Source organism: Psychroflexus sp. MES1-P1E, from assembly GCF_002836055.1.
Classification (GTDB): domain Bacteria; phylum Bacteroidota; class Bacteroidia; order Flavobacteriales; family Flavobacteriaceae; genus Psychroflexus.
The window spans coordinates 1-45,746 of the sequence record NZ_PJBS01000316.1; the positions used below are offsets into that span (position 1 = coordinate 1).

Genomic DNA, 45,746 nt, shown 5'->3' on the forward strand with positions numbered 1-45,746 from the left:
AAGTCTTTTCCTCTAAAACCATCTCCCTCTGGAGCTTCCAAAACTTTACCTTAAAAAGCTTTTCCTTTTATTTGAGAGCCTATTCCAAAACTCTTGTTTGACAATTTTTACTGAATTTTCTTCCATCACAATTTCGGTTTTAGTCTTTCTGGTTTTGGGCTTAGAAGAATCTTGACAAGCGAACATAGTCGTTACCAAAAAGGCAAAAAATAAGTATTTCATGATAATTTATTTTAAAAAAAATAAAGATGCGACACAAAAAAAGCCACTTTATAAAAGTGGCTTTTAAAATCTTAATCACTACCTAATTAGGCATCTGGATTGATAATTTTTTCAATTCGCTCTACTGCATCTTGCAGATGGTATCTTGTCATTGTATCTCTAGTTCTATTGATTGCTCTTCTCATATCTACTTGTAAAGTAGTTAACTCTGCTCTTACAAGAGGTCTAATGTCACTAGTCTCTACATCGATATTACTTCGGTTGATGTAACTTCTGAATTGAGTAGGAATACTAGATTGCTCCTCTGTCATAAGCTCATGCATCCTTCCAATATAAGCTCTCTGAAGGTTTCTACGAATTCTACTGATGTCTTCACCACGTCTCAATTCGCTGAAAAGACCAGTTCTTAAATTTTCCATCATTTCTACAATGGTATACGCATCATCGTTTAACTCTTCGTTTTCCATCATTCTTGCGAAACGACCAAAGTCTAGAACATTATTTAAAGCTCTTTCCTGATAGCTTTTTATTTTTTCAAGATAGCCATCAAATTGTATTTTGTTGAAAATGTCTGTATCGATCAACCATTCTGGAGTTTCAAACAATTCTGCTTGAAGAAATTCCATAGCTCTTACTTGCTTATCTCTTGGCGCGTGTGTATAAACATCGCCCTCTTGATCGTAAGTTTTATAGATTTCGTAAACACCCCCAATATTAGCAGCAACATGGCCCATATAACGGTTATACTGTCTATAAACTTGGTTGTATAGATCTTCTAAGTCTTCGTAGTTTTTACCATCTTCTGCAGTCCATTCTATTAAGTTTGGAACAATTCTTTTAAGATTTTCAATACCATAAGTGCTAGCTTCCATAGAATCATCACCAAGATCTTCAGTTTGTGAGCTTGGATCGATCACACCTCCAGATTGTTGTTTTCCAAATCTATAGATAGGATCTCCCGCTTTTTCTAAGATCCATCGATTAAGAACTTCTTTTTCCTCTTCTGGTGATTTGTCCAAAATAGGTCTATATCCCCAAGCAATTGAATACTTATCGTAAGGTCCAACGTTTGGCATTAAAGATACATCTCCATCACCAGGTTGAGCGATATAATTAAATCTTGCATAATCCATAATGGAAGGAGCTGTACCAAATTCTTTAGTGAATTCTGGACTTCTTAAGTCCTCAACACCGTAAGCAACACTACTTCCCATGTTATGAGGAAGTCCAAGAGTGTGGCCAACTTCATGAGACGATACAAAACGAATTAAACGTCCCATTACCTCATCTTTAAATTCAACACCTCTGGCCTCTGGATTGATTGCTGCAGTTTGCACAAAGAACCAATTGCGAAGCAAGGTCATCACATTGTGGTACCAATTGATATCCGATTCCAAGATTTCTCCAGACCTTGGATCACTCACGTGAGGTCCGTTCGCATTTGGTATTGGAGAAGCTAGATATCTCACTACAGAATACCTAACATCCTCAGGACTCCAATCTGGATCTTCTTCTTTTGTAGGAGGATCCATAGCAATAATAGCATTTTTGAAGCCAGCAGCTTCAAAGGCCACTTGCCAATCTTCTATCCCTTGTTTAATATATTTTCTCCATTTTTCTGGAGTAGCCCTGTCTATGTAATAAATGATCTGTTCTTTGGGTTCGACTAACTCGCCATTTTTGAACCTCTCAAGATCTTCATCTTTCACCTCAAGACGATAACGGTCTAAATACTCTACCGTTTCAGACTTTTGATTATCTAAACCATAATCTGTTTGATTACTTGTAAACCAGCCTACACGTTGATCGAAATAACGTCGTCTCATAGGTTCTTTTGGCAATAAGACCATTGAGTTACTAAATTTCAATGAAACTGAACCCGTACTAGAATTGGAAGGTGGTTTGCCTGCATTGTAAGTTTTGACGTGTCTAATCTCTATGTTTTCGGGATAACTTCTTATCGTATCGATATAAGAACGACTGTCATCTAGTCTAGAAATTTTATAAGGTTTTCTTCGTCTACTTTGCAAACCAATAGCTTCGACATCTTTCTTAAATAAATCCGTAACATCTATAACCGTTGTATTAAAGATAGAATCCTTTTTGTAAGCTTTTACATCAAAAGAATATAAAATGGGTTCAAAATTGGAATTCACTACCGCTTCATAAATAGGTAAAGAGTCCGCCGCTGCAATATCGTAGGAAACAACTCTAAGATTAACTTTATCTCCTTTACGTTGCCAGCGCAATACTTGTTCGTTTTGCTTCCCTCCTCCAAAGCCCATGCCTTGAGCAGTTTGAGCAATACGAGTTACCATTAACATCTCTCTATTGAAAAGTGAATCTGGGATTTCGAAAAAGTAATCTTCGTCTACCTTATGAACAGTAAATAATCCTTCATCTGATTTCGCCTTTTTCGTAATGATTTTTCCGTAAGGTTTAATACCATTTTTGGGCTTTTCCTTGGATTGAGAGGCAGACTTATCATCTTTTTTACCCTGAAGGATAGAACACGATGACATCGAAACTAGCATTCCTGCTACACACGTGTAGTACAGTAATTTTTTGAACATAGTTGATTTAATATTGAGTCAGTAAAACTGAGCTATTCAGCTTTATCAAGTAAGACTACTTAAATTAGAAAAAGTTTAAACCTTCTCCAAAAAAAGCTTCGTTAAGAAACAAAGCTTTTCAGTATTAAAGGATTTTTAATACTAGTGTGGAAGTTTGTTTCTGAGGAGTCCATAGATAAATGTACCTCCAAGCGCACCAAAAATCACTATTAGAATGGAACCATAACCCGCTCCGGCGAGAACATACATAGGGCCAGGACAAGCACCTGCAAGCGCCCAACCCAATCCGAATAAGATTCCACCAAATAAATAACGTGGTATACTCATAGCTTTAGGGTTTAATTGCATGTCTTGCCCTCCTAAAGCTTTGATGTTTCGACGTTTAATAATCTGAATGCCAATTACTCCTATGGCTAGAGCAGAACCAATAATACCATACATATGGAAGGACCCAAATTCAAACATTTCATAAATTCTAAACCAAGACGCTGCTTCAGATTTGTATATGACAATACCAAAAAAGACACCTATAATTAAATAAACCAAGGTTTTCATATGCTTAAAAAATTAAGGGGTAAATAAAATTAATCATGATCAATCCACCTATAAAAAATCCAATTACTGCAATTAATGAAGGAAGTTGCAAATTGCTTAAACCAGAAATAGCATGCCCAGAAGTACATCCCCCAGCATACCGAGATCCAAAACCGACTAAAAATCCGCCTAGTAGTAAAACGGCAAGAATTTTAGGGTCGCTCAAACTTTCAGCGCCAAAAATCTCAGTGGGCAAATACGATTTTCCAGCACTGTTAATTCCATAAGATTCCAGTTTAATAACAACCTCAGGATTGATATTGACTGTATTATCAGACAAGTAATTAGCTGATAAAAACCCTCCAATAATAGCCCCTAAAACCACAATGAGATTCCAGCGTTCTTTTTTCCAATCAAAATCAAAAAAATCTGATGCTTTACCAGCTCCTCCGATAGAACAGGCTGTTCTTAAATTGGAAGACATCCCAAATTGCTTACCTACAAATAGCAAAGCAAACATAACTAAAGCAATAAGGGGCCCAGAAACATACCAAGGCCAAGGATTCATAATCCATTCCATAATAAATTATTTTATGCAAATTAAAGCTATAAATAGACGTTCTATTGTAACAAAAGTTGCTCATTTTTCAAATCGCCTTCTTAAAACTTAGAATAAAACCCTGCAAGGTTAAAATTGAATTAATGAGGATTTACAAACCCTTATAAAAGTCTAATTTTATATAAAATTATTATCATGAAATTTTCATTATCAGCTGTTGTCACCTTGTTATTAGTCACTATAACTTCACATGCTCAACAAGAGTATTTTGAATACGGATTTAAAGGAGGTCTCAATTTATCGAATATCTCTGGGGATGAAGTTTCAAACTACGAAACCAGAACGTCTATGAATATAGGAGGGTATGGTTTATATAAAATCTTGCCTAAGCTCGGCATACAAGCTGAGTTGCTCTATTCTGAACAAGGGTTTTCGGAAAGATTTGATTCTGAAGAAGTAGATATTGATGAGATTAAGAGTCTCACCAGAATGCAATATATTAATTTACCAGTTTTAGTAAGTTATAACCTTATTGAACAGCTTTGGATAGAAGGTGGTGTGCAGGTTGGTTATTTGGTAAATGCTGAAGAAGAAGAAGAAACAAGATTTATAGATGGCTCAGGCCAGTTAATAAGTGGAACTGAAACGATAGACCAAACTAGCAGATACGAGAGTTTGGAACTGGGTTTATTAGGGGGGTTGCGCTATAAGCTCAGTCAAAATTTTATGATACAAGCCCGCTATGAAAAAAGCGTAAACGACATCGACAAAGAACTAGCAGGTGACCAATTCAATGAAGTTTGGAGCTTTTCTGTAGGTTTTTTGTTTTAGTTAATCTATGGTAAGGTAAAATTAAGTAAAAACACTTAGAGCAGGATAGTCACCTGTTATACACATAGATATCCTCCTCACACAAACTTCACTATAATCAATAGGTTTTAACCAAACAGCACCTGTAACATAAACACTGTGAACATCGCTAAGATGATCTGAACTTCATACACTATTAGTTTTTGGTAAAATACTATCACCACTTTTCATGCAAAAAGCTATCAAATTAATTAACCTGAGTTTACTTTTTTGAATGACAATGAGTCGTTTACCCTAAAACCTCTTCCTTTATTTTCATTATAAACTAAGTTATTACTACCCTCTGCTATAGGTCAAAGCAATTTAGATACTAATGCTGCTCAATTTGAAAGTACAGCGTCTCCTTTTTGCTATGATTCTAGTTTAAGGTCTCCAGGGGTCTATCTTGCGACAATCATAGGCTAAAACAACCAAAAATAAATCCTTAAACTGATAAAGCTTTAAGAGCTCTTTCTTCTATAATACTGAGGTAATCTTCAATCACAGCGTATATCTTGGCCAACTGCGCTTCTGTAATTATATAAGGAGGTAAAATATAAATGGTTTTTCCCAGAGGTCTTAAAAAAATTCCTTTGCTCATAAAAAATTGAAACATTTCATCGCGAGCATTGCCATAGCGCTCCATTTCCAAATTTAGATCTAAAGCTAGGATTACCCCAATCTGTCTTACCTCTCCAACCATAGGATGCTTACGCATTTTATCAGCAAACAATTGATTAAGACTCATGATGGTTTTAATAGAGTCTTGGATCTCCTGAGATTGAAGTAGTTCAATGCCTGCAATAGCAGCAGCACAGGCTAAAGGATTTCCCGTGTAGGTATGACCATGAAACAAACCCTTGGCGACGTCATCGGCATAAAAGGCTTTGTATACTTTTTTGGTACAGCTTGTAATTCCCATACCCACCATACCAGCGGATAGGGCTTTACTTAAACACATAACATCGGGTTTTTGTGATAAGTAGTCTGAAGCAAAATGCTTACCTGTTTTTCCAAAACCTGTCATGACCTCATCGGCAACGCAAATCACATCCTGAGCTTTACACAATTTCAAAATCTCCTCTAATCCTTTAAGGTCGTATGTCTTCATGGCAGCAGCTCCTTGAACCAAAGGCTCGTAGATAAAGCCTGCAATGGTATTTTCTTTTAAAACTGACTTCAATTGCTTAATGACCTCAGCATTATTTTGACCATCTGGTTTAGGGAGTCTAATCACTTTTATAAAATGATCTTCAAAAGCGCCATTATAGACAGATAAACTGGAGACCGACATGGCTCCAAATGTATCTCCATGAAATCCATCTTCCAAAGCTAACATGACTTTACGGTCGTTTCCTTGATTATGATGGTACTGTAGAGCCATTTTTATACCAATCTCTGTTGCCGTAGAGCCATTATCATTAAAAAAGAGTTTGCTTTGATTTTTAGGTAAAATCTCCATCAATTTCTCAGACAATTCTACTGCGGGTTCATGGGTAAAACCGCTAAAAACCACCTGATCTAAAGTATCCATTTGAGCCTTTACCTTTTTCACAATTTCAGGGTGGCAATGGCCATACATACTCGTGTACCAAGAAGCGATAGCGTCTATATAGGTTTTACCAGATTCATCTTTTAGGATCGCTCCCTTAGCCGATTTTATCGCTAGAAGCTCTGGATTTAATTTATGCTGAGTAAGAGGGTGCCAAATATACTTTTGGTCCCTTTTAGAAATAGAGGGCTTGGTAAAAGGTAATGTAAGAGACTTCCCAAAAAGTTTCATATTCTTGTATGTATTGCAAAGTTAAGGAGGCTAAGTATTCACTCTTCTGAATCTAATTCAGAAGGCTTAAAAATTTTCTAAATTCAGCTGTAAACGTCCCGCATGCTTTAAAATAATTTCTTTTGAAATTTGGCTTTCTTCCGGGATACGTCCCATGCATAGGAGTTGAGTTTTTTCTAAAATAATACGCTCAGTAGTTGGATGTTCGTTTCCATTAAAAAGGATACCTATATTAGAAAACCCACGGTTTTTTAAAATTTCCACTGAGAGTAATGTATGATTAATACTTCCTAAGTAATGTCTGGAAACCAAAATAATTTTATCTGTTTTTTCAATTAAATCGATGATACAATCTTTGTCATTTAAGGGAACCATTAAGCCTCCAGCACCTTCAATCACCAAATGGTTTTGAGTTTTTGGCCTACTTATAGATTTTATATCTATGGTGACCTCATCAATCTCTGCAGCGGCATGAGGGCTCATTGGTGTTTTCAAAGCATAGACATTATTGAAAAATTTCGATTTAGAGTTCGAGATTAAAGCCTTGACTTTATCAGTATCAGAATACTCCAATTCTCCTGCTTGTATGGGTTTAAAATAATCTGCCTGAAGAGCTTCAGTCACAACTGCTGAAATTATTGTTTTACCGACATCAGTGCCGATCCCAGTAATAAAATAGGTGTTAGTCATGTGGTTGATAATTTGTAGGGAGCATGTTTCCGAGTCTACCCTTACTCATGTCTCCAGAAAATAAAATAGTGCTGATTTGCGTGTGATTTCCATAATCATCTACATAAAAAACTTTGGTCTTAAAAGTGATATCAGAACGCTCATTTTTATGAAGTAAAGATACTTGTTTTTGGAATTTGTTTTTGAGTAAAGCACTGTCAATATTCAGGTTTTCAAAATTATTTCCTAGAATAATAATTTCATAACTATCTTCGTAAGTTTCCACTTTTGGAACTCGGGATGCTCGTACCTTTCGTTTTACTTTTTTAATTTCAAAAACACTTGAAGCTGGCACTTGAAAACTCTTATGAAAGAGTTGAAATTTGTTTTCTTCCAACTGACCTGAGCATAAGCTTTTAAAAAAATGCATGGAAGAACCTTTATATGCTTTTAAGCGTTTCTTTTTTATTCTTCGATCTTCTTCTGCTATATTTTCAAAAAAAGAAGTTCCTCCAAAATAATTGGTTTTTTGATCATTCTTATCCAGAGATACTCTATAAAAATCTGAAATGAAATCTACGAGATCAAATTCTACTTTGTAACCCAATTCTTTATTTATCACTTCAATGGGTTGCCTAGCTGAAGCATAAAGGCTTTTCACCTCTATATCGTAATAAAAACGAATATCATCTTCATTTAAAATAGAGGCTCTTCTTCCAGCTTTGGTTCTTCCTAGAAAATCGCGTTTGAAAGCTCTTAGCATTTGCTCTTGAGTAAAAGGGGATGCGTCCAAAACGATTTCATCTAATTGATTTTCTTTAGGAGTTAAGCTTATCTCATAATTCGATTTTGGATCTGGGTTGGGTAGGTAAAATGTTTTAAAGCCTAAAAATCTTATGACTAGTGTAAGGTTGGATTGTTCTTTATACTCGATAGCGAAAGTTCCATCTCCTCTACTTAGAGTACCAACTGTACTTCCATCAAAATAAATAGTAGCCCCAGATAGACTATTGTCTTTATCATCTACAATTTTCCCTTTGATTTCTTGCGCATGTAGTAAATAACAAAGTAAAAACGCACTACTTGCAAAAAAGAATTTCATAAGTCTAATTTAAAAGTTTTGATAATTTACTTAGACTTTTTGAAATTTCAGCTTCTGTATTATAACTGTGTAGGCAAAAGCGCAAACGCTCTTTCCCTTCAGGGACTGTTGGTGATAAGATGGCTCTTACATCAAAGCCTTCTGTCTGAAGTTGTTTTGAAATTGTCTTTACCTTTTGGTTTCCTCCAATCACACAGGATTGAATGGCCGAATTGCTTTCTATAAAATAGCTCGCTAGATTATGGGTCTTTAAAGTGTCTAAAAAATAAGAGATAATAGACCTTAAGCTTTCAAAATCTTGCGATTCCGTTCTCAGATAATCATGGGCTGCCCAGTTTCTAGCTATGGTATCTTGACCTGGAGCAGTGGTATAAATAAAGCTTTTAGCAAAATTGATCAAGTAATCTTGTAAATCCTGAGAGCCGACTATAAAAGCGCCATGGGATCCAAACGATTTACCAAAAGTAATAATTCGAGCAAAGATCTTATTCCCATAATCTCTATACCCTGTATTTGACAAGGTTCCTATAGCGTGAGCTTCATCCAAAATAAAGCAAGCTCCATAAGTTTCACAAACCTCTATGGCGGCCTCTACCTCTACTTCATCGCCATCCATTGAAAAAACATGTTCTGTAATAACATAAATGGTTTCAAATTGATTCTGAAATTTGGAAAGTTTAGCTTCCAAATCTTTTAGATTATTATGTTTAAACTTATAAGAACGAGCTGGACTCAACGAAATTCCATCTCTTATAGAGGCATGGCTCAATTCATCATATAAAATCAAATCATGAGATTGTGCAACAGATGAGATAAGGCCTAAATTAGCGTCATAACCTGAGTTAAAGACCAAGGCACTTTCAGCATCATATTGCTTGGCTAAGTAGATTTCAAAATCTTTAATTAAAGGATAGTTTCCAGAAAGCAGTCTTGAACCAGAAGCCCCATGAAGCTGTCTGGAGTATTCTTTAAGTTTATCTTGAGCAAATTCAGAAATACTTTGTTTTTTAGAAAAACCTAAGTAATCGTTTGAAGAAAAATCAACTAAGGTTGGATCTGAAATCTTAAGCGCTCGGAAAGACCCTTCGTCTTTACGTCTATCAATTTTCTTTTGTAAAGTCTTAGGAAATTTAAGTTTTAGGGATTGAATCTTTTTCATTTTCACTTTCATTTTCTTTATCTTCTCCTTTTAATTCGTGGGTAGATTTATTGTATTTACCTTTCAAATCATCAATAACAGAGTCACCCCATAGCTCATTTCCTATAAAATAAGAGGTTCTACCTATAAGGTGTGCTCCCACAGGAGCAGTGATTAAAATAAATATGATTACAGTAACCACACGTGTAAACACTGAAATTTCTAAAAAGAATAGAGCAGCAGAGACCAGTAATAATCCAACACCAAGAGTTGCCGCCTTGGTGTTGACAGAAATTCTAAGATATTGATCTGGCATTCTTAAAGTACCAACAGCTGCCAATAGAACAAAAAGCGCTCCAAGTCCAGAAGTGATGCAAATGAGGATATCAATCATTTTTATTTCGTTTTTCTAAGTAATATGCAAAGGCTACGGTTCCTAAAAAAGCAATTAGAGCCAGAACCAGAGAAATGTCAAGGAATGTTGGTTTATCGCTTATGACACTATAAATCGCTATAATACCAATTCCAATAGTAATTAATAAATCTAAAGCAACAACACGATCTACAATGCTAGGCCCTTTAAAAAACCTCACAAAAACCAAAAGTGAGGAAATGGAAAGGATTGGTAAAATGATATAATATAAAAAATCGTGTACGTTCATCGTAATATTTCTAATAAGCGTTTCTCAAATCCTGTCTTAATATCTGCTATAAATTCTTGTTTATCCTCTACATACATCGCATGAATATAAAGTACACTGCGGTCTGTAGAGACATCTAAAGCAAGTGTCCCTGGTGTAAGCGTTATCAAATTTGCTAAAAGAGTAATTTCTAAATCTGTTTTGGCGTCCAAAGGGACGGCAACAATGCCAGGCTTCATATTAAATTTTGGAGTACTGACTTCGTAGGCGACTTGAATATTTGCTTTGGTGAGTTCCCAGAGAAAAAAGAAAATAAATGAAATGATCCTAGGAATGATCTTAAAATATTTTTTGCTGTTTTTATCCTCCGCGCCGCTTAAAATCCAAAGGATAATAAAACTCAAAATAAATCCAAAGAGAAAATTATTGAACTCGTAACCACCAGTCAAAAATACCCAAATGAGAGTCAACAAAATGTTAGATAAAAATTTACTTTTCATTTTGACTTATCTTTTTAAAACAGCGTCTATATATAATTCGTTATTTATTAATTCTGAAGCTATTCTCTGAGACAACTGCTGAATGTGTTCCGCTCCAAATCCAATATATAAAGTTACAAAAGTTAGAAAAGCCACAGGGAATATAAAGGTGAATTTTTGTCCCAGCCTAAGTTGGTCAAAATAAATAAACTTTTTGGGAAGACTTAATTTTGGTTGATCTTTCCAAAAAACCTCCGACCAAAGCTTGGCAATAACTATAAGAGTGATTAAACTTCCAAAGATTAAGGCTCCAAAGAACCAATATTGTTCTGCATTTAAGCTTGCTAAAATCAATGAAATTTTAGGCCAATACCCCGATAGCGGGGGTATACCAATAAGAGAAAATAATGGAATTGCCATGAGTAAACTCAACTTGGGATAATTGGCGTACAAACCACCTAGTTTCTTCATGTTATTTGTAGCTTTAATTCTATAAATCAAACCGCTTATCAGGAATAAATTCGTTTTGATGATGATATCGTGAATGAGATAGAAGATAACGCCTGCCATAGCAACTTCCGTAAATAAGGCTAAACCTCCAATCATAAACCCAATATGACAAATGATAAAGTACATGAATACCTTCTTGATATTATTTTGAATAATAGCCCCAACACCACCACTAAAAATAGTCATGATAGCGAGGGTTAAGAGCAAGGTATTCAAAAAACCATCTCCCCCATAAATCAGTGTAAAAACACGTATTAAAGCATAAACTCCAACTTTGGTAAGCAGTCCTGCGAATATTGCAGAAACTGCTGATGGCGGGGTGTGGTAAGAGGCGGGAAGCCAAAAGTACAGAGGAAATATCGCCGATTTGATCCCAAAACCAACCAGAAACAAAACAGCACTTATTTCCACTAAGTTCCTATTTTGGACTTCAGCAATCTTCAATGAAATATCTGCCATATTCAAAGTCCCTACCAAACCATACAAAACTCCCAGAGCCGTCAAAAAAATCATAGACGCAAAGAAGTTAAGTGCAAAATATTTAACAGCACCTTCCAATTGATTTTTTTCTCCCCCTATGCTTATCAAGACAAAAGAACTGATAATAATGATTTCAAACCACACATATAAGTTAAATATATCTCCCGTTAAAAAGGCTCCGTTTAGCCCTAAGAGCAAAAAATGAAATACACTGAAATACCCAAATCTCAATCTAGCTCTTATAACAGATATCGTAGAAAATATAGATACTGCAAAACCTGCAATAGCGGTAAGTAAAACTAAAGTCGCCGCCAACATATCTCCCACGAATACAATTCCAAAAGGCGCTTCCCAATTTCCAGATTGTACCACTTGTGTACCGTTATTATACACAAAAACAAAAACACAAATGGCGACAACTAGAGCTATAAAATTGGCAACTACGCTAAAGATTTTTTGAAAATCCACTTTGTTCCAGAAAAACATCAATACGATGCTGAAAAACAGGTGAACCACTAACGGTAGTATAATGATATCGTTTGTCATGAATCTTCGTCTGTAGTATTAAGTTGGTCTAAGTCGTCTGTTTTAAGGACTTTAAAAGTTCGCTTCATAAGTATAATAGCAAAGGCTTGTAACCCAAAACTAATGACTATGGCTGTGAGTATTAAGGCTTGTGGAATTGGATCTGCATAAACTCCTTCTAAAACTTTTTCTGCAGAATCTATAATTGGAGGCTTCCCTTTGGTGATACGACCTAAAACAAATATCAACAAGTTCACTCCATTTCCAAGAAGGATGATACCCAGAATAAGTTTCACCATGCTTCGACGCATAATCATATAAATACCAGAGGCATACAAAACACCAGTAATAATTGCTAAGAGTATTTCCATTTAAGCAGATTCTGAAATTGTAAAAATGATCGTTAAGGACGCTCCTATCACGACTAGATATACTCCGAGGTCAAAAAATAACGCTGACCCAATTGCGCCGATGACTGGTATTGGATTTTCCGCCCAAAGTCCGGTCATAAAAGGCAAATCTGAAAAAACCATTGGAGCAATTCCACTTAAGAAAGCCACTAAAAGACCTAATGGCATCAAAAACCCTGGATGCAATTTTAATATGGTTCTCGTCTTATCCAATCCATGGGAAAAAGCATGCAAAACAAAAGCAATCGCGGCAACGAGACCACCAACAAATCCTCCCCCTGGTAAATAATGACCTCTAAGTAAAATAAACACAGAGAAGATTAATAATACCGGAAGCAAGTAACTAGATGCTGATTTTAAAATTAAGGTCCTCATATTATTTTTTGTCTTTTGTCTTTAGCTTCAATTTCAGTAATCCAAAAACTCCTAAAGCCGCTACTATAAGTACTGAAATTTCTATTATCGTATCTGTCCCTCTGAAATCTACCAAAATAACATTGACTATATTTTTACCATGTGCTAACTTATAAGCATTTTCAGCATAGAATTCTGTGACTTCGGTGTTTTTAGGTTCACTTAAAACTTTTAAGATAAGAATCGTAATTAAGACACCAAAGCTTACGGAGATTATACCGTGTTTTATCCTAAGTCGAATATCAGATAGATTCAAGTATTTAGGTAATTTGTAAAGTACCAAAACAAATAAAATAACAGTAAGGGTATCTACAGAAAATTGAGTCATCGCTAAGTCCGGTGCACTATAAAATAGAAATAGCAAACTGAAAGATAGACCTACGACTCCCAAGGAAGCTACAGCAGCCAGCCTAGATTTGGTAAAGACAGTATATAAAACACCTAAAAGTAACATTATCAAAATTGAGATCTCATAAATGGTCAATTCTGCAAGCGAAGAGGTGTCTATACTTAAAGAAAAGTCTGAAAAGATTAAATATCCCAACAGCAAAATAAGAAAGCTTACAACTATAAAAAGATAATGCCTTAAATAACCTGTCTGAAAAAAATTAGTCCAGAATTTAGAAAACACAGCGAAGCCCTCAGATAGGTTTAATAGCAGTGTTTTGGGTGCTATTGAATCAAGTTTTGCAATGGTAACCTCCAGTGAGTGCTTTGGTTTCAAAACAAAATATAAAACGGTCCCCAAAACAAGTGTAGTAGCACTAAGAGCAAGAATTGGATTAAAGCCATGCCATAGTTTAAGATGAAACTCCTCAAACTGAAGCGCTTGTGCCATTGCAATAGGCTTTGCTACAGCGGTTTCAATAAGACCAGGAAAAAGACCAAATACCAATCCAGCAAGAGTCATTATAAGAGGTGGAATCCACATCAACGGACTTGGTAATCGAATTTTTTCAAACTTTTTAGGTAGTTTACCCATAAAAGGCTTTACTCCCGCTATGAAACCAGCATAGAACAATAACACGTTTGTGGATAGAGCTATAATGGTGAGTAAGATCGCATTATCTTTAAAATGCAAAGTAGATTCATAAATTAAGTCTTTCCCTACAAAACCCAAAGTAGGAGGAACACCACCACTAATAAGTGCAGCGATAAAGCCAGCTATAGCTACGGGCAGCATGACTTTTCTAAGACCTGCAAGTTGAGTTACATCTCTGGTCCCTGTTTCATGATCTATAATGCCGGTAATCAAAAATAAAGAAGCTTTATAAAGAGCGTGAACCACAATAAAAACTGCGGCGGCGACAAGAGCTGCTTGGGTACCAATTCCAATCAAAAACACCAAAATTCCTAATGCTGCGATAGTTGAGTAGGCTAAAATCCCTTTAAGATCTGTTCTAAAAATAATATGGATGGCAGAGTAAATCATCGTAATCCCCCCCACTACAATCAATACGGTATGCCAAATTTCTGCACCATTTAAAACAGGGGTCATTCTGAATAATAAATAAACTCCTGCCTTTACCATCGTTGCAGAATGCAAATAGGTAGACACGGGTGTTGGAGCCTTCATCGCTTCAGGTAACCAGAAATGAAATGGAAACTGTGCAGATTTAGTGAAAGCAGCACTAAATATAAAGATTAGGATTAAAACATAATGCGAGCTATCGGCTATGGCTTCTCTTGAAGATAGCATTTCGGAAATACGATAGGTGCCAGCAACATCTCCAAGAAGAATAGCACCGCCTAAAAGCATTAATCCTCCAATACCAGTTACACCAAGAGCAATTAATGCAGATTTTCTAGAATCCTCTTTATCGTTGTTAAAACCGATTAAATAAAAGGAGGAGATGCTCGTTAGCTCCCAAAAAATAAACATAGACATCAGGTTGTCTGACAGAACTAAGCCAAGCATTGCTGCCATAAAAAGGCTCAGATAGCCGTAAAACCTGTCTAAATAGTTATGATTTTTTAGATAAGCAGAAGAATATACAAAAACCATGGTACCTACACCCGTAATCATTAAAGCAAATAGAAGTGACAACCCGTCTAAGGTAAAGCTAAGATTAACTCCAAAACTGGGGACCCATTCGTGATTTTCGTAAAAAACTTTACCATCAGCTATTTCACTGATGAATGTGGAGAAATAAATAAAAAGACTCAACGGGATTAACGAAGACAATACAGCCAGTCTGCCTCTTAGATAAGAGCCTGAGAATACTAAAAATAAAGAAAACAAGAATCCTAAAAGTACTGCTTCTAGCATGTGTAAAATTATTTATGACAAATATATCGTTTATTGATGAAGAGTCTATCTCAAATAAGAAAAGCTCTAATGAATTTACATAGAGCAAAACCTAAATAAAAATGCTATTTACCTTTTCAACAGCATTTTTATAGATAATCATTAGTGTTACTGAACTAAAGCAGCATCTACTGAAATTTCAGTAGATAAAAGCTTAGAAATTGGGCAATTTTTTTCAGCTTTTTCAACTAAATTATCGAATTTCTCTTGACTAATTTCTGGTATTTTAGCTACAAGTGTGAGATGAGAATTTGTGATAGACCCCTCTTTAAGCGTAATCTCCCCTTTAGTTTCAAGACTTTCAGGAGTATACCCCTCCTCTGTTAAAAAAGCGGACAATTGCATTGAAAAACATCCTGCGTGAGCAGCTGCAATTAATTCTTCAGGATTTGTCCCTTTTCCATCTTCAAATCTAGACATAAAAGAATAAGGTGTAAGGTTTAAAATACCGCTCTGTGAAGAGAGGCTTCCTTTACCTTCTTTAATGCTGCCTTCCCAAATTGCTTTCGCATGTCTTTTCATAACTTTTTATTTTTTTTGAAAATTAAAAAATAATCATTTATCTCACTAGATTTTCAAATAACATTAACCTAAGTTACAATTTTAAAATCTACTAGCTTTTTTGAAATTTCTCAATAATCGCTTTAGCCTTGTCTTCATTATTTTTAGAAACAAAGAGTTCATACTGACCAAAAATACCAGCATAGGAGCTGTCCATTTTATCTTTTTCAAAACAGTCTATATCCTCCGACATCAACAGGTTCTTAATTCCCATTAATTCTACTTTAGACGTTGTTGTAAAAATTTTAATTTCCATAAGTTCCAAAATTTAGTTTCTAATCTTCCTCCTCCTCATTCATCCCGTTCCAGCCTCTAGCCTTAATTGGGATTTTAGTATTCATCCTAGAAATGAGATGAATCCCTTCACTTTCCTCAGCCATATGACCGATAATCGTTAAATGTGGGTTCGCTTTTATTTTTTTAAAATCATTTTGATCTACCGTAAATAAGAGTTCGTAATCTTCCCCTCCATTTAGAACCACTGTAGTAGAGTCCAACTTAAATTCTTCGCAAGTTGAAATGCACATTGGATCAAGAGGAAGTTTATCTTCAAACAGGTTTGCGCCAACTTTAGAATGTTTGCATAAGTGCATCAACTCTGAAGATAATCCATCACTAATGTCAATCATAGAAGTCGGTTTTACCTCCAAAGCAGCTAACAGTTCTACAATATCTTTTCTCGCTTCAGGCTTTAATTGCCGCTCTACTATATAATTGTATTTCTCGAGATCTGGCTGTGCGTCTGGGTTCACTTTAAACACCTCATTTTCTCTTTGCAACACCTTTAGCCCTAAAAAAGCACCTCCTAGATCACCTGAGACAACAAGTAAATCATTAGGTTTGGCACCACTTCTATAGGTAATATCCTCTTTTTCGGCTTGACCAATCGCCGTAACACTTATCGTTAAGCCTTTTGTAGCAGAAGTGGTGTCTCCACCAACAACATCTACATCGTACAACTCTGCGGCTGTCGCAATTCCACTATACAACTCTTCCAAGGCTTCCACTGTAAAGCGATTGGAACACGCAATAGAAACTGTGATCTGCTCTGCTTTTGCATTCATAGCATACACATCAGATAAATTTACCATAACAGCCTTATAGCCTAAGTGTTTTAAGGGCATGTAGGCGAGATCGAAATGAACACCTTCTACCAAAAGATCTGTAGTCACCACTGTATGCTTATCGTGTTTTAAAACTGCTGCATCATCACCGATACCAGTGATTGTAGAGGTTTGCTTAATTTTAAAAAATTGGGTCAAGTGGTCTATTAAACCAAACTCACCAAGTTCTGATAATTTGGTTTTACTCTCTTTTGTATTTTGAAACATAACATTTTCAGTTTGATTGCAAAGTTACTTAAAGGAATTGAGAAGGACAGTATATTTAAGCTGACCTCTATTGATCTAAAAATAAAACCTTGTCTTGAGAATAATTAGTTACATTTGGAAAAAAAAACATTTTGAAACACATTTACTCTTTTCTACTACTAATTTTCATTCAAGCAAACTCATATTCTCAAACTCCGTGTGAAAACGGTTTTGCTGGACAATATCCCTGTAACGATTTCGATCTAATGTCCCAAATTGACTTAAACACCCTTTCAGCAAATTCTGGAAACGACTCTTGGGGTTGGACAGATCCTCAAGATGGTAAAGAATATGCCATTATAGGATTGAGCAATGGTACAGCTTTTATAGATATTTCTAATCCAACACAGCCAGTTTATCTCGGCAAGTTACCTACACACACTCAATCTAGTTCATGGAGAGATATAAAAGTTTACAACAATTATGCTTTTGTCGTTTCGGAGGCCCAAGGACATGGCATGCAAGTCTTCGACCTAACCCGACTTCGCAATGTTAGCAATGCACCCACCACTTTCAACAATGATGCACATTACGATGGTATTGGTAGTGCCCATAACATTGTGATCAATCCAGAAGAGCCTTATGCTTATATTGTTGGTAACCGAAATAGTTATTCAGGAGGCGCTCATATCGTCGATATATCCGATCCTTTAAACCCTGACCTAGCGGGAGGCTATTCTGGTAGTTCTTACACGCACGATGCTCAAGTTGTCACTTATAATGGGCCTGATCCTGATTATGCTGGTAGAGAAATCTTTTTAGGAAGTAATGAAGATGAAGTTGTCTTTGTAGATGTTACAGATAAATCAAATCCGACATTGATTTCAGATATTTCCTACAGCAATATAGGATATACTCATCAGGGTTGGTTAACAGAAGATCAGAGGTATTTTTTCTTAGGTGATGAACTTGATGAAATGGATTATGGTTTTAATACTAAAACACTAATATTTGATTTAGAAGATCTAGATAACCCTATTATTCATCAAGAATATTTCGGCCCAACTTCAGCGATAGATCACAATGGGTACATTAAAGGTGATATATTTTATTTATCAAATTATACCGCAGGCATAAGAATGCTAGACATTTCTGGTATTGGTAACGAAGAGGTAAATGAAGTGGGCTTCTTCGATACCTATCCTGAAAATGATAACGATAGTTTTGATGGTATGTGGAGCAATTATCCCTATTTTGAAAGCGGTAACATTGTGATAAGTGACATTGACAGAGGGTTCTTTTTAATTAGAAAATCAGGCACACTAGAAACCCCTGAATTTAAAGATCAAGAATTCAAGATCTTCCCTAATCCTGCATCATCCTATGTTCAAATACAAAACACTCAACAGAACATTCAAAAAATTGAAATTTTCAATCTTTTAGGTCAAAAAATATTTTCCAAAGATTATCAAGATGAAAAGCAAATTCAAATCAATTTAGATAACTACGAATCTGGTATGTATCTGCTTAAAATAAATAATTCTTTCACTCGTAAATTGATCATCAAGTAATGTTTAATAAACTAGTCTTCGTCGTAATTTTAGGATTTATTTTTTCATGCTCGAAAGATGACGAATCAGTAATTCCAGAAGGAATTGACGACGAATTTGTTGGTGAGATAGACCTTATTAAGACCATTGGGGGCTCTCAACAAGATGATTTCTTATCTGTAGTCGCAACTACCGACGGTGGTGTTGCCGCTTTTGGTTTTACGCAAAGTAATGATGGTGACGTCATAGGTAAGCCTTCAACAGATAGCGATTATTGGCTTGTTAAATTTGACCAAGAGTTAAACATCCAATGGCAAAAGGTATTTGGAGGAAGTGATGACGATAGAGGACAAAGCATAATTCAGACTGATGACGGAGGCTTTGCTGTCACTGGATTTTCAAGAAGTGATGATGGCGATATTTCTGGGAATTTTGGATTTCAAGATTATTGGGTTGTAAAATTAGATGCTTCAGGTGGTATTCAATGGGAAAAAAGCATCGGCTTCTCTGGAAATGATAGAGGATATGATATTATACAGACTCAGGATGGCGGCTATTTTGTTACCGGATTTTTAGATGTCACAGCATCTGAAGGTGAGGGAAATGATGATTTTGGTAGCTTGAAAACTTCATTAAACCCCAAAGGAGCGAAGCATGGCGTTGGCGAATATTGGGGTGTAAAACTAAATGCTGGAGGAGATATGGAGTGGAGACGCTATTTTGGTGGCACCAATAACGACAGAAGTTATGCTGCTATACAAACCCAAGACGGTGGTTATATCCAAACGGGACATTCTGAAAGTGATGATTTTGATATCGAAAACCCTATAGGAAGTTATGACATCTGGGTGGTCAAAACTTTTGCTGATGGCGTCTTAGATTGGGAAAAAAGCTTTGGAGGAAGCAGCATTGAAATTGCATTTGACATTATAGAAACCGAAGACAATAACTTTATGCTAGTTGGTGATACTCGGAGTAGTGATAGAGATGTTTCGAACCCAAGAGGTAATGCAGATATATGGATCATCAAGTTCGATACGAATGGGAACTTGATATGGGAAAAAACCTATGGTGGACCAGAATTCGAATCTGGAAGATCTATTATAGGTATAGGAAATAATGACTATTTTGTAACGAGTAGTTCAAGAAGTAGTACAGATCAATTGGAGACCAACTATGGCTCCAATGACATTTGGGGAATTATCATAGACGGTAATGGAGACTTAAAGTGGCAAAAAACCATTGGAGGAAGTGGTCTTGACTTTGGGAATGATGCTGCAATAAATTCTAGCAAGGAGATTTTCGTCGTTGGAAACACGGTTAGCACAGACACAGATTTCTCGACAAATAAGGGTGATAACGATGCTTTTATTATAAAATTAAAGTGATATGAAAAAAATAATTTGCTTGGTTCTTGTTTTAATGTTATCAGTTTCTTGTAAAGACGATGATACCTTAGAGACAACTAGTATAGACATCAGCTTTGCTAATACGATAAATTCTCAAAACATAGAATTGAGTACCGGAGTTTATCAAACAACATTGGGTGAGTCTTACTCCATCAATGAGCTGAAATATATCATCAGTAATATCTCGTTCATTAAGGAGGATGGCGGAATTTTCACTTATCCTGTAGAAGACAGTTATTTTCTAATTGATGAAGAGGTTCCTTCGAGTAAAATTATAACCCTAGAAAACATCCCCGTAGCCAACTACAGTAAAATAAAGTTTGGAATAGGTGTAGATCAATCCAACTACCCACTTAATGGAGTAGATAACTTTGTACCTACAGCAGAAGAAAGCCAAATGCTTTGGAGCTGGTCGGCAGGTTATATCTTTTTTAAAATAGAAGGGGATTATTCTCCCAGTGGTAATCAGCCAGATGAGGGTTTTCTTTTTCACATTGGCAGCCATGGCACCAATCTAGATAATTACAAAACTGTAGAGTTATCTTCTAATTTTGGTTTTAATTTTACCGAAAATACTTTAGTATATATCAATGCTGACATACCTAAACTCTTTAATGCGGTCTACGATATCAGGATAGAGGATAAATCTGATATCCAAGTAGATCCTGTGAATGCTCCAAAAATTGCAGAAAACGCAAGTCAATTATTTTCTTCAATTCCACAGAATAAACGATAAACATGAGTAAATTAATTCTCTGCATGGTATTGATATTATGCCTTGCCTGCAGCGGGGATGAGACTAATTATGTTGAAATTTCGGAAAATAAAATATTAGACTTCCCTCAGCCAGATTTCTTTCCTCAACCTGTTTACAATTTGGAAGAAAATCCACCTACAGAAAAAGGATTTGAGTTGGGTAAAAAATTATTTTACGACGGAAAGTTATCTTCAACAGGAGTTATTTCTTGTGGATTTTGTCATGTCCAAGAGTTTTCTTTTACACACCATACCCACGAAGTGAGTCATGGTGTAGATGGTGCTTTAGGAACCAGAAATGCCCAACCTTTAATGAATTTGGCTTATTTAGAAGAATTCTCGTGGGACGGTGCAGCCCAACATCTCGATGCTTTTTCCATCATCCCTATCACTACAGATACAGAGATGAATGAAACGGTGTCTAATGTGATTAACAAACTCAAAAGCGACGAAGTCTATAATGAATTATTTGCTGAAGCATTTAACAATGGAGAGGTAAATACACAAAATATGTTCAGAGCCTTGTCTCAATTTATGGTGATGATGGTCTCTGCAGATACAAAATATGATAAGGTTTTAGAAGGTAATTCTGTCTTTAGCGAGGAGGAATCTGCCGGTCAATCCTTATTTGAAGCTAAATGTGCAAGCTGCCATGAGGGTATTCTTTTTACAGATCAATCCTATAGAAACAATGGATTATCCATTGACCTTAGGTACAACGATATTGGACGTGAACGCGTCACAGGACTTGAGGAAGATAAGTACAAATTTAAAGTCCCCACCTTAAGAAATATTATGGTCAGTTTACCCTATATGCACGATGGACGCTTTCAATCTTTAAAAGAAGTTTTAGATCATTATGACTCCGGAGTTGAATCTACACAAAATTTAGATCCTAGCTTACAACAGGAAATTAGCTTAGGGATCTCACTCACAGAAATTGAAAAAAACCAACTTATTTCTTTTCTAAAGACCTTAACTGACGACAACTTTTTACTCGACCGGCGATTTTCTGAATTTTAAGACTTCTCTACTTTAGATAAATTTATAGCCGTTTCTATCAATGCTAAATGAGAATAAGCCTGTGGAAAGTTTCCCAGCAATCGTTTTGTTTTAAAATCTATATCCTCACTCATCAATCCTAGGTGATTAGAATAACCGATTAACCTCTCAAATTGTTGCTTAGCGTCTTCCACTTCGCCAATTTTAAACAAACTGTTGATATACCAAAATGTACATATCGTAAATGATGAACTAGGCAAACCAAAGTCGTCCTTGTTTTTATAGCGATACAGAAGTCCATCATTTGTTAAATGCTCTCCAATAGCCTTTACTGTACTTATAAACTTTGGATCCTTAGCCTCTATGAAACCATAGGTTTCCATCAATAAAACAGAAGCGTCTAGATCTGTAGAATTATAAGATTGAGTAAACGCCTGCATATCTTCATTCCAAGCATTCTCCATAATATCATTACGTATAGCTTTTTCCAAAGTTTTCCAGCGTTCAAGCTTGGATGATTTATGAAAGAGTTTTGAGATTTTTATAGCTCTATCTATAGCGACCCAGCATAAGACTTTTGAAAAGGTAAAATGTCGATCTTCAGTCCTGAATTCCCAGATTCCTTTATCTGGCTCTTGCCAGTGTTTTCCAACTACCCACGCAATCCCTTTTGTAATAGTCCATAACTCTTCTTTATTGTCTAGATCTGATTTGAATTTGACTAATTCTTGATAAATGACATCCACCAATATCCCGTAGATATCATTTTGCTTCTGTGCATAAGCCGCATTACCAATTCTCACTGGTTTAGAATCTTTATAACCAGACAGATGTGTTAAATGCTTTTCCGTCAATTGTTTTTCTTTATTGATTCCATACATGATTTGAAGTTTTTCATTCTTATCTGGAATCAAATCTATTATGAATTGCAAATAGCGTTGTATCATTCTTTTGTGACCTAATTGAGAGACTACTTTCACCACCATAGAAGCATCTCTAATCCAACAAAATCTGTAATCCCAATTTCTAACCTCCCCTATAGTTTCGGGTAATGAGGTCGTAGCCGCCGCTAGGATTGCTCCCGTTTTATCATAACTCAAAAGCTTAAGAGTCATCGCGCTTCTTAAAATCATATCATCATAAGTGCCAAACTTGGGCGTCCTAGAACTCCAATTGAGCCAATATTCTTTGGTTGTTTCTAAGTCTAGAGATATAGACTCCATGTCGGGCAGCTCTATCTTTTCATTATAAGACAAAAGGAAAAAAGCATCGTTGGTAAGGAAAATTTCATTTGAATTTGCAACGGCCTCTTTGTCTAAAGAGGTGTAAAGAAACAAGGTATCAAACTCATCGGCTTCCGTAAGACCTACAATAAAATTTTCTTTGATGAATATCTCCGTGTTTCCAAGAGCATACTCCAATTTTGGATTGAAATCAACCTTTAGTTTGGGAGTTCCCTTAGTAACTTTCAAATACCTTATGAGTTCTGGAGGGGTGTGATAACTCTTATCTTTTTTAAGATAACGCGGCAAGAAATCATAGACTTCAAAACTAGCATCTTGGGATGAAAAAGTAGTTTTAAGAATAGAAGTGTCTTTGACATAAACCTGGGATATTTCGTAAGAGTCATCCACATGAAAAGCGAATTGGCCTCCCTTCTTCTCATCTAATAATTTTGCGAAAACAGAAGCGGAATCAAATTCTGGTAAACAACACCAGTCTATTGATCCTGTTTCAGAAACCAAAGCGGCTGTCCTACAATTTCCTATTATTCCATAGTTAAGATTATTCATGAATGTTGATTTTTTGGGAGATTAAAATCATATTTTTGATTAAATAAAAGGAAATAATACGAGTTTAACAAAGTTTTTTCATGAATAAAATGATAATTGTATCCAATAGGCTACCTCTACAAATAAGTATAGAAGATCATCACCTCAAAGTGACGTCGAGTGTGGGCGGACTTGCTACAGGACTTAAATCTGTCCATAAAGAGAGTAATGGAATTTGGATTGGATGGTCAGGCCTTACACAAGAGGAACTTACTCCCGAACTTGAGGATAAGGTTAAAGAAGCCGTTCATAAAGAGCAATGCGTGACTGTGGGTCTTACTCAAAGTGACCTAGACTTATATTACTATGGCTTTAGTAATAGAACATTGTGGCCATTGTTTCATTATTTTATTGAGTTTACAGAGTACGATCCCGAATCTTGGAATGCCTATAAACGCGTAAATGAAAAATTTGCGGAAGTAGTTTTAAAACATGCAGAAGATGGTGACCAAATCTGGATACAAGACTACCAACTTTTACTGGTCCCAGCCCTTGTTAAAGCTAAAAAGCCCAACATTTCTATCGGATTCTTCAATCATATTCCATTTCCTTCTTATGAAATATTCAGAACCTTTCCTAAACGTAGAGAACTTTTAGAAGGTATGCTTGGTGCCGATTTGATTGGTTTCCATACCTACGATTACGAAAGACACTTTTTAAGTTCTGTAAAACGCATTCTTAGTTTGGAAGTTAATTTCAACAAAGTTACCTATAACAACAGAATCATAAAGGTGGACTCTTTTCCGATGGGCATCGATTACAAAAAATTTAAAAATGCTGCTCTTAAGCATGATAAACAAGATGAAAATAATAAAACTGAAATTCAAAAAAGACTAGATCAGCATCTTCAGAAAGAAGTTGGGATGAAAATGGTGCTTTCCGTCGATAGAATGGACTATACCAAGGGTATCCCAAACAGGTTAAAAGCTTTTGAATATTTTTTGAGGAAATATCCAGAGTTTCAAGAGAAAATAAGACTTGTTATGCTGGCGGTCCCTTCACGATCTGAGGTACCTCAGTATCAAAAATTGAAGCAAGAAACCGACGAGCTTGTAGGTAGAATTAATGGTGAATTTTCCACGGTAAGCTGGACTCCTATTTGGTATTTTTATAGAACCTTACCTTTTGAAAATATAATAGATCTCTACACCTCTTCGGAAGTTGCTTTAATTACTCCTGTAAGAGACGGTATGAACCTCGTTGCTAAAGAATATGTGGCTACTCGAACCAAAGAGGACGGCGTGCTAGTCCTTAGTGAAATGACTGGGGCCTCAAAAGAACTCAATGAAGCTTTGCTTATCAATCCGTTCAATTATGAAGAAATTGCGGACACTCTAAAGCAAGCTTTAGAAATGCCAAAGGCAGAGCAAAAACAAAGAATGAAAGCACTGCAGAAAAGGGTGTCTAGGTATAGCGTAGAGAAATGGGCTAGTGAATTTATAAACTCTCTTAAACAAGTACATAAAGTTTATAGTATTATCCAAGCCTCAAAATTGAAATCAAAGGATATAAATAATTTCAAAGAGATATTAAAATCCCCTGAAAAAAAGATGATGTTTTTAGATTACGATGGAACTTTGGTCAACTTTACTAAAAACCCTCAAGATGCTAAACCAGATTCTGAACTTTTCCAAATATTAAAAGGACTGGAGAAAATTGAAAATCTCGAGCTTGTGATCATTAGCGGGAGAGATAAAAAAACGTTGAATGAATGGTTCAAAAACACGTCTTACACACTAGTGTCCGACCATGGGGTTTCCGTACGCGAAAAAGAGCAAACATGGAAGATCCTAGAGCATTTAAAAACTGATTGGATGGAAGATGTTCTCCCTGTCTTGGAAACTTTTGTGGATAGAACACCGGGAACACTTGTTGAAAAAAAGAAATTTTCGCTAGCCTGGCATTACCGAGATACGGATATCGAATTAGCTCAAAAGCGAGTTGTAGAAATAAAAACGGTGCTAACTAGTTTTATCTCTAACACAGACCTTACCTTGCTAGAAGGAAATAAAGTCATTGAAATAAAAAGCAGCAAAGTTAATAAAGGTAGGGCTTGCAATTATATCTTGGAGCAAAATCCTACTCAACATGTCTTTGCCATTGGAGATGACTGGACCGATGAATTTATGTTTGAGGAGCTTCCAAGGGACTCACAAACCATAAAGGTAGGTGTTAAAGAAACTAAGGCTAAATTTTATGTGGCTAGTGTTGAAGATGTGAGGAGCCTCCTAAAAGAACTGCCTACATATAACTAGGTTAATAAAAAAGTCTCAAAATCAAAATTACTAAACAAACTTATGAGTAAACAAATAAAATTAATTTGGGACTTTAAAGGTCCAAATGCAGAGAAAACGGCGGAACATCACACCATTCATTTGAATGACTATTTAAATACAAATTCCATGGATTTGAAAATAACAGGAATAGAGAAGCTAGATGACTTTCAATTTATAGCTTTTATGGTTGTTGAAGAAGTGGACATGAAAACTGTAAGAGATCGTTTAAAACCTCATAGAGGGCAGGTATATAATAGCTAACTCACCTCCTAAAAGCAACTAATTTTCGGGTCTAAGTAAATGGATTAAAATCATAAGGTATAATTAAAACCAACCCCTAAGACTTCTCTTATTTGAAAACCCCTTACGGCATTGTCATCATAAATAGCTTGGAAGGTAAAATTCGCCGAAATATATTTATTAACACTCATAATAAGATTTAAGGTATAGTCGATGTCAACATTTAGCGGATCTTCCAGATAATTAGAATATAAACCTAACACGTTTCCTGCAGTAATGCCTTCCATGACTTTAAATTTAACAAAAGCGTTTAAAGAGGCACCGAATTCAGCACGTATGCTTTCACCCTCATTAATTCCGAAAAAGTCACCGTCTACATAACTTGGAGTGGTAGTGAATTGCTTGTTGGCTGTAATGATTCGACCTGTTACTGGTGAAATGTTGACACGAATGTCATCACTTTCTTTCCATAAAGCACCCAAACCTAATTGAGTGAAGGCTGGGGACATGAATTCTGTTTGAAGCGACCTCGTTTCGTTCCCGTCTGCATCTTCTCCAAACTCATAGCCCATGTCAAACTGAGATCTAAAATTCACAAAAGCGGATGTGTACCATTTGGACTGTTCTATTTGACGTCCAATGGTTGAATTGAGTTCTAAACGATCATTTGTTTTTCTGTAAAATTCTTGATCCTTTATTTTATTTATACCATAGTCGCCTAGGAATTTAGTGTCCCAGCTATATTTTCCTTTGTTATAATAGATATCAAAGTTAACCACAATATTAGCGGAGTAGTTGGTAGTTCCACCACCTTTCCAGTCATCATTAAAGGCTGCTTGATTGATCAGAAATTGAAAGTTCCCTTCAGTTTTCCATAGGGTATCGTTTTGTGAAGAAGCTAGAACACTTGGAGATTGCGCTTTTAAAAGAAACCCTGTTAAGATAATAATGGAGCTGAAATAAAATTTAAATTTCATTTATAAATGTTTTAAAAACAAATATAGATAATATTTTAAAATAGCTACTATAGGTAAAAGAGTGTAAAATTATCTCTTTTTAGGTTTCTTATAAAGAGGAACAGCAGAACAGGCTTCACCATACATAATTGACTTGGCAATGGGCTGTAGCATTTGAAGAGCGAGTAAGTATGCATTTTCTGGCACTGGTTTATCAGAACAGCCTTTTATAATGATAGGTTTATCTTTATAATCGGTTAGATCTATTTTAGAAAGCGCCTCTTGATATAGCAAAGAATTTAAAACCTCTATAGACCCAAAAACAACTTTTTGGGCTATATTCTCAAGGTAAGTCGTTAACAAGAGATAAGCCCAACTTGGAATTATGGAGTCGGCTGAACAATGAAGCGATACATAAGCATCTTCATATTGTTTCCAGTCATGTGCTTTTAGCTCTAGTCTGAAGTCTTTTTCTTTAAGAATAATTCCTTGAAACAACCACTCTTTGATATCGATTTGTACTCTTTTCCCTTTTGGATAGTAATCCTCTAGATTAAAGGTAATCAAAGGACTATTTGCGATTTTGTTTACAATTTCAGCCATAGACTTATAACATTCCTAATTCAAGTTTTGCTTCTTCACTCATCAATTCTTGGGACCAAGCAGGATCGAAAGTCAATTCTACTTCACATTCGTTGACCCAGTCTAAAGAAGCCGCCTTTTCCTTTACTTCTTGAGGAAGAGATTCAGCTACTGGACAGTTGGGCGAAGTTAGAGTCATTAAAATTTTGACATCATCATTCTCATTGACAAAAACATCATAAATAAGTCCAAGTTCGTATATATCAACTGGGATTTCTGGGTCGTAAATAGTTTTTAAAACTCTTACTACATCTTCTCCTAGCTTTTCTGTGTTTAGTTCTTCAGCCATAATATTAAGCTTTATTTTGTTGGCTATTATATGCAATAGCGTACATTTTCATTTGTTTTACCATGCTAACCAATCCGTTAGCTCTGTTTGGTGATAAGTGTTCCTTAAGTCCGATTTCATCTATAAAATCAGTGTTTGCCCCAATGATATCTTCAGGTTTTTGTCCAGAGAATACACGAATAAGTATGGCGATGATTCCTTTGGTAATTATGGCATCGCTATCTGCTGTAAAATCGAGCTTGTCATTATCCATCGCTCCATAGACCCATACTCTACTCTGACATCCTTTTATGATGTTTTCATCAGTTTTATATTGGTCTTGAATAAGTGGAAGAGATTTACCAAGGTCGATCATATATTCATACCGATCCATCCAGTCTTCAAAAATGCTGAATTCTTCTACAATTTCTTTTTGTCTTTCTTGAATATTACTCACTTTTTTCTATCTTTTTTTCTGCCTTAATCAAGACGTTTCCTTCTTTAGATTTTAAGTAAATTACTTCAGATGAAGTATCAAATTGAGTGACTGAAGCTGCTTTTTGAAAAAATAAATTCTCAAGATCCATTTTATCATCACAATACATTTTTGTTGCTGAAGCAAAGCCTAAGTCTAAAATTCCGTCATTCATCTCATAACTGAAGTTATAATTGTTGCACCCCGAATATCCTGAAATTATTGAGTTTTCAGGATCTATCTTCAAGGTTAATCTAGAATCTACAAGTTCTTGATCCCCTAGCTGGGTTATAACATATTCTTCAGCTATAAGTTTTTCTGAAGTCATTTTTCCTTGTTGCTGGGCTTTACAAGAAACCAAAATTAAAAAAATTGAAAACAAGGCGAAGCCTGTTTTTAAAATTGAATATGGTTTCATGATAACATGGATTTCGCCTTTTTCAAAGCAATAATAAAAGAGTCAATTTCTGCTTTCGAATTGTAAAACATAAAAGATGCACGAACAGTTCCTGGAATTTTATAAAAGTCCATAATAGGCTGAGCGCAATGGTGACCAGTTCTCACGGCGATTCCCATTTTGTCGAGCAAAGTTCCTATATCATAGGGATGTAAACCTTCAATGTTAAATGACAAAACAGCCGTTTTATTTTCTGGTGTAGTCCCATATATTCTTACGCCTTCTATTTTTTCTATCTCTTCAGTTGCATAAACAAGCAACTGCATTTCATAAGCAGCAATCACCTCAAAACCAATAGCATTCATATAATCTAGCGCTGCACCAAAAGCTATACCTCCAGAAATATTTGGAGTGCCAGCTTCAAACTTATGAGGTAATCCAGCATAAGTCGTCTCTTCAAAAGTCACTTGATCAATCATTTCGCCACCACCTTGATAAGGAGATAACATGTTTAAAAGTTCCTCTTTTCCATATAACATACCTACCCCTGTTGGGCCGCAGATTTTATGAGCTGAAACCGTATAGTAATCTATATCCAAAGCTTGAACATCAGCTATTAAATGAGATGCAGCTTGCGCTCCATCTATCAAAACTTTAGCATCAACTTCATGAGCTAAATCAATGATTTCTTTAATAGGATTTATAGTCCCTAAAGCATTGGAGACATGATTTACAAATACAAGTTTCGTATGCTCATTCAATAAGTCTTTGTAAGCCTCCATTACCAATTCTCCTTTTTCTGACATTGGAATGACCCTCAATTTTGAGCCTGTTTTTTTACAAAGCATTTGCCATGGAACGATATTGGAATGATGCTCCATCGCCGATACCAAAATCTCATCTTCAGGCTTCAAAATAGAAGCATATCCATTGGCAACCAAATTGATACTATGCGTAGTTCCCGACGTCAAGATAATTTCGTAATTGTGTTTCGCATTAAAATGAGCCCTTACTTTTTCTCTAGCAGACTCATAAGCATCTGTAGCAATTTGCGAAAGCGAATGCACTCCTCTGTGGATATTTGCGTTCTTATTTTCGTAATAGTCTACAATACAATCTATAACCTGTCTTGGAGTTTGAGATGTGGCAGCATTATCAAAATATACCAAAGGCTTCCCATTAATTTCTCTATGTAAAATCGGGAAGTCTTTGCGTATGCTATCTATGTCTAAAAGTTGTTCAGAAGTATTCGTCATGTTCATGTTTCGTTTCTTAAAATTTTACTTCTTAGTAAGTTGACCCAATTGAATTCTTATAAGTTGAATCCTAATTCGACTTCAAGTTTCAATGCAATTTGTTTAGTTATTCTTTTTTTGATTTCTGGAATTTTAACACTACCCAAAACTTTATTTGCAAAAGCAAACATCAGTAAGGCTCTAGCTTCTTTTTTAGGGATTCCTCGAGTTCTTAGGTAGTATAAGGCTTCATTATTTAATTGTCCAATCGTACAACCGTGACTGCATTTTACATCATCTGCAAAAATTTCCAATTGTGGCTTAGAGTTACAAGTAGCCCCATCGTCCAACAAAATATTATTATTGCTTTGGAAAGCATTTGTCTTTTGTGCCAATCTATCTACCAGAATACTCCCGTTAAAGACGCCAACCGATTTTTCAGAAAAAATTCCTTTATAATCTTGATGACTTTCACAATTAGGCTCAATATGATGCACAAGAGTATTGTGATCTACGTGTTGTTTTCCTTCTAAAATAGTAACTCCCTTAAGTATAGAATTACAGTTCTGTCCATGCTGATAAAACCTCAAATTATTTCTAGTAATTTTTCCGCCTAAGGAAAATGTATGTAAAGAACAGGTACTATCTCTTTCTTGTTTGATAAACGTATTATCTATAAGAGAAGACGTGGTCTTATCATTTTGAATTTTATAATAGTCCACTTCAGCATTTTGTCCGACATAAACTTCTGTCACCGAATTGGTAAGCACAGGATTATCCGTCAAACTTTGATGCCTCTCAATAATTTGAACATGAGAACCATCTTCAGCGATAATTAAGTTTCTAGGTTGAATCATTAATGCTGACTCATTTCCTGTAGAAAAGTTAAGAATTTGAATAGGCTTTTCAGCGCTTACGTTTTTAGGAATTCTAATATAAGCCCCTTCTTTAGCAAAAGCAGTGTTTAAAGAAGACATACTTTCCTCAGGAACAATTTTATTAAAATACTTATCCATGATAGACTTGTATTTAGACTTGTTCAAAGCCGAAGACATCAGACAAGCATCCAACTTATCGTGAGTAGTTCTCGACAGATGAGAAGAATAAATTCCATCTATAAATACGATAGTATACGTATCTATATCATGTATTAAGTATTTCTTTATATCCTTATAATCTATGGCATCTTCCTTTTTAGGAAATATGCTGTAATCTTCCTTTAAAATAGAGTTGAGTGAAGTATATTTCCAAGCTTCCATCCTTTTAGTGGGAAAGCCCGTACTTTCAAAAAACTTTATAGCTTTGTTTCTTTCGCTATGGATATCATTTTCCATATCTACTTGCTCTTCAAAAGCAAGATAAGAAGACATTAATTTTTCTTTAAGTTCCATGTTTTAAATCTTTTGGGTTAGGGTAAAAGCTTACTTACTAAGTCATTTCTGCTCGTTCTTCCTTAAGCCAATCATAACCTCTTTCTTCCAACTCTTTAGCCAATTCTTTACCGCCTGTTTTTACTATTTTACCATCCACCAAAACGTGTACAACGTCCGGTACGACATAGTCTAGTAGTCTTTGATAGTGCGTAATCACCAATGTTGCGTTACCTTTATTTCTTAAGCGATTTACACCGTCGGAAACAATTCTAAGAGCATCTATGTCCAAACCAGAATCTGTTTCATCAAGAATAGCCAATTTTGGTTCTAGCATAGCCATTTGGAAGATTTCATTTCTTTTTTTCTCACCACCAGAGAAGCCTTCATTTAAGGATCTAGATAAAAATTTTCTGTCCATATCTAACAAGGCAGATTTTTCTCTAATCTTTTTCAACATTTCATTAGCAGGCATATCTTTTTGACCTCTAGACTTTCTAACCTGATTGATAGAGGTTTTGATAAAATTGGTCACAGAAACTCCTGGGATCTCAATTGGATATTGAAAAGATAAGAAAATCCCTTTGTGCGCTCTTTCTTCTGGAGAAAGTTCAGATATATTTGCTTTTTCAAAGAGTATGTCTCCTTCTGTAACTTCAAAATCTTCATTACCTGCAATAACTGAGGCAAGTGTACTTTTACCAGAGCCGTTAGGACCCATTATGGCATGAACTTCTCCAGCGTTAATCTCTAGATCAATACCTTTTAAAATCTTTACACCGTCTACACTTGCGTGTAAATTTTTTATATTTAACATAACTGCTTATTATTTACTTAGTCTAAGACTTTGATCATCTTTAGACTGTTCTACTTTTATAATATTTTGGATGTTAACCACTTTAGGCCAAACATCCTCTTGTGTATTGTTTTCTATTTTAACTTTTAAAGTCACCTTAAAAGACGCGTACGGATCTGGATCTATATTGCGAACATTCGCGATAAGTTCTTCAACAATTTCATTGATGACCACACCGTAAATTGCGTTTTTAGTTTGGAAAACCGCGGCAGAATCCGCGTAAATAAATTCGCCTGTCATCGTTTTTAGCGAACCTTGCAATTCTGCCTCTAAGATTTCTTCATCTACTTTTGAATCTTTAGACTCCGTTTTACAAGACCCTAAAGTAAATAGACAAACTAAAATGGATAGTAAAAATATCTTCATTTATGTATGATTATCCTACTGAACCTTCTAGTGATATTTCAAGTAATTTTTGAGCTTCCACTGCAAATTCCATTGGCAACTTATTAAGAACATCCTTACTGTAACCATTTACAATAAGAGCAATCGCTTTTTCAGTATCAATTCCTCTTTGATTACAGTAAAAGATTTGATCTTCACCAATTTTAGTGGTCGTTGCTTCGTGCTCTACTTGTGCCGTTTTATTTTTAGCTTCAATGTATGGGAACGTATGAGCTCCACATCTATTTCCCATCAATAATGAGTCACATTGAGAGAAATTTCTAGCATTAACTGCGCCTTTATTAATTTGAACTAAGCCTCTATAACTATTTTGAGAATTTCCTGCGGAAATACCTTTTGAAATAATTGTGCTCTTTGTATTTTTACCAATATGAATCATTTTCGTACCGGTATCTGCTTGCTGGTAATTGTTGGTCACAGCAATGGAATAAAATTCTCCTGTGGAGTTATCCCCTTTCAAAATACAACTTGGATACTTCCAAGTTATAGCTGATCCAGTTTCCACTTGAGTCCAACTTATTTTAGCATTTTTCTCGCAAATTCCTCTTTTAGTGACAAAATTAAAGACTCCACCTACACCCTCTTTATTTCCAGGATACCAGTTTTGAACCGTTGAATATTTGATTTCAGCATTATCTAAAGCTATCAACTCTACAACGGCCGCATGCAATTGATTTTCATCACGCATAGGAGCTGTACAGCCCTCTAGATAACTAACATAACTAGAATCTTCTGCAATCACCAAAGTTCTTTCAAACTGGCCAGTATTTGCTTGGTTAATTCTAAAGTAGGTTGATAATTCCATTGGACATCTCACCCCCTTTGGAATATAACAAAAAGACCCATCACCAAATACTGCGGAATTCAAAGCAGCAAAATAATTATCTGAAGTAGGAATTACTGAACCCATGTACTTCTTTATAAGCTCTGGATATTCCTGAATAGCTTCTGAAATAGAACAGAAAATAATACCTTTTTCAGCTAATGTCTTTTTAAAAGTAGTCGTCACAGATATAGAATCAATCACTACATCCATAGCAACTCCAGCTAATTTCTTTTGCTCATCTATAGATATTCCTAATTTTTTGAAGGTTTCCAACATTTCAGGATCTACCTCATCTAAACTATCATATTTAGGCTTAGTGCCAGGTGCAGAATAATAGGATATAGCTTGGTAATCTGGCTTTTCATAACCAATATTAGCCCAATTTGGCTCCTTCATCGTTAACCAATGTCTGTAAGCATCCAATCTCCACTGTGTCATCCAATCTGGCTCTCCTTTCTTTTTGGAAATACCTATAACTACATCTTCATTTAAACCTGGAGGAAACGTATCAGATTCCATTTCTGTATAGAACCCATACTCATATTCTTTATTCTGAAGTTCCTTCTCCAGTTCTTGTTCTGTATATGCCATTATCGTTCTCTTTTAAATTAAAGTGAAAAACTTTCACCACAGCCGCATGTTCTTTCTGCGTTAGGATTATTAAAAACAAATCCTTTTCCATTCAACCCACCAGAATATTCCAAAGTGGTCCCTATTAAATATAAAAAACTGCTTTTGTTAATAATGATTCTAACATCATTATCTTCAAAAAGTTTATCTTCGTCGTTCTGGTCTTGATCAAAATTTAGATCGTAAGATAACCCAGAGCATCCGCCGCTTTTTACCCCAACTCTTACAAAGTGGTTTTTGACATTATAGCCTACTTCACCCATAAGATTAGTTATTTTTATTTTCGCTTCTTCGCTAACTTTAATCATATTTAAGTAGATTAATTCTAAATTGATTACAAATATAAAATTAATGAACAATTTCTAGGTGTTATTTAACTAAATAAGGGAGTTAAAGTTTTTTTTAAACCAAGAAACAAGCTGATGTTAGACTCTTGGTTTAAGATAATTATAATCTTTGTTTATCTAAAACTTTTTTAGCATTTTCCAAAGAAGAACTAATAGCAGCTTTCATTTCTTCAGCTGAATTGTATTGCATCTTCAATAATTCCACCTTCGCCTTTATGCTATCTTTGTCTTTGGCTTGCAGACCAGTGTTAATCTCCGTTCTTGAAAAAGAAGAGCTGAAGTTTTTCATCCATGCCATCATAATATCATGGGCTTTTTGTAAATCTGCAATAGCCACATCATGCTTATCTACCAGCAGAGCATTCACTTCTTCTAAGCTTTCTAGTTCTTCTTTTTCACTTTCAAGCTCAGTGATTAGACTGTTAATCTTACTCATTTGAGGCATCACATCGTCATGAATTTGGATAGTTTGCTTCATTTGCGCATCAAATGCTTTAGCTTCTGCAGACTCCTCCTCTTTCTGACAGGAAAAAGAGATAAATACCATACCTATCAAAATAGGTTTTAAAATAAATTTCATACTATTAAATTTTTTAAATGATTTCAAATTGTTTACCAGGCAATGGCCTTACAAAACCTCCCAATTCCAAACTAAGAAGGATTGATGATAATTTATGGGTTGGTAAACCGCAAATCAAAGATAACGTATCAATTTCTGCTTTCCCAGTTTCTGTAAGTTTTTGTACTACAAATTTTTCATCATCATTAAGGGATACAAATAACTGGGTTTGGATATTCTTTTTTTTAGTTTCAATGTCCCAATTGAGATTATAAACCAAATCGGCAGCAGAGGTAATCATCTGTGCTTTTTGCTGCTTTATGAGCATATTACAGCCTTTACTGAATTTGTCTTGAGGACGACCTGGAACTGCAAAAACTTCTCGGTCATAGGAATGAGCTATATCTGCCGTCACAAGAGAGCCTCCCTTTTCAGCACTTTCAATAACAATAGTAGCTTCACTAAGTCCTGCAATAATCCGATTTCTACTCAGGAAATTCTTACGATCGAAGCTATCGTCGCTGCAGAAGTCTGTCAAAAAACCACCATTATTTTCTATCGAAGACACGTATTTTTGATGGGCTTTTGGGTAGATTTGATTCAATCCATGTGCCAAACATGCTATGGTTTGAAGATTATACTTGATGGCTGTTCTATGCGCTACAATATCTATTCCATAGGCCAATCCGGATACTATTACTGGTTTGAGTGGCGACAAATCTTCTATCAATTGTTCACAAAAAGCAATACCATGAGTCGTCACTTGACGGGTACCTACTATACTCAAAATAGGCTTGTTCTTAAGATTGATGTTACCTCTAGAAAATAAAAGTATAGGACTATCTATGCATTGTTTTAACCGCGAAGGATAGTCTTCGTCCTTGAAATAACTTAGCTTTATATTATTGCTTTGTATGAAGTTGAGCTCCTGTTCTGCCTCTTTCATTATAGCAGAATCTCTTAGGGTCTTTATTCGCTTACTTCCAATCCCATCTACTTCTTTTAAGTCGTTTGCACTGGCTTGAAATAAGGCTGTTGCACTGCCAAAATACTGAAGAAGTTTTTTCGCATTGATATGACCAATCCCCTGCATTTTATGCAACATCAGTAAATAAAGGAGTTCCTGTTCTTGCATCTTTAAGCTTATTAAACCTTAATTATTGCCTGCCGGCTTGACTTCTTTGATAGAGGGCTCTTCTACTATTTTTTTAGAAGGCTCTTTTTCAAAAGATTTTCCTAGATACACCAATTTAGATTCTGGTTCTACTTCTATAGATTTTGAATCGTTTGGTATTATATCCAGTTTTCCCTCTGGATTTTTGATAAACAGAGGAATTATTTCAGACTCCACTTTACTCAATTCGATTAAGCCTCGAAAATGTTCGCTGGAGTTTAGTTCTATTTCATGGATCTCAGGATAATTTCTAGTTAGGTTAACGAGTTTTATATAGTCGTCGGTTTGAGAAAATAATCCATCGTCTGGATTATTTTCCGGATCTTCCATTTCTTCTGAAGATATGACACGGAAGGTTCCTTGTTCTCCAAATTGTTTTGCAAAGTTTTCAATAGCCTTTTTATTAACAGCCGTGTTACCTGTTAAGGCCATTAAGTACCCAACATCACTCAACTCGATATTATCAATTAAATCATCGGAATAGATATTGGCATTGATAGCATCTAGCCCCATCGCTTTAGCTTTATCTATATTGCTTTTATTATTGTCAACAATAACAACGTGCCTGTCATTATCTTTTAAATATTTAGCGACTATTCTTGAAAATGATGATGACCCTACAATCAATATTCCTTGAGAATCCTTAAGAAATACGCCCACCAGTTTCGCAAAGGGTCTTGCTGTAGTCGCATTAAGAAGCACGGTGCCTAGAACAATCATAAACACCAAGGGAGTTATTAATTCTGCATTAGGAATGCCTTGGTCTACCAACTTCAATCCAAAAAGAGAAGCCACACCTGCCGCTACTATTCCTCGAGGACCAACCCAACTGATGAATAACTTTTCGCGAGTTTCCAGAGTGGATTTATAACTGCTCAAAAACACGCCTAATGGCCTAACCACAAATACAACAACAGCAAAAAGGATTAAGGTATTCCAATTGAAAACCAGCATCAGGTTTTCGAAATTAATATTAGCAGCAAGAAGAATAAATAGAATTGAGATTAAAAGAATACTAAGGGACTCCTTAAAGTAAAGAAGTTCTTTGAGGTTGGGTAAATTGGTATTCCCCATAATAATTCCCATGACCACCACAGCCAACAAGCCACTTTCGTGTGCAAAGTGATCTGCCATTACAAAAACCCCTAAAACGGTAGCTAAAGTGACCACGTTTAATAAGTAATGAGGAATAATCTTAGACTTTATTGCCAAAGCCAGAGCTTTGGCGAAGGTAAACCCAAAGGTAAACCCAAAAAGAACAATTTGACCAAACTCTACGAGCACAGTGGTTGTAAAGGCCTCGCCTCCACCAGCAGTTATAAACTCAAATACCAATACAGCAACCAAAGCTCCAATGGGATCTATTAATATCCCCTCCCACTTCAATATGGCTGAAACGTCTTTTTTAAGAGGGATATTCCTTAAAATTGGAGTGATTACGGTAGGCCCAGTGACTATGATGAGCCCAGAAAATAGAAGGGAAATTTGCCAGCTTAATCCCAGTATCCAATGAGCTGCCATTCCTGCTCCTACAAAGGTAATCACCACCGCAACGGTAATTAGCTTAACGATAACTGGGCCGACATTCAAAATCTCACCTCGTCTTAAAGTCAGACCACCTTCAAAGAGAATAATACCTATAGCAAGTGAAACAAAATAAAACAAACTTTCTCCAGGAAACAAGCCCGTCTCCCCATTCCATATAGGCTCTATAAGCTTGGATCCGTCCTCGGTATATAAAGTAGCAATAGGACCTACCATGAGACCTATAAGAATTAATGGTAATATTGCTGGGATTTTGAAACGCCAAGCGAACCATTGCGCCAAAATTCCTAATATAATTATACTCGCTAGTTCTATCATAGAATATTAGATTTGAGTAGTTAAAAATAGCACAATCTAGAAGACTCGGATTCCAAAGTTAAGACTCTTTTAGTACTTTGCTGCTAAAATAAAGCTTATGACCTTATATCCTGTAGAAACTGGAAATTTTAAACTAGACGGCGGTGCCATGTTTGGCGTTGTGCCAAAATCGCTTTGGCAACGAACTAATCCAGCAGATTCTAATAATATGATAGACATTGCTGCAACCAGTTTGTTGATTGAAAATGGTGAGCAACTTATTCTAATCGACACAGGTTTGGGGAACAAACAAAGTGATAAATTCTTTAGTTACTACTATAGATGGGGAGACCACACTTTGGATAAGTCACTAAAAAAACATGGATTCCATAGAGATGATATCACCGATGTGTTTATGACTCACCTTCACTTTGATCACTGTGGAGGTAGTATTCAGTGGAATAAAAACAAAACAGGTTACGAACCTGCTTTTAAGAATGCAAAATTCTGGACCAACCAAGAACACTGGGACTGGGCTATAAACCCCAACGATCGCGAAAATGCTTCCTTTCTTAAGGAAAATCTTTTACCGATGCAGGAGAGCGGTCACTTACATTTTTTGGAACGCACTCAAAAAAGGCATTTTTACGAGGAATTGGGATTTGAAGTCCTCTTTGTAGACGGCCATACCGATAAACAGATGATTCCAATCATAGACTATAAAGGGAAAAAATTGGTTTTTGCGGCAGATTTACTTCCTACAGCAGGCCATATTCCTCTCCCTTATGTCATGGGTTTTGACACCAGACCCTTAAAGACACTTCAGGAAAAAAAGATATTTCTAGAAGAGGCGACTCAAAACAATTATCACCTCTTTCTTGAGCATGATGCTCACAACGAAATCATCAACCTAAAAGACACTGAAAAAGGAATACGACTTGACTCTACTTTCAGTTTTAATGAACTCTTTACTAATTAATTTAATTTTAAAACATGACGACAAAAACAATTAAGATAGGCGCTTGGGGCCTTTTATTTTCAGGATTCCTAGTAGGTTGTGCCAGTGGACCAAAGATCACTTCAGAACCCATCCCCAACTTACAGAACGCAAAGGCTAAAACATCAGAACTTACAGATGATGAACTTGAAGTTTGGGGAAGCAAAGATCTTTTGAAAGACACCATCCCAGGAATGAGCGTGGATAGAGCTTACCAAGAAATCATTAAAAACTACAAAGGAGAAAGCGTCATTGTTGCTGTTCTTGATAGTGGTATTGATATTGAACATGAAGATTTTGAAGGGGTGATCTGGACTAATATTGATGAAATTCCTGAGAACGGAATAGACGATGACAAAAATGGTTTTGTCGATGATATCCACGGCTGGAATTTCCTTGGTGACGTTGTTGAAGAAAATCTTGAATACACGAGAATAGTAAGAGATTACCAAGATAAATTTGAAGGTAAATCTGAAAGCGATATCTCTAAAGATAACTTAGAGAACTTTAAATTATACAAGTCTGCAAAGGCTGAATATGACAAAGAGCTAACTAGTACTAATGCCAGTTTAAATCGGTATGTCACTATGAACAATCAGCTCCAAGAAGCTGAGGAGAGTTTAAAAATTGAACTTGATGTTGATGAGCTTGGTATAGAGAATCTAACGGCCTACGAACCTGAAGACGATACCAGTCTCAACCAAAAAATGCTACTCCTCAACGTTATGAATAATATTGGTGAAGATCTAGGTGACATAGAAGACCAACTTGCCCAAGCTATGGAGTATTTTGGCAATAGAACCAAATACCATTTCAATTTGGAATTGAATACTAGAGCCGAAATACTAGGCGACGATCCAGACGATTTTTCAACACGCTTTTATGGAAATAACCAAGTGAGTGGTCCCAATGAAGATAAGAAAGATGCCAAGCACGGTACTCATGTGGCTGGAATTATAGCAGCCAATAGAATAAATGACAAAGGTGTAAAAGGCGTTGCAGGAAACGTCTTAATTATGCCAATAAGAGCGGTTCCAGATGGAGATGAATACGATAAAGACATCGCTATGGGTATTCGCTATGCAGTCGATAACGGTGCTAAAGTCATTAACACGTCCTTTGGAAAATACTTTTCAACGCATCCAGAATGGGTCATGGAAGCTATAGCGTATGCAGCAGAAAATGATGTATTAATCGTAAATGCTGCCGGAAACGAAGGCATTGATCTAGATGAAACACGAGTATATCCTAATGATGAAACTCCAGAAAATCCAATCAATTTCGTGGATAACTTTATCAACGTGGGTTCTATAACTTCAGAATATGGAGGGAATTTAGTTTCAGGATTTTCAAACTATGGAGATAACAGTGTGGACGTTTTTGCGCCGGGATCTTCTATATATGCAACCACTCCACTAAACACCTATGAATTCCTACAAGGAACCTCTATGGCTTCTCCAAACGTAGCTGGTGTTGCAGCAATGGTCCGCTCTATTTATCCTAAACTCTCTGCTGCTCAAGTCAAACAAATTCTTATGGATTCTGGACTAAGTACAGATCAAGAGGTGGTTCTTGGAGGAGATCCAGAAAACACCCTACCCTTTGATAAGATTTCAGTATCAGGAAAAATGGTAAATATGTATAATGCTTTAATATTGGCTTCTAAAACTAAAAAATAATGACAAAAACTTTTTTAACGATTGCATTTATCTTTTCATTTTCAATTCTTTCTGCCCAAAACTCTACAGGGTATTGGCAGCAGCATGTGGATTATGAAATGGAAATTGATTTTGACGCCAAAGATTACCAGTACGATGGATCACAAGTTCTGAAATACACCAATAATTCTCCAGATACATTAAAACGGGTTTTTTATCATATGTATTTTAATGCTTTCCAACCAGGTAGTGAAATGGATGTGAGATCTAGAACGATCGAAGATCCAGACTCTAGAGTTGGAGATCGTATTTCTAAACTTAGCGATGAGGAAATTGGATTTATGAGAGCAAAAACTCTTCGACAAGATGGGGAAAAGCTAAACTTTAAATTAGTGGGAACTGTCCTTGAAGTTGAGCTCAATGAGCCTATTTTACCTAAAAAGTCAAGTACTTTCAAAATGGATTTTGAAGGTCAAGTCCCTATTCAAATTCGTAGATCTGGAAGAAATAATGCCGAAGGTGTTGAACTTTCTATGACGCAATGGTATCCTAAAATGGCAGAATATGATTTTGAAGGCTGGCATGCAGACCCTTATATTGGTAGAGAATTTCATGGTGTTTGGGGAAACTTTGATGTTAAGATCTCTATAGATAAAGATTTCATTTTGGGAGGTTCTGGATATATCCAAAACCCCAACGAAGTTGGTTATGGATATGAAGATGAGGGAGAAAAAGTAAGACGAAAAGGGAAAAAGCTTACTTGGCATTTTAATGCGCCAAATGTACATGACTTCACGTGGGCTGCAGACAAAGACTATATCCATGATAAAATCACTGGAAGGGATGGCACTACTCTTCACTTTTTATACAAGGACAATACGGAAATTATTGAAAATTGGAAGAATTTACAATCCAAAACTTCAGATATATTGGATTTCTTCAATGAACACATTGGCCCATATCCCTACGATCAATACTCTGTTATACAAGGAGGTGATGGAGGCATGGAATATGCGATGTGTACACTTATTACAGGAGAGAGAGAATTTGGTAGCTTAGTAGGAGTCACTGCACATGAAATGGCTCATTCTTGGTTTCAGCATATTTTAGCAACAGATGAAGCTCAGCATGAATGGATGGACGAAGGTTTTACCTCCTATATTTCTGCATTAGCTATGAATGAGGTGATGGATCAAAATAGAGATAATGTATTTGAAAGAACTTATAAAGGCTATACAAGTCTGGCCAAGTCTGGTTTTGAACAACCACAAACCACCCATGCAGATCGTTATGAATACAACAGAGCCTATGGCGTAACTGCCTACTCAAAGGGGGCTGTATTTTTAGCTCAGCTAGGCTATTTAATTGGACAAGAGAATTTAGATAACACCCTAAATCGCTATTTCGATGAGTGGAAGTTTAAGCACCCAACGCCAAATGACTTTATCCGCATCGCTGAAAAAGTAAGTGGAGCTGAGTTAAGTTGGTACCTCAACGACTGGACAAGAACAACCAATACAATAGATTATGCAATAAAAGGCGTGAGTGTTGAACCTGAAACCACTCTAGTAACTCTTGAACGAGTTGCTCTTACACCAATGCCTATCGAAATAAAAGTTGACTTTAAAGGAGGAACATCAGAGCTGTATTATATTCCTTTAAGGATTATGAGATGGACAAAGCCAGACGCTACTAATATTGAGGAAGATTGGGCTTGGGCTTATCCAACTTATACCTTGGAAATTCCTACAGCTCAATACGAAATTGAGAAAATTGAAATTGACCCAAGTGGTTTAATGGCAGATGTTGATAGAGAAAACAACGTTATGGTTTTGGGGGAGTAATTAGTCTCCATAGCTATTATAAGAATAAAAAGTCCATTCAAAATTGAATGGACTTTTTGTTTTAAGAAACTGTATCGATTATTTAGTACTAGACAAACTTCTTTATTCATTCTCGATTTGTCCTTTAAATATCGCGCATAATCCGTTTCTATCTTAAGGGAAGTCCTCTTTGGATACAGTTATACCAAATTAAATTTATAATGTCGTATAAATAAATTGAATTATTTTTTGATTGATTGAAGTTGAAAATAATTAGCATAGCCTTAGTTACGGTAATTATTTTTGATAAAAAGCAGGCGAAAAAGAAACGATTTATTGCGACATTATAAGTTTAATTCGGTATTAGTAAAGAACACACAAAAGAGTTTTTATACCGAATTAAATTACTTTAGGGAACGCTTCACCGTTTGAGAGGAAATATAGGAGGCTAATAAGCCAAGGCTTGTTATAGTAAAGAACACAATAAAAATATTTACGACTTCCAGTCTTACGGGATAAGCTAAACTCGGAGTAATCATAATCCATTGAAACTGAAGTTGGGACAAAACCACTATAATCGCGAGAAAAAGACCTATGATGCCCCCAGCGATACTCATTAAGCTACCTTGAAAGAAAAAGATTCGTTGTATCTCAATCTCGGTTAAGCCTAAATTCAGAAGAGTTTTAGAATTTTGCCGCTTTTCTAGCACGGCCATGATGATAGATCCTATCACATTAAAAAGGGCTATGATAATCACTAAGGTAAAAATAAGATAAACTGCCAGATTTTCTGTGTTCAACATTTTGTAAAGACTATCATTCAGCTGGATCCTATCTTTTACCAGCACTTGGCTATCAAAAATATCCTCCACCTCTTTTTTTACTGAAGCCATATCGGCTGACTTAGCAATTTGCAGTTCCAGAGAAGTCACTTCGTTTTGTTTCAACTGTAGCAATTGTCTGGCGAAATTTATATCTGTAAAGGCATATTTTTTATCCAACTCTTCATTGATAGAGTAAATTCCTGTTACCGTAGCATTGGCAGTTCTAAAAGCCTCTTTTACATCTAAAATTTGTCCCTTTCCTGGTTTGGGAACATAGAACTTTAAAAGACCTGTATAATCTCTGACCCCTACAGAAAGTTTTCTAGACAGATCGTTACCTAACACCACTTGGTAAGCATCATTTTCAATCCACTGACCCAGAAAGATACTCGACTTTATAGCGTTGATAGTTTTAAAATTAGTGTCAACACCCTTGATGAAGCCTGGCGTGTTTTTAGATTTGAAACTCAATAGAACGCGTTCTTCAATCACTTCCGAATAGCGAACGATATCTGGATTATTCGATAAAGCAGACAGTTGACTCGACTCTAACATAAACGTCTTTCCTACTTTAGAGAACACCTTTAAGTCTGGATCGAATTTGTTGGTAAAAGATAAGCTGAATTCCTTAAGTCCCGAAAAGGCAGATAAGACAACAAACAAAGCTAGAGCACCAGCGATGACACCTACAGAGGCAATCCAAGTGATGACATTTATAGCCGTGTTGGAACTCTTGGAAAAGAAATAGCGCTTAGCGATGTAAAAAGAAATATTCAATTTTTCTTCCGCTTGTTCAGTAAGTCAGGATTCTTAATAGGGTCGTTTTTTCCTTTAAAAGCTTGTTCTAAATCATTGATGTATTCTATAGAATCATCATTGAAAAATTCTAGTTCTGGCATACGTCGCAACTGGTTTCTGGTTCGCGTGGCGACCTGATGCTTTATTTTAGACTTCATCATTCGGATTTCTTCCACAATTTGCTCAGATTTTTCAGAAGGAAAAATGCTTAAATGCGCTTTGGCTTGCAGTAAATCTGGAGTCACCCTCACCTTGGTCACCGAGATGATTAAGTTTTGAGTGCCAGCCGTTTTCAGCTCGAGTTGAATCACTTCAGCTAAATCTTTTTGAAGTATTCCCGCAATTTTCTTTTGTCTATTTGATTCCATGATGCAAAGGTAGAATAATTATATAAATGCTAGTTTTGTGAATGATGTAAACTTTAGCGCATTTAAATTTAAAAATTTACCTCTTATGATCAAAAAAATAGAACATATTGGCATCGCTGTTAACGACCTAGAGGCGGCCACAAAAACCTATGAAAGCTTATTTAAAGCCTCTCCTTACAAAATGGAAACCGTAGAACGGGAAGGTGTGAAAACTGTCTTTTTTGAATGTGGAGAAAGTAAAATCGAGCTACTGGGAGCCACACGAGACGATAGCCCAATTGGTAAATACCTCAGCAAGCAAAGGGAAGGTATTCACCACATAGCCTTTTTTGTAGATGACCTCGCCTCTGAAATGAGCAGATTACAGCAAGAAGGTTTTCAGCTCTTAAGTGAGTCGCCTAAACGTGGTGCAGACAATAAATCTATTGTGTTTTTACACCCCAAAGGCAACCATGGCGTGCTTATAGAACTTTGTGAAGATCAAGGTTAATTAAAGTCAAGAATTACTTTGGTTGATAGTAAACTTATACTTATTTTTGCACTCCTTAACAATAATCAGCCTTGGTCCCATAGCTCAGCTGGTTAGAGCACCTGACTCATAATCAGGTGGCCCTTGGTTCGAGTCCAAGTGGGACCACTAGTAAAATCAAAGGCTTACAAAGATGTAAGCCTTTTTTTATTTCCTGTTTTAACACATTTTTAACACAAAAGGCATTTAAACCTAAAATATTTCTTCCCTTACCAAAATTTACTTGTTTTAACTTTAATTTCAATTATAGTTAAAATGAAAATTAATCATTTGCTTTCATTCAAGGGTATTCTGTTATTTATTTTATTGAATAACTTATATCAAGGTTTCGCTCAACAACCTGAAATCCCTAAGCTAGAGAGTAAAAAAATTGAAATTCAAAATATGATTAATTTTTTGAATGATTCAATTGTTAAAATTGATAGGGAAATTAAGAAATTAGAAATGAGTGAGTTTAATAAAGTTGTTTATGATACTACTGCCTTAAAAATTAATATTACTAATGGCGCAAAATTGAGAGAGAAACCTGATGCGTTTTCTGATTTAATAATAGAATTAAATAGTGATAAAACTGTTTATCTGTACGATTTTGAAAATGATTATTATAAAGTTTGTGCAGATTCGTTTTGTGGTTA

The 45,746-nt window shown here is 35.8% G+C and carries 47 protein-coding genes and 1 tRNA gene; 13 read left to right on the forward strand and 35 right to left on the reverse strand.

The features are described from left to right. Positions 1 to 45: 45 nt before the first annotated feature. The 4 genes from CXF67_RS18285 to CXF67_RS12980 form a co-directional block, all read right to left on the reverse strand. Positions 46 to 222, reverse strand: coding sequence for a hypothetical protein (locus CXF67_RS18285; RefSeq protein ID WP_180957962.1), 177 nt, complete (start codon positions 220 to 222; stop codon positions 46 to 48). Positions 223 to 308: 86 nt separating this feature from the next. Then, the gene (locus CXF67_RS12970) at positions 309 to 2,795 is read right to left on the reverse strand and encodes a zinc-dependent metalloprotease (RefSeq protein WP_102089130.1); all 2,487 of its coding nucleotides are present in this window, start codon (positions 2,793 to 2,795) and stop codon (positions 309 to 311) included. A 141-nt stretch (positions 2,796 to 2,936) separates the two neighbouring features. Next, positions 2,937 to 3,350 carry a DUF6691 family protein gene (locus tag CXF67_RS12975; RefSeq protein ID WP_102089131.1) on the reverse strand — a complete coding sequence of 138 codons (414 nt, stop codon included), beginning with the start codon at positions 3,348 to 3,350 and terminating at the stop codon, positions 2,937 to 2,939. A gap of 4 nt (positions 3,351 to 3,354) precedes the next feature. Beyond that, positions 3,355 to 3,909, reverse strand: coding sequence for a YeeE/YedE family protein (locus CXF67_RS12980; protein ID WP_102089132.1), 555 nt, complete (start codon positions 3,907 to 3,909; stop codon positions 3,355 to 3,357). A 174-nt stretch (positions 3,910 to 4,083) separates the two neighbouring features. On the opposite strand from CXF67_RS12980, the gene CXF67_RS12985 reads away from it, so the two are divergent. Next, a complete protein-coding gene (locus CXF67_RS12985; protein WP_102089133.1) occupies positions 4,084 to 4,719 on the forward strand; it encodes a porin family protein in 636 nt (211 codons plus the stop codon). Between the two features lie 463 nt (positions 4,720 to 5,182). Here the strand turns inward: CXF67_RS12985 and bioA are convergent, their stop codons facing one another. The 14 genes from bioA to thiL form a co-directional block, all read right to left on the reverse strand. Beyond that, on the reverse strand, positions 5,183 to 6,520 hold the full coding sequence (bioA, locus tag CXF67_RS12990; RefSeq protein WP_102089134.1) for an adenosylmethionine--8-amino-7-oxononanoate transaminase: 1,338 nt from the start codon (positions 6,518 to 6,520) through the stop codon (positions 5,183 to 5,185). A gap of 66 nt (positions 6,521 to 6,586) precedes the next feature. Next, positions 6,587 to 7,210 carry a dethiobiotin synthase gene (gene bioD / locus CXF67_RS12995; RefSeq protein ID WP_102089135.1) on the reverse strand — a complete coding sequence of 208 codons (624 nt, stop codon included), beginning with the start codon at positions 7,208 to 7,210 and terminating at the stop codon, positions 6,587 to 6,589. Then, complete coding sequence (locus tag CXF67_RS13000) at positions 7,203 to 8,291, reverse strand: carboxypeptidase-like regulatory domain-containing protein (RefSeq protein WP_102089136.1); 1,089 nt, start codon at positions 8,289 to 8,291, stop codon at positions 7,203 to 7,205. The genes bioD and CXF67_RS13000 overlap by 8 nt, the downstream gene beginning before the upstream one ends. Before the next feature lie 4 nt (positions 8,292 to 8,295). Next, entirely contained in the window at positions 8,296 to 9,450 is a 1,155-nt protein-coding gene (locus tag CXF67_RS13005) for an aminotransferase class I/II-fold pyridoxal phosphate-dependent enzyme (protein ID WP_102089168.1), read from the reverse strand. Further along, positions 9,422 to 9,823 carry a monovalent cation/H(+) antiporter subunit G gene (gene mnhG, locus CXF67_RS13010; RefSeq protein ID WP_102089137.1) on the reverse strand — a complete coding sequence of 134 codons (402 nt, stop codon included), beginning with the start codon at positions 9,821 to 9,823 and terminating at the stop codon, positions 9,422 to 9,424. Before mnhG ends, CXF67_RS13005 begins: the two co-directional genes overlap by 29 nt. Further along, positions 9,816 to 10,091, reverse strand: a complete 276-nt coding sequence (locus CXF67_RS13015) for a cation:proton antiporter (RefSeq protein ID WP_015023665.1) — start codon at positions 10,089 to 10,091, stop codon at positions 9,816 to 9,818. The genes mnhG and CXF67_RS13015 overlap by 8 nt, the downstream gene beginning before the upstream one ends. Further along, positions 10,088 to 10,570 carry a Na+/H+ antiporter subunit E gene (locus CXF67_RS13020; protein WP_102089138.1) on the reverse strand — a complete coding sequence of 161 codons (483 nt, stop codon included), beginning with the start codon at positions 10,568 to 10,570 and terminating at the stop codon, positions 10,088 to 10,090. The genes CXF67_RS13015 and CXF67_RS13020 overlap by 4 nt, the downstream gene beginning before the upstream one ends. Positions 10,571 to 10,576: 6 nt before the next feature. Then, complete coding sequence (locus tag CXF67_RS13025) at positions 10,577 to 12,085, reverse strand: proton-conducting transporter transmembrane domain-containing protein (protein ID WP_102089139.1); 1,509 nt, start codon at positions 12,083 to 12,085, stop codon at positions 10,577 to 10,579. Continuing rightward, complete coding sequence (locus CXF67_RS13030; RefSeq protein WP_015023668.1) at positions 12,082 to 12,435, reverse strand: Na+/H+ antiporter subunit C; 354 nt, start codon at positions 12,433 to 12,435, stop codon at positions 12,082 to 12,084. The genes CXF67_RS13025 and CXF67_RS13030 overlap by 4 nt, the downstream gene beginning before the upstream one ends. Then, the gene (locus CXF67_RS13035; RefSeq protein ID WP_015023669.1) at positions 12,436 to 12,849 is read right to left on the reverse strand and encodes a Na+/H+ antiporter subunit B; all 414 of its coding nucleotides are present in this window, start codon (positions 12,847 to 12,849) and stop codon (positions 12,436 to 12,438) included. It lies immediately after the preceding gene. Position 12,850: 1 nt separating this feature from the next. Next, complete coding sequence (locus CXF67_RS13040) at positions 12,851 to 15,157, reverse strand: putative monovalent cation/H+ antiporter subunit A (RefSeq protein ID WP_102089140.1); 2,307 nt, start codon at positions 15,155 to 15,157, stop codon at positions 12,851 to 12,853. A gap of 147 nt (positions 15,158 to 15,304) precedes the next feature. After that, positions 15,305 to 15,718, reverse strand: coding sequence for an OsmC family protein (locus tag CXF67_RS13045; RefSeq protein ID WP_102089141.1), 414 nt, complete (start codon positions 15,716 to 15,718; stop codon positions 15,305 to 15,307). A gap of 91 nt (positions 15,719 to 15,809) precedes the next feature. After that, positions 15,810 to 16,013 (reverse strand): putative signal transducing protein, encoded by a 204-nt coding sequence (locus tag CXF67_RS13050; RefSeq protein ID WP_102089142.1) that lies wholly within the window; start codon positions 16,011 to 16,013, stop codon positions 15,810 to 15,812. Between the two features lie 19 nt (positions 16,014 to 16,032). Next, on the reverse strand, positions 16,033 to 17,088 hold the full coding sequence (gene thiL / locus CXF67_RS13055; RefSeq protein WP_102089143.1) for a thiamine-phosphate kinase: 1,056 nt from the start codon (positions 17,086 to 17,088) through the stop codon (positions 16,033 to 16,035). 131 nt (positions 17,089 to 17,219) lie between these two features. Here thiL and CXF67_RS13060 point away from each other — a divergent pair, with 131 nt between their 5' ends. The 4 genes from CXF67_RS13060 to CXF67_RS13075 are packed head-to-tail and all read left to right on the forward strand — an operon-like array spanning position 17,220 to position 21,805. Continuing rightward, the gene (locus CXF67_RS13060; protein ID WP_102089144.1) at positions 17,220 to 18,638 is read left to right on the forward strand and encodes a choice-of-anchor B family protein; all 1,419 of its coding nucleotides are present in this window, start codon (positions 17,220 to 17,222) and stop codon (positions 18,636 to 18,638) included. Beyond that, entirely contained in the window at positions 18,638 to 20,005 is a 1,368-nt protein-coding gene (locus tag CXF67_RS13065; RefSeq protein WP_102089145.1) for a hypothetical protein, read from the forward strand. Before CXF67_RS13060 ends, CXF67_RS13065 begins: the two co-directional genes overlap by 1 nt. 1 nt (position 20,006) lies before the next feature. Further along, a complete protein-coding gene (locus CXF67_RS13070; RefSeq protein ID WP_102089146.1) occupies positions 20,007 to 20,762 on the forward strand; it encodes an MbnP family protein in 756 nt (251 codons plus the stop codon). A gap of 2 nt (positions 20,763 to 20,764) precedes the next feature. Beyond that, the gene (locus CXF67_RS13075; RefSeq protein ID WP_102089147.1) at positions 20,765 to 21,805 is read left to right on the forward strand and encodes a cytochrome-c peroxidase; all 1,041 of its coding nucleotides are present in this window, start codon (positions 20,765 to 20,767) and stop codon (positions 21,803 to 21,805) included. Here the strand turns inward: CXF67_RS13075 and CXF67_RS13080 are convergent. Beyond that, positions 21,802 to 23,577, reverse strand: coding sequence for a glycoside hydrolase family 15 protein (locus tag CXF67_RS13080; RefSeq protein WP_102089148.1), 1,776 nt, complete (start codon positions 23,575 to 23,577; stop codon positions 21,802 to 21,804). The two genes, CXF67_RS13075 and CXF67_RS13080, sit on opposite strands and share 4 nt — an antisense overlap. A gap of 80 nt (positions 23,578 to 23,657) precedes the next feature. Between CXF67_RS13080 and CXF67_RS13085 the strand changes: the two genes are divergently transcribed. Beyond that, positions 23,658 to 25,871: a bifunctional alpha,alpha-trehalose-phosphate synthase (UDP-forming)/trehalose-phosphatase gene (locus CXF67_RS13085; RefSeq protein WP_102089149.1), complete on the forward strand. Its 2,214-nt coding sequence runs from the start codon at positions 23,658 to 23,660 to the stop codon at positions 25,869 to 25,871. A gap of 42 nt (positions 25,872 to 25,913) precedes the next feature. Next, the gene (locus tag CXF67_RS13090; RefSeq protein WP_102089150.1) at positions 25,914 to 26,153 is read left to right on the forward strand and encodes a hypothetical protein; all 240 of its coding nucleotides are present in this window, start codon (positions 25,914 to 25,916) and stop codon (positions 26,151 to 26,153) included. Positions 26,154 to 26,203: 50 nt separating this feature from the next. Here the strand turns inward: CXF67_RS13090 and CXF67_RS13095 are convergent, their stop codons facing one another. The 14 genes from CXF67_RS13095 to CXF67_RS13160 form a co-directional block, all read right to left on the reverse strand. Further along, positions 26,204 to 27,109, reverse strand: a complete 906-nt coding sequence (locus CXF67_RS13095) for a DUF3078 domain-containing protein (protein WP_102089151.1) — start codon at positions 27,107 to 27,109, stop codon at positions 26,204 to 26,206. 69 nt (positions 27,110 to 27,178) lie between these two features. After that, entirely contained in the window at positions 27,179 to 27,691 is a 513-nt protein-coding gene (locus tag CXF67_RS13100) for a DUF2480 family protein (RefSeq protein ID WP_102089152.1), read from the reverse strand. A 4-nt stretch (positions 27,692 to 27,695) separates the two neighbouring features. Beyond that, the gene (locus CXF67_RS13105; RefSeq protein ID WP_015023683.1) at positions 27,696 to 28,019 is read right to left on the reverse strand and encodes a DUF59 domain-containing protein; all 324 of its coding nucleotides are present in this window, start codon (positions 28,017 to 28,019) and stop codon (positions 27,696 to 27,698) included. Between the two features lie 4 nt (positions 28,020 to 28,023). Further along, positions 28,024 to 28,455, reverse strand: a complete 432-nt coding sequence (locus CXF67_RS13110; RefSeq protein WP_015023684.1) for a SufE family protein — start codon at positions 28,453 to 28,455, stop codon at positions 28,024 to 28,026. Continuing rightward, positions 28,448 to 28,891, reverse strand: coding sequence for an META domain-containing protein (locus tag CXF67_RS13115; protein ID WP_102089153.1), 444 nt, complete (start codon positions 28,889 to 28,891; stop codon positions 28,448 to 28,450). The genes CXF67_RS13110 and CXF67_RS13115 overlap by 8 nt, the downstream gene beginning before the upstream one ends. Next, positions 28,888 to 30,132, reverse strand: a complete 1,245-nt coding sequence (locus CXF67_RS13120; protein WP_102089154.1) for an aminotransferase class V-fold PLP-dependent enzyme — start codon at positions 30,130 to 30,132, stop codon at positions 28,888 to 28,890. Before CXF67_RS13120 ends, CXF67_RS13115 begins: the two co-directional genes overlap by 4 nt. A 50-nt stretch (positions 30,133 to 30,182) precedes the next feature. After that, the gene (gene sufD / locus CXF67_RS13125) at positions 30,183 to 31,496 is read right to left on the reverse strand and encodes a Fe-S cluster assembly protein SufD (RefSeq protein WP_102089155.1); all 1,314 of its coding nucleotides are present in this window, start codon (positions 31,494 to 31,496) and stop codon (positions 30,183 to 30,185) included. 37 nt (positions 31,497 to 31,533) lie between these two features. Beyond that, complete coding sequence (gene sufC, locus CXF67_RS13130) at positions 31,534 to 32,292, reverse strand: Fe-S cluster assembly ATPase SufC (RefSeq protein WP_102089156.1); 759 nt, start codon at positions 32,290 to 32,292, stop codon at positions 31,534 to 31,536. A 9-nt stretch (positions 32,293 to 32,301) separates the two neighbouring features. Beyond that, positions 32,302 to 32,697 (reverse strand): hypothetical protein, encoded by a 396-nt coding sequence (locus CXF67_RS13135; protein WP_102089157.1) that lies wholly within the window; start codon positions 32,695 to 32,697, stop codon positions 32,302 to 32,304. Between the two features lie 10 nt (positions 32,698 to 32,707). Beyond that, positions 32,708 to 34,153: a Fe-S cluster assembly protein SufB gene (gene sufB / locus CXF67_RS13140; protein ID WP_102089158.1), complete on the reverse strand. Its 1,446-nt coding sequence runs from the start codon at positions 34,151 to 34,153 to the stop codon at positions 32,708 to 32,710. Between the two features lie 17 nt (positions 34,154 to 34,170). Beyond that, on the reverse strand, positions 34,171 to 34,500 hold the full coding sequence (locus CXF67_RS13145; RefSeq protein ID WP_102089159.1) for a HesB/IscA family protein: 330 nt from the start codon (positions 34,498 to 34,500) through the stop codon (positions 34,171 to 34,173). Positions 34,501 to 34,639: 139 nt separating this feature from the next. Continuing rightward, on the reverse strand, positions 34,640 to 35,119 hold the full coding sequence (locus tag CXF67_RS13150) for a hypothetical protein (protein WP_102089169.1): 480 nt from the start codon (positions 35,117 to 35,119) through the stop codon (positions 34,640 to 34,642). A 13-nt stretch (positions 35,120 to 35,132) separates the two neighbouring features. Beyond that, entirely contained in the window at positions 35,133 to 36,233 is a 1,101-nt protein-coding gene (gene dprA / locus CXF67_RS13155; RefSeq protein WP_102089160.1) for a DNA-processing protein DprA, read from the reverse strand. Positions 36,234 to 36,251: 18 nt separating this feature from the next. Then, positions 36,252 to 38,135, reverse strand: a complete 1,884-nt coding sequence (locus tag CXF67_RS13160; RefSeq protein ID WP_102089161.1) for a cation:proton antiporter — start codon at positions 38,133 to 38,135, stop codon at positions 36,252 to 36,254. Positions 38,136 to 38,232: 97 nt separating this feature from the next. Between CXF67_RS13160 and CXF67_RS13165 the strand changes: the two genes are divergently transcribed. Genes CXF67_RS13165 through CXF67_RS13175 form a run of 3 tightly spaced genes read left to right on the forward strand, consistent with a single transcriptional unit; the run spans position 38,233 to position 42,613 of the window. After that, complete coding sequence (locus tag CXF67_RS13165) at positions 38,233 to 39,093, forward strand: MBL fold metallo-hydrolase (protein WP_102089162.1); 861 nt, start codon at positions 38,233 to 38,235, stop codon at positions 39,091 to 39,093. A 14-nt stretch (positions 39,094 to 39,107) separates the two neighbouring features. Then, entirely contained in the window at positions 39,108 to 40,790 is a 1,683-nt protein-coding gene (locus CXF67_RS13170; protein ID WP_102089163.1) for a S8 family peptidase, read from the forward strand. Next, positions 40,790 to 42,613, forward strand: coding sequence for a M1 family metallopeptidase (locus CXF67_RS13175; protein ID WP_102089164.1), 1,824 nt, complete (start codon positions 40,790 to 40,792; stop codon positions 42,611 to 42,613). Before CXF67_RS13170 ends, CXF67_RS13175 begins: the two co-directional genes overlap by 1 nt. A gap of 383 nt (positions 42,614 to 42,996) precedes the next feature. On the opposite strand, the gene CXF67_RS13180 is transcribed toward CXF67_RS13175, so the two are convergent. Together CXF67_RS13180 and rbfA are read right to left on the reverse strand one after the other, a co-directional pair. Beyond that, positions 42,997 to 44,193 carry an ABC transporter permease gene (locus CXF67_RS13180; RefSeq protein ID WP_102089165.1) on the reverse strand — a complete coding sequence of 399 codons (1,197 nt, stop codon included), beginning with the start codon at positions 44,191 to 44,193 and terminating at the stop codon, positions 42,997 to 42,999. Then, positions 44,190 to 44,582, reverse strand: a complete 393-nt coding sequence (gene rbfA / locus CXF67_RS13185) for a 30S ribosome-binding factor RbfA (protein WP_102089166.1) — start codon at positions 44,580 to 44,582, stop codon at positions 44,190 to 44,192. The genes CXF67_RS13180 and rbfA overlap by 4 nt, the downstream gene beginning before the upstream one ends. A gap of 85 nt (positions 44,583 to 44,667) precedes the next feature. Between rbfA and mce the strand changes: the two genes are divergently transcribed. From mce to CXF67_RS13200, 3 genes are all read left to right on the forward strand, one after another. Continuing rightward, positions 44,668 to 45,072: a methylmalonyl-CoA epimerase gene (gene mce / locus CXF67_RS13190; RefSeq protein WP_102089167.1), complete on the forward strand. Its 405-nt coding sequence runs from the start codon at positions 44,668 to 44,670 to the stop codon at positions 45,070 to 45,072. Positions 45,073 to 45,145: 73 nt separating this feature from the next. Continuing rightward, positions 45,146 to 45,219 (forward strand) — tRNA-Ile (locus CXF67_RS13195). A 147-nt stretch (positions 45,220 to 45,366) separates the two neighbouring features. Further along, positions 45,367 to 45,746: hypothetical protein (locus CXF67_RS13200; RefSeq protein ID WP_219621039.1), on the forward strand; the 380-nt coding region annotated here is incomplete at its 3' end.

Coding starts and splice junctions, on each gene's coding strand:
- CXF67_RS13170 (WP_102089163.1), top strand. CDS start 39,108: ATGACGACAAAAACAATTAAGATAGGCGCTTGGGGCCTTTTATTTTCA.
- CXF67_RS13000 (WP_102089136.1), bottom strand. CDS start 8,291: ATGAAATTCTTTTTTGCAAGTAGTGCGTTTTTACTTTGTTATTTACTA.
- CXF67_RS18285 (WP_180957962.1), bottom strand. CDS start 222: ATGAAATACTTATTTTTTGCCTTTTTGGTAACGACTATGTTCGCTTGT.
- CXF67_RS13135 (WP_102089157.1), bottom strand. CDS start 32,697: ATGAAGATATTTTTACTATCCATTTTAGTTTGTCTATTTACTTTAGGG.
- thiL (WP_102089143.1), bottom strand. CDS start 17,088: ATGTTTCAAAATACAAAAGAGAGTAAAACCAAATTATCAGAACTTGGT.
- CXF67_RS12975 (WP_102089131.1), bottom strand. CDS start 3,350: ATGAAAACCTTGGTTTATTTAATTATAGGTGTCTTTTTTGGTATTGTC.
- CXF67_RS13020 (WP_102089138.1), bottom strand. CDS start 10,570: ATGAAAAGTAAATTTTTATCTAACATTTTGTTGACTCTCATTTGGGTA.
- CXF67_RS13115 (WP_102089153.1), bottom strand. CDS start 28,891: ATGAAACCATATTCAATTTTAAAAACAGGCTTCGCCTTGTTTTCAATT.
- CXF67_RS13015 (WP_015023665.1), bottom strand. CDS start 10,091: ATGAACGTACACGATTTTTTATATTATATCATTTTACCAATCCTTTCC.
- sufB (WP_102089158.1), bottom strand. CDS start 34,153: ATGGCATATACAGAACAAGAACTGGAGAAGGAACTTCAGAATAAAGAA.
- rbfA (WP_102089166.1), bottom strand. CDS start 44,582: ATGGAATCAAATAGACAAAAGAAAATTGCGGGAATACTTCAAAAAGAT.
- CXF67_RS12985 (WP_102089133.1), top strand. CDS start 4,084: ATGAAATTTTCATTATCAGCTGTTGTCACCTTGTTATTAGTCACTATA.
- bioA (WP_102089134.1), bottom strand. CDS start 6,520: ATGAAACTTTTTGGGAAGTCTCTTACATTACCTTTTACCAAGCCCTCT.
- CXF67_RS13045 (WP_102089141.1), bottom strand. CDS start 15,718: ATGAAAAGACATGCGAAAGCAATTTGGGAAGGCAGCATTAAAGAAGGT.
- CXF67_RS13145 (WP_102089159.1), bottom strand. CDS start 34,500: ATGATTAAAGTTAGCGAAGAAGCGAAAATAAAAATAACTAATCTTATG.
- CXF67_RS13025 (WP_102089139.1), bottom strand. CDS start 12,085: ATGACAAACGATATCATTATACTACCGTTAGTGGTTCACCTGTTTTTC.
- CXF67_RS13090 (WP_102089150.1), top strand. CDS start 25,914: ATGAGTAAACAAATAAAATTAATTTGGGACTTTAAAGGTCCAAATGCA.
- dprA (WP_102089160.1), bottom strand. CDS start 36,233: ATGCAAGAACAGGAACTCCTTTATTTACTGATGTTGCATAAAATGCAG.
- sufC (WP_102089156.1), bottom strand. CDS start 32,292: ATGTTAAATATAAAAAATTTACACGCAAGTGTAGACGGTGTAAAGATT.
- CXF67_RS13100 (WP_102089152.1), bottom strand. CDS start 27,691: ATGGCTGAAATTGTAAACAAAATCGCAAATAGTCCTTTGATTACCTTT.
- CXF67_RS13165 (WP_102089162.1), top strand. CDS start 38,233: ATGACCTTATATCCTGTAGAAACTGGAAATTTTAAACTAGACGGCGGT.
- CXF67_RS13070 (WP_102089146.1), top strand. CDS start 20,007: ATGAAAAAAATAATTTGCTTGGTTCTTGTTTTAATGTTATCAGTTTCT.
- CXF67_RS13085 (WP_102089149.1), top strand. CDS start 23,658: ATGAATAAAATGATAATTGTATCCAATAGGCTACCTCTACAAATAAGT.
- CXF67_RS13080 (WP_102089148.1), bottom strand. CDS start 23,577: ATGAATAATCTTAACTATGGAATAATAGGAAATTGTAGGACAGCCGCT.
- CXF67_RS13075 (WP_102089147.1), top strand. CDS start 20,765: ATGAGTAAATTAATTCTCTGCATGGTATTGATATTATGCCTTGCCTGC.
- CXF67_RS13005 (WP_102089168.1), bottom strand. CDS start 9,450: ATGAAAAAGATTCAATCCCTAAAACTTAAATTTCCTAAGACTTTACAA.
- CXF67_RS13105 (WP_015023683.1), bottom strand. CDS start 28,019: ATGGCTGAAGAACTAAACACAGAAAAGCTAGGAGAAGATGTAGTAAGA.
- sufD (WP_102089155.1), bottom strand. CDS start 31,496: ATGGAACTTAAAGAAAAATTAATGTCTTCTTATCTTGCTTTTGAAGAG.
- CXF67_RS13095 (WP_102089151.1), bottom strand. CDS start 27,109: ATGAAATTTAAATTTTATTTCAGCTCCATTATTATCTTAACAGGGTTT.
- CXF67_RS13120 (WP_102089154.1), bottom strand. CDS start 30,132: ATGAACATGACGAATACTTCTGAACAACTTTTAGACATAGATAGCATA.
- CXF67_RS13040 (WP_102089140.1), bottom strand. CDS start 15,157: ATGCTAGAAGCAGTACTTTTAGGATTCTTGTTTTCTTTATTTTTAGTA.
- CXF67_RS13175 (WP_102089164.1), top strand. CDS start 40,790: ATGACAAAAACTTTTTTAACGATTGCATTTATCTTTTCATTTTCAATT.
- bioD (WP_102089135.1), bottom strand. CDS start 7,210: ATGACTAACACCTATTTTATTACTGGGATCGGCACTGATGTCGGTAAA.
- CXF67_RS13035 (WP_015023669.1), bottom strand. CDS start 12,849: ATGAGGACCTTAATTTTAAAATCAGCATCTAGTTACTTGCTTCCGGTA.
- CXF67_RS12970 (WP_102089130.1), bottom strand. CDS start 2,795: ATGTTCAAAAAATTACTGTACTACACGTGTGTAGCAGGAATGCTAGTT.
- mce (WP_102089167.1), top strand. CDS start 44,668: ATGATCAAAAAAATAGAACATATTGGCATCGCTGTTAACGACCTAGAG.
- CXF67_RS13050 (WP_102089142.1), bottom strand. CDS start 16,013: ATGGAAATTAAAATTTTTACAACAACGTCTAAAGTAGAATTAATGGGA.
- CXF67_RS13065 (WP_102089145.1), top strand. CDS start 18,638: ATGTTTAATAAACTAGTCTTCGTCGTAATTTTAGGATTTATTTTTTCA.
- CXF67_RS12980 (WP_102089132.1), bottom strand. CDS start 3,909: ATGGAATGGATTATGAATCCTTGGCCTTGGTATGTTTCTGGGCCCCTT.
- CXF67_RS13160 (WP_102089161.1), bottom strand. CDS start 38,135: ATGATAGAACTAGCGAGTATAATTATATTAGGAATTTTGGCGCAATGG.
- CXF67_RS13030 (WP_015023668.1), bottom strand. CDS start 12,435: ATGGAAATACTCTTAGCAATTATTACTGGTGTTTTGTATGCCTCTGGT.
- mnhG (WP_102089137.1), bottom strand. CDS start 9,823: ATGATTGATATCCTCATTTGCATCACTTCTGGACTTGGAGCGCTTTTT.
- CXF67_RS13150 (WP_102089169.1), bottom strand. CDS start 35,119: ATGAAATTTATTTTAAAACCTATTTTGATAGGTATGGTATTTATCTCT.